This window comes from Candidatus Binatia bacterium (assembly GCA_029243485.1).
GTDB lineage: Bacteria > Desulfobacterota > Binatia > UBA12015 > UBA12015 > VGTG01.
This window is the reverse complement of sequence record JAQWRY010000025.1, coordinates 1-46837: the sequence shown is the minus strand read 5'-3', so window position 1 is coordinate 46837 and position 46837 is coordinate 1. Positions and strand designations below refer to the sequence as shown.

38 protein-coding genes, 4 tRNA genes and 1 pseudogene are annotated in these 46837 nt (G+C 66.0%); 28 read left to right on the top strand and 15 right to left on the bottom strand.

The window, feature by feature from the left end:
* Positions 1 to 38: 38 nt before the first annotated feature.
* The 6 genes from cofH to P8R42_08690 form a co-directional block, all read right to left on the bottom strand.
* Complete coding sequence (gene cofH, locus P8R42_08715; protein MDG2304723.1) at positions 39 to 1268, bottom strand: 5-amino-6-(D-ribitylamino)uracil--L-tyrosine 4-hydroxyphenyl transferase CofH; 1230 nt, start codon at positions 1266 to 1268, stop codon at positions 39 to 41.
* Entirely contained in the window at positions 1265 to 2446 is a 1182-nt protein-coding gene (cofG, locus tag P8R42_08710; protein ID MDG2304722.1) for a 7,8-didemethyl-8-hydroxy-5-deazariboflavin synthase CofG, read from the bottom strand. The genes cofH and cofG overlap by 4 nt, the downstream gene beginning before the upstream one ends.
* Before the next feature lie 64 nt (positions 2447 to 2510).
* Complete coding sequence (locus P8R42_08705) at positions 2511 to 3176, bottom strand: hypothetical protein (protein MDG2304721.1); 666 nt, start codon at positions 3174 to 3176, stop codon at positions 2511 to 2513.
* Positions 3177 to 3187: 11 nt separating this feature from the next.
* Positions 3188 to 4297 (bottom strand): response regulator, encoded by a 1110-nt coding sequence (locus P8R42_08700; GenBank protein ID MDG2304720.1) that lies wholly within the window; start codon positions 4295 to 4297, stop codon positions 3188 to 3190.
* A 216-nt stretch (positions 4298 to 4513) separates the two neighbouring features.
* Complete coding sequence (locus tag P8R42_08695; GenBank protein ID MDG2304719.1) at positions 4514 to 5947, bottom strand: sigma-54 dependent transcriptional regulator; 1434 nt, start codon at positions 5945 to 5947, stop codon at positions 4514 to 4516.
* A gap of 50 nt (positions 5948 to 5997) precedes the next feature.
* Positions 5998 to 7341, bottom strand: a complete 1344-nt coding sequence (locus tag P8R42_08690; protein MDG2304718.1) for a histidine kinase dimerization/phospho-acceptor domain-containing protein — start codon at positions 7339 to 7341, stop codon at positions 5998 to 6000.
* An 820-nt stretch (positions 7342 to 8161) separates the two neighbouring features.
* On the opposite strand from P8R42_08690, the gene P8R42_08685 reads away from it, so the two are divergent.
* From P8R42_08685 to P8R42_08575, 23 genes are all read left to right on the top strand, one after another.
* Positions 8162 to 9541 carry a sigma-54 dependent transcriptional regulator gene (locus P8R42_08685; GenBank protein MDG2304717.1) on the top strand — a complete coding sequence of 460 codons (1380 nt, stop codon included), beginning with the start codon at positions 8162 to 8164 and terminating at the stop codon, positions 9539 to 9541.
* A 52-nt stretch (positions 9542 to 9593) separates the two neighbouring features.
* The gene (gene lipB / locus P8R42_08680; GenBank protein MDG2304716.1) at positions 9594 to 10343 is read left to right on the top strand and encodes a lipoyl(octanoyl) transferase LipB; all 750 of its coding nucleotides are present in this window, start codon (positions 9594 to 9596) and stop codon (positions 10341 to 10343) included.
* Positions 10309 to 11280 (top strand): methylmalonyl Co-A mutase-associated GTPase MeaB, encoded by a 972-nt coding sequence (gene meaB, locus P8R42_08675; GenBank protein MDG2304715.1) that lies wholly within the window; start codon positions 10309 to 10311, stop codon positions 11278 to 11280. Before lipB ends, meaB begins: the two co-directional genes overlap by 35 nt.
* Positions 11277 to 12005 carry a metallophosphoesterase family protein gene (locus tag P8R42_08670; GenBank protein MDG2304714.1) on the top strand — a complete coding sequence of 243 codons (729 nt, stop codon included), beginning with the start codon at positions 11277 to 11279 and terminating at the stop codon, positions 12003 to 12005. The genes meaB and P8R42_08670 overlap by 4 nt, the downstream gene beginning before the upstream one ends.
* Positions 12006 to 12068: 63 nt before the next feature.
* A tRNA-Met gene (locus P8R42_08665) sits at positions 12069 to 12141 on the top strand.
* Between the two features lie 25 nt (positions 12142 to 12166).
* Positions 12167 to 13585, top strand: coding sequence for a tRNA lysidine(34) synthetase TilS (tilS, locus tag P8R42_08660; GenBank protein ID MDG2304713.1), 1419 nt, complete (start codon positions 12167 to 12169; stop codon positions 13583 to 13585).
* A gap of 7 nt (positions 13586 to 13592) precedes the next feature.
* Positions 13593 to 15419, top strand: coding sequence for an ATP-dependent zinc metalloprotease FtsH (gene ftsH / locus P8R42_08655; GenBank protein ID MDG2304712.1), 1827 nt, complete (start codon positions 13593 to 13595; stop codon positions 15417 to 15419).
* A gap of 55 nt (positions 15420 to 15474) precedes the next feature.
* Positions 15475 to 16323 carry a dihydropteroate synthase gene (gene folP / locus P8R42_08650; GenBank protein MDG2304711.1) on the top strand — a complete coding sequence of 283 codons (849 nt, stop codon included), beginning with the start codon at positions 15475 to 15477 and terminating at the stop codon, positions 16321 to 16323.
* 3 nt (positions 16324 to 16326) lie between these two features.
* Entirely contained in the window at positions 16327 to 17076 is a 750-nt protein-coding gene (cdaA, locus tag P8R42_08645; GenBank protein MDG2304710.1) for a diadenylate cyclase CdaA, read from the top strand.
* Positions 17073 to 18101, top strand: coding sequence for a CdaR family protein (locus P8R42_08640; protein ID MDG2304709.1), 1029 nt, complete (start codon positions 17073 to 17075; stop codon positions 18099 to 18101). The genes cdaA and P8R42_08640 overlap by 4 nt, the downstream gene beginning before the upstream one ends.
* Positions 18098 to 19468 carry a phosphoglucosamine mutase gene (gene glmM, locus P8R42_08635; protein ID MDG2304708.1) on the top strand — a complete coding sequence of 457 codons (1371 nt, stop codon included), beginning with the start codon at positions 18098 to 18100 and terminating at the stop codon, positions 19466 to 19468. Before P8R42_08640 ends, glmM begins: the two co-directional genes overlap by 4 nt.
* A 49-nt stretch (positions 19469 to 19517) precedes the next feature.
* Positions 19518 to 21092, top strand: coding sequence for an NAD(P)H-hydrate dehydratase (locus P8R42_08630; protein ID MDG2304707.1), 1575 nt, complete (start codon positions 19518 to 19520; stop codon positions 21090 to 21092).
* 98 nt (positions 21093 to 21190) lie between these two features.
* Positions 21191 to 21649, top strand: a complete 459-nt coding sequence (gene tsaE / locus P8R42_08625) for a tRNA (adenosine(37)-N6)-threonylcarbamoyltransferase complex ATPase subunit type 1 TsaE (protein MDG2304706.1) — start codon at positions 21191 to 21193, stop codon at positions 21647 to 21649.
* Positions 21646 to 22875, top strand: coding sequence for an aspartate kinase (locus P8R42_08620; protein ID MDG2304705.1), 1230 nt, complete (start codon positions 21646 to 21648; stop codon positions 22873 to 22875). The genes tsaE and P8R42_08620 overlap by 4 nt, the downstream gene beginning before the upstream one ends.
* Entirely contained in the window at positions 22872 to 24479 is a 1608-nt protein-coding gene (gene cimA / locus P8R42_08615) for a citramalate synthase (protein MDG2304704.1), read from the top strand. Before P8R42_08620 ends, cimA begins: the two co-directional genes overlap by 4 nt.
* Before the next feature lie 29 nt (positions 24480 to 24508).
* On the top strand, positions 24509 to 25228 hold the full coding sequence (gene cysE, locus P8R42_08610) for a serine O-acetyltransferase (protein ID MDG2304703.1): 720 nt from the start codon (positions 24509 to 24511) through the stop codon (positions 25226 to 25228).
* A gap of 4 nt (positions 25229 to 25232) precedes the next feature.
* The gene (locus P8R42_08605; protein ID MDG2304702.1) at positions 25233 to 26393 is read left to right on the top strand and encodes a cysteine desulfurase family protein; all 1161 of its coding nucleotides are present in this window, start codon (positions 25233 to 25235) and stop codon (positions 26391 to 26393) included.
* Positions 26383 to 27528, top strand: a complete 1146-nt coding sequence (gene mnmA, locus P8R42_08600; protein MDG2304701.1) for a tRNA 2-thiouridine(34) synthase MnmA — start codon at positions 26383 to 26385, stop codon at positions 27526 to 27528. Before P8R42_08605 ends, mnmA begins: the two co-directional genes overlap by 11 nt.
* Complete coding sequence (rnc, locus tag P8R42_08595; protein ID MDG2304700.1) at positions 27513 to 28253, top strand: ribonuclease III; 741 nt, start codon at positions 27513 to 27515, stop codon at positions 28251 to 28253. Before mnmA ends, rnc begins: the two co-directional genes overlap by 16 nt.
* On the top strand, positions 28246 to 29139 hold the full coding sequence (gene era / locus P8R42_08590; protein ID MDG2304699.1) for a GTPase Era: 894 nt from the start codon (positions 28246 to 28248) through the stop codon (positions 29137 to 29139). The genes rnc and era overlap by 8 nt, the downstream gene beginning before the upstream one ends.
* Positions 29136 to 30614: a ribosome biogenesis GTPase Der gene (gene der, locus P8R42_08585; protein MDG2304698.1), complete on the top strand. Its 1479-nt coding sequence runs from the start codon at positions 29136 to 29138 to the stop codon at positions 30612 to 30614. Before era ends, der begins: the two co-directional genes overlap by 4 nt.
* Positions 30615 to 30685: 71 nt before the next feature.
* A complete protein-coding gene (locus P8R42_08580) occupies positions 30686 to 32797 on the top strand; it encodes a bifunctional aldolase/short-chain dehydrogenase (protein ID MDG2304697.1) in 2112 nt (703 codons plus the stop codon).
* A gap of 216 nt (positions 32798 to 33013) precedes the next feature.
* The gene (locus tag P8R42_08575; protein ID MDG2304696.1) at positions 33014 to 35068 is read left to right on the top strand and encodes a right-handed parallel beta-helix repeat-containing protein; all 2055 of its coding nucleotides are present in this window, start codon (positions 33014 to 33016) and stop codon (positions 35066 to 35068) included.
* 55 nt (positions 35069 to 35123) lie between these two features.
* Here the strand turns inward: P8R42_08575 and P8R42_08570 are convergent, their stop codons facing one another.
* The 4 genes from P8R42_08570 to P8R42_08555 all read right to left on the bottom strand — a co-directional run bounded on the left by P8R42_08570 (position 35124) and on the right by P8R42_08555 (position 38103).
* Positions 35124 to 35345 (bottom strand): hypothetical protein, encoded by a 222-nt coding sequence (locus P8R42_08570; protein MDG2304695.1) that lies wholly within the window; start codon positions 35343 to 35345, stop codon positions 35124 to 35126.
* A gap of 109 nt (positions 35346 to 35454) precedes the next feature.
* The gene (locus P8R42_08565; protein ID MDG2304694.1) at positions 35455 to 35799 is read right to left on the bottom strand and encodes a hypothetical protein; all 345 of its coding nucleotides are present in this window, start codon (positions 35797 to 35799) and stop codon (positions 35455 to 35457) included.
* A 763-nt stretch (positions 35800 to 36562) separates the two neighbouring features.
* Positions 36563 to 36651: transfer RNA gene (locus P8R42_08560), tRNA-Ser, on the bottom strand.
* A 9-nt stretch (positions 36652 to 36660) separates the two neighbouring features.
* On the bottom strand, positions 36661 to 38103 hold the full coding sequence (locus P8R42_08555) for a tyrosine-type recombinase/integrase (protein ID MDG2304693.1): 1443 nt from the start codon (positions 38101 to 38103) through the stop codon (positions 36661 to 36663).
* 1049 nt (positions 38104 to 39152) lie between these two features.
* Between P8R42_08555 and P8R42_08550 the strand changes: the two genes are divergently transcribed.
* Positions 39153 to 39728, top strand: coding sequence for a hypothetical protein (locus P8R42_08550; protein MDG2304692.1), 576 nt, complete (start codon positions 39153 to 39155; stop codon positions 39726 to 39728).
* Positions 39729 to 39732: 4 nt separating this feature from the next.
* On the top strand, positions 39733 to 39957 hold the full coding sequence (locus tag P8R42_08545) for a hypothetical protein (GenBank protein MDG2304691.1): 225 nt from the start codon (positions 39733 to 39735) through the stop codon (positions 39955 to 39957).
* Positions 39958 to 40202: 245 nt separating this feature from the next.
* Here the strand turns inward: P8R42_08545 and P8R42_08540 are convergent, their stop codons facing one another.
* On the bottom strand, positions 40203 to 40649 hold the full coding sequence (locus P8R42_08540) for a nuclear transport factor 2 family protein (protein MDG2304690.1): 447 nt from the start codon (positions 40647 to 40649) through the stop codon (positions 40203 to 40205).
* Positions 40650 to 40709: 60 nt separating this feature from the next.
* On the opposite strand from P8R42_08540, the pseudogene P8R42_08535 reads away from it, so the two are divergent.
* Positions 40710 to 40990, top strand: a pseudogene (locus tag P8R42_08535) (hypothetical protein).
* Positions 40991 to 41282: 292 nt separating this feature from the next.
* On the opposite strand, the gene P8R42_08530 reads toward P8R42_08535, so the two are convergent.
* Together P8R42_08530 and P8R42_08525 are read right to left on the bottom strand one after the other, a co-directional pair.
* Entirely contained in the window at positions 41283 to 41498 is a 216-nt protein-coding gene (locus P8R42_08530; protein ID MDG2304689.1) for a hypothetical protein, read from the bottom strand.
* Positions 41499 to 41792: 294 nt separating this feature from the next.
* Positions 41793 to 41881, bottom strand: a tRNA-Ser gene (locus P8R42_08525).
* A gap of 135 nt (positions 41882 to 42016) precedes the next feature.
* On the opposite strand from P8R42_08525, the gene P8R42_08520 reads away from it, so the two are divergent.
* Positions 42017 to 42090 (top strand) — tRNA-Arg (locus P8R42_08520).
* A 50-nt stretch (positions 42091 to 42140) separates the two neighbouring features.
* Here P8R42_08520 and P8R42_08515 read toward each other — a convergent pair.
* On the bottom strand, positions 42141 to 42629 hold the full coding sequence (locus P8R42_08515) for a hypothetical protein (protein ID MDG2304688.1): 489 nt from the start codon (positions 42627 to 42629) through the stop codon (positions 42141 to 42143).
* A gap of 313 nt (positions 42630 to 42942) precedes the next feature.
* Between P8R42_08515 and P8R42_08510 the strand changes: the two genes are divergently transcribed.
* Positions 42943 to 45309: a GEVED domain-containing protein gene (locus P8R42_08510; GenBank protein MDG2304687.1), complete on the top strand. Its 2367-nt coding sequence runs from the start codon at positions 42943 to 42945 to the stop codon at positions 45307 to 45309.
* Between the two features lie 544 nt (positions 45310 to 45853).
* Here the strand turns inward: P8R42_08510 and P8R42_08505 are convergent.
* The gene (locus P8R42_08505) at positions 45854 to 46558 is read right to left on the bottom strand and encodes an SHOCT domain-containing protein (protein ID MDG2304686.1); all 705 of its coding nucleotides are present in this window, start codon (positions 46556 to 46558) and stop codon (positions 45854 to 45856) included.
* Positions 46559 to 46837 lie beyond the last annotated feature (279 nt).

Below are 46837 nucleotides of genomic sequence, written 5' to 3'. Positions count from 1 at the left end.
ACCCGCGAGGAGCGTGACCTTTCCGATGCGTGCTGGCCTCACGCGCCGACGGAGCTGTCGATCGGGGCCGTGTCGGGTGTCGATCCGACCGTCGCGCCGGTTGGCGCGGGTTCGCCGTAAAGGGTCGAGCGCTGGCGCGGCGTACGCCCCATCGAACGGATGAGGTCCTCGATCTCCTCTGCTGTCGTGTACTCGCCTGCATCGGCGCCAGCCTCGCGGGAGATGCTCTCCTCCATGAGGGTACCACCGAAGTCGTTCACGCCTGCGGCCAGAGTGAGGGCCGAGAGCTCGTGGCCGAGCTTGACCCAGGAGGTCTGGAGGTTGTCGATGTCGCCGCGGAAGAACAGGCGGCAGGTCGCGTACATGCGGAGATCGGGCGCGCCCTGCGGTGTCGGCTTCACGAGTCCGCGTTGGTACAGGATCGTGTTCTCGTAGATGAACCGCAGCGGCACGAACTCGGTGAAACCATGGGTGTCGCGTTGCATCTTCCGCAGGAGGTCGAGGTGGGCCGCTATGTGCCCGAGGTTCTCGACGTGTCCATACATGATCGTCGACGTCGTCGGGATGCCGACGCGATGGGCGGTCGAGATGATGTCGACCCACGTTTCCACGTCGACCTTTTTGTGGGACAGAATCTCGCGGATCTCGTCGTCGAGGATCTCGGCGGCCGTGCCGGGGACGCTCCCCAGGCCGGCGTCGCGCAGCATGCTGAGGTAATCCTCGAAGGACATGTTGGTCCGCCGGGACCCGTAGAGAATCTCCATCGGGGAGAATGCGTGCATGTGGATCTGCGGGAACGCGGTCTTGATGGCGACCAGAACGTCGCGGTAGTGGAACGCGCTCATCTGCGGGTTGATGCCGCCCTGCATACAGACTTCGGTCGCGCCGCGTGCGATGGCCTCTTCGACTTTCGCGAGGATCGAGTCCATCCCATGGTCGTACGCGTCGTCTTCCCAGCGCTGGCGTTTGAAGGCGCAGAACTGGCAGTTCACGAAGCAGATGTTTGTGAAGTTGATGTTTCGGTTCACGACATACGTGACTTCGTCGCCGACGTCTTCGCGACGGATGTGATCGGCGGCCGCTATCAGTGCGCGCAGGTCGTCGTTCTCGAGGCGCAGCAGGACCGGGACATCGGCCGCCTCGACGTCCCGCTGCTCGAGGGCGCGATCGAGGATTTCACGGACGGGGGCGCTTGCAGGTGCCAGCGCTCGCTCGAGGGGCGCGCCGTCGGGCAAGAGGGCTCGGACCTCTTCGATGGGAGTATTCATGGTGCGACCTCCTGGGCCGAATCGGACGCGGCGTCTTCCATGCGCTGAATAGTAGCCCATTCTTCGGCGACACGCTCTCGCAGGGCGGGGTCGAGGAACTCGGGGCGGTCGATGTACTCGGGGTACAGCGCCAGACGCTCGTGAAGCTCATAGCCGGCTCGCTCGCAGGCCTTGGCCAGGGCGCCGAGGTGGGGCCACGGGGCCTCGGGGTTCACAAAGTCCGGGGTGAGCGGCGAGATGCCGCCGAAGTCATTGATTCCACTGTCCAGGAGATAAGCGATGGCGTCCGGGGACAGGTTCGGTGGCACCTGGACGTTCATCTCCGGTCCGAGGGCCAGCCGGGTCATGGCGACGGTTCGGGCCAGTTCGACCTCGTCCGGTTCGTCGCTGGTGGCCATCGGGATCTCGGGCTTCGCGCGGAAGTTCTGCACGATGACTTCCTGAATGTGGCCGTACTTCCGGTGGACCTCGCCGATGGCGAAGATCGTATCGACCCGCTCTTCGAGGGTCTCGCCGATGCCCATGAGCAATCCTGTCGTGAACGGGATCTTCAGACGGCCCGCGTTCTCGAGGACCTCCAGGCGTAGCGCGGGGTCCTTGTCCGGCGCGTAGTAGTGGGCTTGGCCTTTGCCGCGCAGACGCTCACTGGTCGTCTCGAGCATCATGCCGAGGCTCACATTGACCGGCCGGAGTAGCGCGAGTTCCTCAGCACTCATGATGCCGGGGTTGGAGTGCGGCAGCAGGCCTCGCTCGAGAGAGATCCGGCTCGCGCGCTCCACGTACTCGATCGTGTTCTTGTGACCCTGCCCCGTGAGCCATTCGCGGTACGCAGGTGAAACCGCTTCGGGCTGGTCTCCCAGGCAGAGCAGGGCTTCCCGGCATCCGAGACGTCGGGCGCGTTCGGACCAGTCGCCGATCTCGTCCGGAGACATGGTCCAGGCGCCGTCCTCACCTTCATCTCGCCGGAAGGTGCAGTAGGCGCAGCGATCTCGGCAGAGATTGGTGATTGGGAAGAAGGCCTTGCGGGAGTAACTGACCCGGCGGCCCTTGCCGGCGTCGCGCAGGGCTCCGGCCCGGGCGCGGAGGTCGTCCAACGCGGGCCCACTGGCGTCGAGCGCGGCGATTGCCTCGGCGCGATCCAGGGGGCGCCACCCTCGAGCCGTCTCGACGACGTCCATAGTTCACCCGCCGGCGGCCCCTGGGGCGTGCACGGCGCTAGACCTCGAATTAACCGAGGTGCGGCTACCGGGTCAAGGCGGGCTGGGCGCCGGGCTCGGCGCGGGCCGACGGCTTGGCAGGCACCAGGCGACGTTCCACCCGCAGGGGCGGGAAGAGCTCCTGGTCGAAAAGGGCGGCGAGGCGGGACTGGGTCTCGGCGTCGAACCCGAAGGCCGCCAGGCCCGATTCGAGCCGTGCACGGGCCGTGATCGTGAAGCAGGCGAAGGTGGCGTTGCCGCAACGGGGGTCGTCCTCGAGGAGCACGATGTCTTCGGGCCGGGCGCTCCGGGCGAAGTGCTCGAGCTGGGTCGCCCACTCCTCTAGCGTCCGTTTCGGCAGGTGACTCGGGTACAATGTCCGATCGACGGAGGCCCAGAACAGGGCGCGGTCGAGTTCGACCTCGAGCTCCTCTTCGCATTCCTGTTGCTCGATGTGCCAGACGAGCGGCTCGGCCAGAAGCCGCCGCGCCGCCACCGCCATCGCCAGGCCGTCGTCGCCGCGAACTTCCAGCCGCCGCGTGGACATTGGGTCCTGCCAGGTTCCGGACGCTTCGGCGCGGCCGGTCGGTTCATAGATTCGAAGCCGGCAGGACGCGTGCCTCTCGCGGAAGTCGTCCGCGGTGGCAGGCTCGACGTTCTCGAGCGGGATTCGCACGGTCTCGCGGCACTGCTCGCAATGAATGAACCGCAAGGCTGCCCTCTTCATCGCGCTTGCTGGGCCACGCCGGAGTGGTGTGGCGTCGGCGTTCGGGGCCGAGTCGTGGCCGCCGGTTGGATAGGGATCTCCAAGTGGATTCGGAGGATCGAGCCGCCGTCGAGTTCGGTGGCGATGTTCGCGTTCAGACTTGCCGCGGCGCGCACGATGACTTCTTGGGCGAGCGGATCGGAGAGATTCAGGTCGCTGATCTCGCTGGACCGCGTTCCGACCGACACGCCGGCGACGCCGCGACCGGGATCGATCGACAGATGGAAGGCCTCGTGGGTGCGTTGGGCAACGACCCGAATGGTCCCCCCGGACGGCTGGTCCGCTGCGGCATACGTCAGCGCACTGATGAGGCGCGCCAGGGTTTCGGGATGCGCGTACCCGGTGAGGGCGTTGTCGCAGACGATCTCGATGATCACGCCGTTCTGGTCGGCGTCGCGACGGATCGGAGAGATGAGTTGCTCTAGCCAGGGGCGGACGGCGAACTCACGGGCATTGGCCGGCGTCTCCCCGGCGTCGAGCTCGGCGAGAAAGAACAGGCCTTCGATATAAGATAGGAGCCTCTCGGAATTGAGTTGGATACGGGCGAGCGCGCGAAGTTGCTCGCTCGACAGGGTCTCGCTTGCCTCGTCCGACAAGATTTCGGTGTAGCCGGTGATCGCGTGCAGCGGGGTGCGAAACTCGTGCGAGAGATTCTCGAGCAAGTGCCCGCGCATCTCACTCGCGCGTTTTCGCGCGGTCCGAGCGGCGAGTGCGGACCGGACCGCGGCGCGAACGTCCTCTGCGCGATAGGGCTTCGCGATGTAGTCGCGGGCTCCCAGTCGCAGGCATTCGACCGCGGTATCGAGTGCACCTTGACCCGTGATCACGACGACCTCGACGTCGATTCCGGAGCTGCGGATCGCCTCGAGGGTTTGCGTGCCCGAGAGGTCTTCGGGCATCGTCAGGTCGAGCAAGACGACGTCGACCTCGGTCCTTCGCAAGAGCTCGAGGGCTAAGGATCCGCTCTCCGTGGCGGTTACGCCGAACTCGGCCTTGAGGATGATCTTCAGGGACTCACGAGGGCCGTCCTCGTCGTCCACTACTAGGACCTGGTTGTGGTTGTTCATGCGCAAGGCCACCCAAGATGCACACCGTGTGCCATTGGAGTGGTTCCGCCGAATCTTCGCAGGTGCCGGCAGATCCGTAGAAAGCGCGGGAATTCGTTCGACGGTCCGGTCGCGGTTGAAGTGACGCAACGCAGCGATTTGCCGTACAATTTCGTGCGAGGTCGCGAAGAATGAACGGCGCGCCCGCGCACCTGCGCGGTCGACGGAGCCGGGCGATCAGCGCTCGCCGATTCCTAGCTTGTCCATTCGGTACTTCAGGATGCGTCGTGTCGTGCCCAATCGCTCTGCCGCTCGCGTCTGGTTGAAGTCGGCCACCTGGAGCGCCAAGGAGATGATGTCGCGCTCGAAGCCGTCGACGGCGTCGGAGAGGCTCTTGGTTCCGAGGAGGACGGCGGCGCGGACGTCCTCGGGGCTCCCGGTGGGGGCCTCGCGCATCCCGACCGGGAGTTCCTCGGGCGTGATCGGTCCTTGCGTCGCCAGGACCAGAAGTCGCTCGACGAGGTTCTCCAATTCGCGGACGTTCCCGGGCCAGCGGTAGCGAAGGAGGAGGTCGATGGTCTTCGGTGCGAATGTGCGCTCGGGGATCCCGAGTTCGACGGCCTTGGCCTGCGCGAAGTGCCGGATGAGGAGCGCGAGATCTACGCGCCGTTCGCGAAGCGGCGGCAGGTGCATCGAGACGACGTTCAGGCGGTAGTAGAGATCCGCCCGGAACGAGCCGTCGCGCGAGCCTTCTTCGAGGTTCCGGTTCGAGGCCGCGACGATGCGCACGTCGGTGGACACCGAGCGGGTGCCACCGACGCGAATGAACTCTCCGGTCTCCAGGACCCGCAGCAGCTTGGCTTGCACGGTTGGGTGAAGCTCGCCGATCTCGTCCAGGAAGATCGTGCTGTTGTTGGCCAACTCGAAGAGGCCGAGCTTCTTCGTGTCGGCCCCGGTGAACGCGCCGCGCTCGTGCCCGAAGAGCTCGCTCTCGAGCAGCGATTCCGGAATCGCGGCGCAGTTGATGGCTGTCATCGGGCGGCCGGCGCGCGGGCTCTGGTAGTGTAGCGCCTTGGCGATCAGTTCCTTGCCGGTTCCGCTTTCTCCCGTAATCAGCACGGTGGTGCGCAGCGGCGCCACCATCGAGACGGTTCGGAAGACGTCCTGCATCCCCTTGGACCGACCGACGATGTTGCCCACCTGGTAGCGGCGACCGACTTCCGCGCGGAGTTCGTCGACTTCGCGCTGCAGGGCGGACGTGCGCACTGCATTGCCCAGCAGGACCTTCAGCTCGTCGAGGTCGAACGGCTTCTGGACGTAGTCGTACGCGCCGAGTTTGATCGCGGTCACGGCCGTCTTCAGGGTGCGCGTCGCCGTGACCATCACGACGGGGGTGTGCGGTACCTCTGCCCGAAGGCGTTCCAAGGTGGCGATGCCATCCATCCCCGGTAAGACGATGTCGAGGAGGACGGCGTCCGGTTGCTCGATGGAAGTCTTGCGAAGCGCTTCTTCGCCGGTCTCTGCGAACGACAACTCGAACTCGTCCCTAAGGATGATCCGGAGCGATTCGCGAATCCCCGCTTCGTCGTCCACGACCAGTACGTGCGGCCGGCGTGTTCGTTTGACGCTCTCGGTATCGTCCGTGGGTGCGCCCTGGGGATGTGTGGACATGAGAGCAGGTACCTCGCTTTCTCACACGCGAGCGGATGGTCCCGTGAACGTTACGCAGGGGTGAAGGACAACTCGACCGTCACCTCCGTATGCGCGTGGCTCGTCCGGAGGCCACCACCCATCCGTGTGAGGGCGCCTCTTACCAGCAACAGGGCGAGAGGAAAACTAGAATCGGGGTTTCCGGTGGCTCCTCGGAGGTGCGTCGAGGCGCCGGATTCGCGGTAGTGGAGGAGAACGAGGTCCGCCGATGGGCGGGCGATCATGAGGATGCTTTGCGGCTCGATGGTCTCGGCGATGTGTTGGGTGAGGGTCGAGAGGGCGAAGTCGAGGTTCGCCGTGGACCCCCGGGCCGGGAGCAGGCTCGGCGGGATCCCCTGGACGGAGATGCCTTTGGCGTCGAGCTTCGGGGCGACCGATTCCAGAGATTTCGTCAGTTCCAGAGCCACTTCGAGGGTATCGTCGGTCGAACCGGGGAGCCGGGAGAAGTCCAGGATCTGGTCCAGGGGGCCGTCGATCCGGTCGATTCCCTCGAGCGCGATCTCCCGGAACCGGGTCATCTCCTCGTGATCCATCCGTTCGGCGTTCGACACGAACGTCTTGACCGTGACGAGGGGGTTCTTCAGCTGATGGGCGAGTTCGACCGCGACGGACTCGAGCGTGTCGAGGGGCTCCGCGGCCGCGTCCAGAGGCGGGGCTGCGACCGTCTCGCGAGGCGGCTCGGGGAGCGAAGGCGTCAGTGGCGGTTCGGAGTCGCGCGGGCGAATCGTCGCCGACGGGGTCGAGGTGGAAAGGGCCGCGGGTTGGCGGGGCCACAGGAGGTCGCTGGCCTCGATCGTCGCAGAGGGCGGTTCGCGCAATAGGGTCGCGAGCAGGACGGCATCGAACTCGGTCACGTCTCCGGGCCAGTTGTGGGAGGCGAGGGCGGCGGTCGCCGATTCGGTGAGTGTGGGGGCCTCGTGAAGGTCGATCTCGCGCGCGAGCATCGCGATGCGCTCGGAGGCGAGGCTACCGATTTCGCGCCCGCGCTCGCGCAGCGCTGGTGTGTCCACGGTGACCGTCGAGAGCTGTCCCAGCAGGTCCGCGCGGAAGGTTCCCGTCAGGTCCTCCGCTGAGACTCGAGTCGCGCAGATGAGGCGTGGGGACGATTCGTCGAGATAGGAGGCGAGGGTGCCCTGTCCCGAGTCATCGAGCGCCTCGAGCCCGTCGAGCGCAAGCGTCAAATAGGAAGCTTCGGACCCGTGCGGCAACGCGAGAATGCCGCCGGCTCCCTCGCGTCTGAGGTCGACGCGTGCGAGTCGCACGCGCTGACTTGCGCGATGCACGCTCCCGGCGAGCCGCGCGAACGCAGTGCCGCTGGAGCCCAGGCAGAGCACCGGGATGGAGCTAGGCGCCACGCGCGCGAGGATCCTCGCGGCATCTGGAAGGAGGGGCCAGGACTCGGGTTTGCCGATTGAAGAGCGTCCCGCTGGCAGTATGAGGTTCGTCGCCTTGGGCATATGCAGGAGTGCTTGCCGTGTCCGCTCGGTCATCCCTTTCTTGCCCGCGGCCGCAAGGAACGCGCAAGGCCGAATGTCGTTAAAAGAAATCCCGCTGCCGTCATGAGACGACCGCCGCTCGCAACGACGTGGTAGAAGTCCATCCGAACGCGTGCAATCTCGACTTCCTCTGCGCTCGGCCGTTTGCTGGAGACACCTCCGCGTGACGGCGCCTGGAGAGATTCCTCGATTTGCTGCGCGTGCTCGGCCGTTCGTATCGAGCCGGTGATCCAGTTGCCTAAACCGAGGGCAATCAGGACGAGGCCCGCCATCAGCGGGAGGTTTTTATACCACTGGCGCACTGGTTGGCGCTTTCTCGCCGCGGGGGGCTGAACGGTGGGGGACATTGAAACGCTCGGTTCCTTTCTCGTAACGGTTCGCTCGCGCCGGAGAAACGACCCGTTCCACTTTTGGTGCGGAGCGAGCGCCTGCCATGCGGTTCCCGCTGGCGTACGACTTGCGTTGGCTTTCTGGGTGAGGGGGTCGCTTGGGCGCGACATGGGGTCCGCCTAGGGGGCCGGGGGACGCGCCGGGGCCGGTCGAAGCAGGCCGGCCCCGCCCGTCGCGGTGCACCCCGGGTGCGACCGCGTCTTCATTGTCTCGCGTGCAGGCCGGACCCGCCTGCCTCCCGTGGTAGCGTCGCGCGCGAATCGAGGGTGGCGTCCCGGGGTGGTGAACGATGGAACGAGTAGAGGATAGGGGCGCGCCGGACCGACCGACGGCGCTCGTCGTCGATGATGACCTCGTCTATACGGCGGTCCTGGTCGCGGCGCTTCGTGACCGGGTTCCGGGCTTGCGGATAGAGACGGCGGAGTCGCTCGAAGCCGCAACGCTTCGGGTCGAGTCCTCACCGGTCGACGTGCTGGTGCTCGACGTCTCTTTGCCGGACGGCGATGGGCTCGGCGTCGTGCGCGGGCTGCGCCGACGCGGGGAGGAGGTCCCGTTTGTCCTGCTTACGGCCGATGGCTCGGCGCGCACTGCGGTGCGCGCGCTGCATGCGGGAGCCCTCGACTACTTCGTTAAGGGCGGCGGCGCGGTCGACGGGGTCGCCGGACTCCTCGGCGACTTGGTGGCGGCACGGCGGGTGGGACCCGAGTCGACACTCGTCGGGGCGAGCCCGCAGATGCGCGCGGTTCGCGCAGAGGTTCGCCGGTGCGGGCGGAGCCTCGCGCCCGTGCGGATCGAAGGGGAAACCGGCGTCGGAAAGGAACTCGTCGCGCGGGCGATCCATGGAGAGAGCACGCGGGCGAAGGGGGCCTTCGTTGCGGTGAACTGCGGCGCCTTGCCCGAAGCCCTTGCCGAAGCCGAGTTGTTCGGGCACGTCCGCGGGGCGTACACCGGCGCGGGCTCCGACCGTGCCGGCCTGGTGGAGCATGCCTCGGGCGGAACGTTGATGCTCGATGAGGTCGAGGATCTTCCCGCGTCGATCCAAGGGAAGCTTCTCCGACTGATTCAGGAGCACGAGTATCGGCCCGTTGGGACGGCTCGCCTCCGGACGGCAGAGGTGCGAATCCTTGCCGCCAGCAATCGGAACCTGGAGTCGATGGTCCAGCAGGGCACCTTCCGGCGCGACCTCTTCTACCGGCTCGACGTGCTTCGTGTCAGGGTGCCGCCGCTGCGTGAGCGGCCGTCCGATCTTTCCCTTCTCGTAGCGCACCTCCTGAAGCGCGGAGGGCGCGGCGAGGGTTTCCCGGGCGCGAGCGGGCGAGCGCTTCCTCTCGCCGCGGACCTCGCTCGGATGGAGCTCTACGATTGGCCCGGGAACGTCCGGGAGTTGGAGAACTTCGTCGAGCGGGCAAGGGCTGTGGCGGACGTCGCCGGCTGGCGTGCCGGCTGGGCGTCGGCTCTCGGGCAGCTGCCGTCTTCGGCGTCGCGGGGCTCCGATCGGCGGGCGACGGTCGTGGCGGAGAGCTCTCCCGACGAGGTGGAGCGGGAGGAACTGGAGCGTCTGCTCGGGCGACATCGATGGCGTCGGGAGGCCGCGGCGCGGGAGCTCGGGATCTCGCGCGTGACGCTTTGGCGGCGGATGCGTCGCCACGGATTGATGGGCGAGTTCTGAAAGGTTCTTGCGGGGTCCGGACCGGGTGGGTATCGCAGCCAACGTGGGGAATATGCGTTGGTGCTTTCTCGGTCGCGTCGAGTACGACTCGGCTCGCCGCATGCAAACGCGGCTTGCCGAGATGCGCGCGCGCGGCGGCATCGACGACCTGCTTCTCCTTCTCGAGCATCCCCCGGTTCTGACGGTGGGCCGAAACGCCTCGGTGCCGGAAGGCGTCGAGCGTCCGGACCGGCCTGTAGTGCGGACGGATCGCGGCGGCGACGTCACGTACCACGGTCCCGGGCAGTTGATCGGCTACCCGGTGTGCCAGCTGCCGTCTCGCGGTCGTGGTGTGCGGAGCTTCGTCTCCGCGGTCGAGCAGGCGCTGTGTGATGTCGCTCTGAGCCTGGGCATCGGAGCAATGCCCCGGGCGGGCTACCCCGGGGTGTGGAGCACGTCGGACGGCGAAGCGCCGCGTAAGCTCGCTTCCATCGGTCTGGGCGTGCGGCGCGCAGTGACCCTGCACGGCTTCGCGCTGAACGTGGATGAACGTGCGGAGCGCGGGTTCGACGGGATCGCACCCTGTGGGCTCGTGGGCGTCAAGGTGACGAGCCTCGCGTCGTTGCGCCGAGGGCCGATGCCGGACCTCGAGGCGGTGGCGGCACGAGTCGCCCGCGGCGTTGCCGTGCGGACGGAAAAACGATGGGTTCCGAAACCGCTCGACCCGGCTGAGCTTCCGGTCGATGATACGGTTTCTAGTGAGGATGGGCGGAGCGACGGTGAGCGACCTGCAGAACACACTCGAACGTTTCTCCTCGGGTGATCGGCGCGCGTTGGCGCGCCTCATGACGCTCGTCGAGAATCGCGCGCCGGACGTCCCGCGGCTCATGGGAGCGCTGTACCCGAAGTGTGGTCGCGCCCGGGTCCTCGGTGTCACCGGCCCCCCGGGCGCCGGCAAGTCGACCCTCACGGACAAGCTCATCGGCCTGCTTCGCAAGCAGGGCCGGCGCGTGGGTGTCGTGGCTGTCGATCCCTCGAGCCCTTTCTCGGGCGGGGCCATCCTGGGCGACCGGGTTCGGATGCAGGACCACTTCCTCGACGAGGGCGTGTTCATTCGGAGTCTCTCCACCCGCGGTCGCCACGGCGGACTCGCGCGGGCGACGCGGGAGGTGGTGCACCTGCTTGATGCGTTCGGATTCGACGACATCCTCGTGGAGACGGTCGGCGTGGGCCAGACCGAACTCGACATCATGCGCCTCGCGCAGACCACGCTCGTGGTGCTCGTGCCCGAAGCGGGCGACACCATTCAGGTGATGAAGGCCGGTCTGCTCGAGATTGCGAACATCTTCGTCGTGAACAAGGCCGACCGCGATGGTGCACGGCGCCTGAAGAATGAGCTCGAGGTCATGCTCCAACTTCGCCCGGATGCGAACTGGCAGGTGCCCGTGCTGCTCACCCAAGGCACGGACGGGACCGGCGTGGACGAGCTCGCGGCCGCCATCGACGCGCACGAGGAGGCGCGCGCAAAGCAGCCACACGTGGACGACGCCGAGGGGCGGCTGCAGGAGTGGTTCGAGATCCTGCGCGACGAGCTTTCGCTGCGCCTCGAGCGGGCGCTCGACTCAGAAGCACTTGCGGCGACCGCGCAGCGCCTGAAGGCTGGAGATACCGATCCTTACTCCGCGGCTCTCGAAACGTTGGCGGACCCGAGTGCGTTGGCTCGCGTGCTCGGAGTATCGGACGAGGAGGATGAGGGATGAGTGAAGGTCGGGTCCTGTGCATCGGGGACATTCACGGCTGCCTGATGGAGCTCGGACGACTTCTCGATTCGCTCGCGCTGACGGAGGCGGACCGGCTCGTCTTCCTCGGCGACTACATCGACCGCGGGGATGCGTCGGCGCAGACGATCGACCTGATGCTCGACCTGAAGCGCGCCCTCCCGCGTACGGTGTTCCTGCGAGGAAACCACGAGGAGATGCTGCTGGACTTTCTCGGCTTCGGCGGCACGCACGGCGGGATCTTCGTGCGGGCGGGAGGCGCTGCGACTCTGATGAGCTACGGCGTCGACCCGGATGCCCGCGGCGATCTCGCCGAGGACATGCGCTTGCGGATGTCCGAGGATCACATCGCGTTCTTCCGCGAGGCGCTGGTGCTCTCCCATACCGAGGGTCCGTGGGCGTTTGTCCACGCGGGGGTCCGCCCGGGCGTCGCTCTGGCGGATCAGCACGCCGACGACCTGCTCTGGATCCGCGAGGAGTTCTTCGCGGCGGAGCACGCCTTCCCGGAGACGGTCATGTTCGGGCATACCCCACAGCGGGACGTCCACTTCTCGCCGGCCCGCCGGGTCGGCATGGATACGGGATGTGTCTACGGGGGGAGGCTCTCGGCTCTGGATTTGACAGGGGAGCTCCTGCACCAGGTGAAGCGCGGCTCGCCGGACGTCTCGGTTAGGGAGGTTTCGGCCGAACTCGGGTGCACCCGGTAGCCCCGGTTCCAGTCGACAATCTGCCGGTGCGTTGTTAACGAGGCGCTTCGCTGGAAAACCGGGGGCGACGTAGCTCAGTTGGTAGAGCGAGGGTCTCATAATCCCTGAGTCGGCGGTTCAATTCCGCCCGTCGCCATTCCCCGTCGTGCTAAGCTTCGCCCGTGGATCCCGGATACCGGTTCGAGGCGGAGGTGCTCCGAGACCTCGTCGAGGGGGACCTGCTCCATGCGGGCGAGGTCGTCGTGGTGGGCGTGTCCGGTGGGGCCGATTCGATCTCGCTCCTGACCGTGCTCCGCGCGCTTGGAACGCGCCACCGGTTTCCGCTCGAGATTCATGTGGCGCACCTCGACCACGGTCTTCGCGGCGAAGACTCCGATCGTGACGCCGCCTTCGTGGCGTCGTGTGCGCAGGAATGGGGGCTGCCGTCGCACCAGGAAAGGGCCGACGGCCTCGGGTCGTCTTCCTCGTCCAACCTGGAGGCGCGCGCGCGCGATGCCCGGGCTCGCTTCTTCGCTCGGATCGCGGAGGCGAGCGGGGCACAGGCGGTCGCCGTCGGCCACACTCTCGACGATCAGGCGGAGACGGTCCTGCACCGGCTGGCGCGTGGCGGCGGTGCCCGGTCGATCGCGGCGATGGAGATGCGGCGGGAAGATGGTGTAATCCGGCCTTTGCTGAAGCGCCGCCGCGCGGAGTGTGTCCAGTACCTGCGTGATGTCGGGGGGACGTGGGTCGAGGACGCGTCGAACCTCGACCCGAGATTCACACGCAACCGGATCCGGCACGACGTCCTCCCCGCTCTCTCGGGCGAACTAGGCGTCGACATGTCGGAACGGCTTGCACTCCTCGCGGGAGACCTTCGCGTCGAGTCCAGGCTGGCCGATCTCTGGATCGCAGAGGTCCTCGACCGGCAAAGCGAAGGGGACCTTGCCGTGGCGGCGGTGGTGTCGGCCGGTGCGGGTGCGGGCCGCCTTGTGCACTCTTGGCTTTCCAGGCGTGGGGCGAGGCCAACCCGGGCGCAGGTCGGGGCCGTCGTTCGCATCGCGCGGGGCGGCGGCCCGTCGGACGGAACCGATCTGCACGGGTACCGGGTGGAGCGCCGCTACGACCGGCTTCGATGCGGCCCGGCGGGGGCCGTTCACCCGGCGGCTCGCGAGGATCGCCCGTGGGGGACGCCGGGGGCCGTGGAACTGGAATCCGGCTGGCGGCTCTCTGCGGAGGCCCTCCCGGCGGCCGCAGGCAGTGGGACCCCGCCCGCCGAGGTGGTGGTGGATGCGGCCCGGGTGGAGGGGGCCCTGACGGTCCGTACGGTCCGCCCGGGCGACCGGATCCGGCTCCGGGCCGGCCGCAGGAAGCTCTCGGACCTGTTCATCGATAAGCGAATTCCCCGGGCCGAGCGGTCTCGGCTTGCGGTTGTTACGAGAGGTGCCGATATAGTGTGGGTGCCTGGCGTCGCGATCGATAGCACCGTGCTGCCGGGCCCGAGTACAACGAGGCGGATGCGGCTTCGTGCCGAGCGAATCAATTGCCGCCATTTGGGCAGCGTGCTAGAAACACAAGAGTTTCGGGTGGAATTTGGGTAAGTCGGGATTGAATCAGTTCTCACGTAATTTGGCGTTGTGGCTCGTGTTGGGGCTGCTCTTCTTGTTGCTGTTCCAGATTTTCAGCAAGCAGCAGGTGAGAGATCCCGAACGGGACTACAGCGATTTCTCCGCCGCGCTCGATGAGGGCCGGATTGCGGAGGTCGTCATCCAGGGCAAGGTGATCCGTGGTCGCTTCCAGAATGGGGAGCGCTTCAGCACCTACGACCCCGGCGACAGCGAGCTCGTCACCCGGCTGCGTGACAAGAACGTTCAGATCCAGGCGAAGCCCGAGGATGGCGACCCCTGGTACGTGATTCTGCTCGTGCAGTGGTTCCCGATGCTGCTCTTGATCGGCGTCTGGATCTTCTTCATGCGCCAGATGCAGGCCGGAGGCGGCAAGGCGATGTCGTTTGGAAAGAGTCGCGCGCGGCTCCTCTCCGAATCGCAGGACAAGCATACCTTCGCCGACGTCGCGGGCGTGCAGGAAGCCAAAGAAGAGCTCGAAGAGATCATCGCTTTTCTGAAGGATCCCAAGAGGTTCACGAAGCTTGGTGGTCGCATTCCCAAGGGGGTGCTTCTCGTCGGGCCGCCCGGAACCGGAAAGACGCTTCTCGCGCGCGCCATCGCGGGCGAGGCCGGGGTTCCGTTCTACTCGATCTCCGGCTCGGACTTCGTCGAGATGTTCGTCGGCGTGGGCGCTTCCCGCGTCCGCGATCTCTTCATCCAAGGAAAGAAGAACGCTCCCTGTCTGATCTTCATCGATGAGATCGACGCCGTGGGGCGGCACCGCGGTGCCGGACTCGGCGGTGGTCACGACGAGCGTGAGCAGACTCTGAACCAGCTGCTGGTCGAGATGGACGGGTTCGAATCGAACGAAGGCGTCATCCTCATCGCAGCGACGAACCGCCCCGATGTCCTCGACCCGGCTCTTCTGCGTCCCGGACGCTTCGACCGTCGAGTCATCGTGCCGCGTCCCGATGTGAAGGGCCGCGAAGGGATTCTCAACGTCCACATGCGTCGTGTGCCTCTGTCGGACGACGTCTTGGTCGAGATCCTCGCGCGTAGCACTCCGGGGTTCTCGGGCGCTGATCTTGAGAATCTCGTGAACGAGGCCGCGCTGCTCGCTGCTCGCATGAACAAAGAGAAGGTCGAGCACCAAGACTTCGAGCTGGCCAAAGACAAAGTCATGATGGGGTCCGAGCGTCGCTCGATGATCATCAGCGACGAGGAGAAGCGGAACACGGCCTACCACGAGGCCGGTCACGCACTCGTGGCGAAGCTCCTTCCGGGTGCGGATCCGGTGCATAAGGTCACGATCATCCCCCGGGGCATGGCCCTCGGCCTCACGCAGCAGGTTCCGTCCGATGACCGCCACACGGCGAGCAAGGATCGTCTCGAAGATAATCTTGCGATCTTCTTCGGCGGGCGCGCGGCAGAAGAGATCGTTCTCGGTCAGGTCACGACCGGCGCGGGGAACGACCTCGAGCGTGCGACGGAACTCGCGCGCAAGATGGTCTGCGAGTGGGGCATGAGCGAGAAGCTCGGGCCCATCACATTCGGCAGCAGCGACGAAAACGTGTTCCTCGGGCGGGATTTCAATCAGACGCCCGGCTACTCCGAGGGGACCGCGAACGAGATCGACGTAGAGATCCGAGGCCTGATCCAGCGTGGCTACGAGCGCGCGAAGGATTTGCTGACTACCAACGTGAAGGTGCTGCATGCCATCGCGAAGGCTCTTCTCGAACGCGAGGTTCTCGATACGGCGGAGATCGACGAGCTGGTCGACACGTACCGAGATGGGGATGGCGGCGACCCGGTTCCGGCCACGGCCTGAACCGTCGTCTTCTCGACGCGAATTCAGCACGCCCTCGCGCGTGACGCTTGCGGCTGTGCCCAAAGGTGATCTGCCCTGGCAGGCTTCGGGGCGGCGCATCGGCGTGATGGGTGTGGTGAACGTCACGCCGGACTCATTTCATCCCGCCAGCCGGGCTCCCGGCCCGGAGTCGGCGGCCGATCATATTCGCACGATGGTCGCCGAGGGGGCGGATGTTCTCGATGTTGGCGGTGAGTCGACGCGCCCCGGGGCCTGCGAGGTGCCGGCCGCAGAAGAACTGGCTCGGGTCCTTCCGGTAATCGAAGCCGCGCGGTGCGCGCACGCGAACCTGCCCGTCTCGGTCGACACCTACAAGGCGTCGGTCGCGCGTGCAGCCACTTTGGCCGGAGCGACGATAGTAAACGACGTGAGCGGCGGCCTGCTCGACGACGACATGCCCCACGCGATCGCGGACTCCGGTGCGACCATCATCATCGGTCACATCCGCGGAACCCCGGCGACGATGCGGGATGCACCGGGCTACGACGACGTCGTCCAGGAGGTGACGGCGGAGCTCGCCGAACGGGTTGCCACGTTTAGAGCGGCCGGGGTCGACGAATCTCGCATCTGGATCGATCCCGGAATCGGGTTCGGCAAGGGCGCGGCGGCGAGCCGCGAGCTGCTCTTCGGCCTGGGCGGTCTCGCAGTGCTCGGTCTTCCGGTCGTGATCGGGTTGTCGCGCAAGAGCTTTCTGGCTGCTCCCATGCGCCGTGCGGGCCTCGGCGAGACGACATCGGACGACCGCCTCGAGGCATCGCTCGCCGCGGCGGTCCTCGCCGCAGAGCGTGGGGCGGTGCTGGTCCGGGCGCACGACGTCGGTCCGACCCGACGGGCACTCGCCCTTCTGGAAGGCGAGCAGGCCTGAGCGATGGAGGGGCTGTTCGACAACGTCCGACTCGCGGACCTCGCGGACATCCTCATCATCACGAGTCTGATTTACTGGCTGATCAACCAGATCCGCGGCACGCGCGCCGTGCAGATGTTGATCGGCATGCTCATGGTCGCGGCCCTGTTCTCCGCGTCGCAGTACTTCGAGCTGTACACACTCTCGTGGATTCTCAGCAATTTCCTCTCGTCGATTTTGCTGGTCATAGTCATCCTGTTTCAGAGCGACATCCGGCGAGCGCTCACGCGGGTCGGTCGCGGAACCCTGTTCGGTGGGGATCGCCAACGCCGCAACGAGATGATCGAAGAGGTCGCGCGCGCGGCCGTTCTTCTCGCGACAAAACGCGTCGGTGCCATCATTGCCTTCGAGCGCGAGGTCGGTCTCAGCGAGTACCTGGAGGCCGGCACGCCGCTCGACGCGCGGGTCAGCCGCGAGCTGCTCGTCTCGATCTTCCTGCCCTCGTCGCCGATCCATGACGGCGCGGTCGTGGTTCGCCGGGGGCGCATCACATCGGCCGGCTGCTTCCTGCCGCTGACGACCAGCGCGGTCGTCAGCCGGTCTCTCGGCTCACGACATCGCGCCGCAATCGGCCTGACCGAGGAGACCGACGCGGCGGTCATCGTGGTCTCCGAAGAAGAGGGTCAGATCTCGCTCGTGCGAGAGGGGCGAATCACCCGCGACATGGACGCTGGCAGTCTCCGGACGACGTTGGCGCAGTTGGCGTTGCCGTGAAGCCGACGGGACGAGCCCCTCGCGGGATTCTCCAGACGTTCCTGCGCCCCTCCTGGGCCGATCTGGGAACGTGGTTGCTTGCGTTCCTCTTGGCTTCGGGCCTCTGGTTCTTCGTGAACGCCGGCGCGCGCACGAGTGAGCGAACGCTTCGTGTCCGTCTCGATCTGATCCATGTCCCCGCGGGGATGGTGATCACGAGCACGGCGCCGGACTACATCGAAGTCCGCGTCAGCGGTTCGGGGCTGATGCTGTCGAGCATCGACGCGCAGAGCCTGCAGACGTCTCTGGACCTGGCCGGCGTGCAGCCGGGCGTCGCGACGTACACGCTCAACGCGAAGGACTTCGCGCTGCCGAGAAGCGTCGAGGTGAACCGCGTCACGCCATCGCGCGTGAGTCTCTCGATCGACCGGCTGGTTCGCCGGAAGCTACCCATCCGTCTCGACTCCCGCGGCGAGATGGAGCCGGGCCTCAAGGTCGTCGAGGAGCAGCTCCTCCCGTCTGAGGTCGGTGTGACAGGTCCGAGGGGTCGAGTCGCGGCGGTGACCGAGGTCGAGACTCAGGCGCTCGACCTCGCAACGCTACAGCCGGGTGTGAACGAACGGACGTTGGACCTGCTCGGGCCCGGTGGCCTGGTGCAGCTCCGGCAGCCGACGATCGCGGTCCAGATCGTGGTCGAACGCGAGCTCTCCGAGAGGACGTTCGACAACGTGGCGCTCGAGATTCAGGGGTCCGAGGGGCACTGGGTCGCAGAGCCGGACCGGGTCCGGATCGTCGTTCGCGGGCCGGCGGTGGAGATAGGCTCCCTGGAGTTGGCGCCCGGGGCCGCGTACGTCGATACGGCGGCGCTGGCAGGACGGGCGGCGGTAGAGGTGCGTCCCCTGGTCACGCTGCCGCCGGGCTACGAGGTCTTACGACTCGAGCCCCCGACGGTGACGCTGCAGCCCGAGGCCCAAGAGGCCGATAGAGAACTGGTGGGGCCACTGATGCCCGCGCTACCCCTGCCTGCGCCCGAGGAGAACCAGTGAGCGAAACGACGAAAAGAAAGCTGTTCGGTACCGATGGAGTTCGGGGTGTGGCGAATGCCGACCCGATGACCTCCGAGGTCGCTCTGCGACTGGGTCGGGCCGTGGCGCACGTGTTCCGCGAGAGCCCGAGGCGGCACAAGATCCTCATCGGTAAGGATACCCGAGTTTCGGGCTACATGTTGGAGACCGCCATGGCCTCCGGAATCTGCTCGATGGGCGTGGATGTCCTTCTCGTCGGCCCGATGCCGACGCCCGGAATTGCGTTCCTCACTCGCAGCCTGCGCGCCGATGCGGGCGTGGTGATCTCCGCCTCGCACAATGCCTTTCAGGACAATGGCATCAAGTTCTTCGCTCGCGACGGATTCAAGTTGCCCGACGCGGTCGAGGCCGAGATCGAGGACCTGGTCTTTGCCGGATCGATCGATCACCTCCGGCCGACCGCCGGCGACGTTGGTAAGGCCTTCCGGATCGACGACGCTCTCGGCCGCTACAACGTTTTCGCGAAGACTACGTTCCCGCGCGATCGAACGCTCGACGGGCTGAAGATCGTCGTGGATGCGGCGAACGGCGCCGGCTACAAGGTCGCGCCCGAGGTTCTGGAAGAACTCGGTGCGGAGGTTTGGACGATCGGTTGCGAACCCGATGGTGAGAACATCAACGACCATTGCGGTGCAATGCACCCCGAGGCGCTGCAGAAGCGCGTACTCGAGGTCGGGGCCGACGTCGGGCTCGCGCTCGACGGAGACGCCGACCGGTGTCTACTCGTCGACGAAAAGGGGCAATTGGTCGATGGCGATCAGGTTCTCGCGATCGCCGCCCACCAGATGTCGCAGAATGGGACGCTGAAGAACGGCGCCGTGGTCGCCACGGTCATGTCAAACCTCGGCCTCGAGGTCGCCTTGCGTGAGATGGGTGTTTCGCTCGTCCGCACTCCCGTCGGTGATCGTTACGTCGTCGAGGAGATGCGCAGGCGCAACGCCAACATCGGCGGAGAGCAGTCCGGCCACATCATCTTCCTCGATCACAATACGACTGGGGACGGACTGATCACGTCACTCGGGATCCTGTCGATCCTCGTCGGCGCGCAGCGGCCCCTGTCGGAACTCGCGAAAGCGATGACGCGCTACCCGCAGGTTCTCGTGAACGTGCGCGTGCGCGAGCGCCGGGACGTCACGGCCGACGCGAAGGTCGCCGGTGCGATCCAGGAGGTCGAGGGCGGTCTCGGGGATCGCGGCCGCGTGCTGGTTCGGGCCTCCGGCACGGAGCCCCTCATCCGCGTCATGGTCGAGGGAGAACACGAGGGCGAGGTGCGCTCTCACGCCGAGGGGATCGCGGATGCGATCCGCGAGAGCGAAGGCGCCTCGTAGGTTTTTCTCGAACGCTGGATTCGCTCGCGCCGCCGTGCGAGGACCCGACATGCGTCTGGTGACTTCGGAACAGATGCGTCGGCTCGACGCCCGCACGATCGCTCTTGGGACGCCGTCACTCGAGCTCATGGAGCGCGCGGGGCAGGGCGTGGCGGACCGGCTCCACCGTCGCTCCGCGGCTGCGTGCAACCGCGGAGTTCTCGTGGTCGTTGGGGCGGGGAACAACGGTGGCGACGGTTTCGTCATCGCGCGGCGCCTGGCCACGCGGGGCTACCGCGTGCGGGTCGCACTCCTGACGGATGCCTCGCGCATCGCGGGCGATGCGAAAGCCAACCTAGACCGTTGGCGCCGCCGGCGTGGCCGCACCTTGGAGTTGGGCAAGGGTCGCAGCACCACGGTGCGGCTCGAGCTGTCGGCGGCCGTCGCCGCTAGTGGCCTCATCGTGGACTGTGTTCTGGGAACGGGGCTTCGGCGTCCAGTGCAGGGCGCGATGGCCGAGGCATTCGACGCGATCAACGCGCGCGAGGCAAAGCGTGGACGTCGTGCGCCGGTCGTCGCCGTGGACCTGCCGTCGGGTCTCGACGGCGATCGGGGCGTGCCGCTCGGCACCGCCGTGCGCGCCGATCTCACGTACACACTCGGCGCCACCAAGCTCGGTCTCGTGCTGCCGGTCGCGCGGCCGTGGGTCGGAGAGCTTGAACTGGTGGAGATCGGTCTCGCCGAGGAGGCCTTTGATGAAGAGGCGCCGCTGCCGGTCGGCTCGGACACCACCTCGATGCGAGCGCTGCTCCCGCGCAGGGTGGCGGATGGTCACAAGGGTACGCACGGCCATCTCCTGCTCGTGGCCGGCGCCGTCGGTACGAGCGGCGCCGCGGTGCTCGCCGGGCGGAGTGCTCTTCGCGCCGGAGCGGGTCTCGTGACGATCGCCTGCCCGAGTGCCGTGCAGCCGCTGATCGCGGCGTGCCTGCCGGAGGTCATGACGTCGGCTGTGGAAGACCGATTCTCCGTCGCGCAGTGGACGGAGCGTCTCGCGGGAAAGAAGGCGCTCGTGATCGGTCCGGGGCTCGGCACCACGCCGTCGGTGGCCCGTCTGGTGAGTTCGCTGGTGAAGCGTGCGCGCGTACCGATGGTGCTGGACGCCGACGGCTTGAACGCGCTCGCCGATCGGCCGGAGGTTCTGCGGAAGGCCCGCGCGCCGGTCGTGCTCACGCCGCACCCCGGTGAGATGTCGCGTCTGGTCGGGGCGTCGATCGAGGAGGTCCAGGCGGAGCGTCGGCGGACGGCGCTCGATCTCGCGAAGCGGACCGGTGCCGTCGTCGTCCTCAAGGGCAGCGGCACGCTCGTGGCCGCGCCGGACGGGCGCGTCGGGGTCAATCTCAACGGCGGGCCGATCCTGGGGACGGCCGGGACGGGCGACGTGCTCGCCGGACTGATCGGGAGTCTGCTGGGCCAGGGCGTGGATGCCTTCGACGCCGCGCGGCTTGGGGTCTTCCTCCACGGCCTCGCCGGGGACCGCCTCGCCCGGCGTTTCGGTAGTGCGGGCCTTCTCGCGTCGGAGTTGGCCGATGAGCTTCCGCCCGCTCGGGAGGAGTTGCACAGGTCTGATTCGGCGGCCTCTGCCTGACCCGGCGCGCGTTTCCACGCCCGTGGCTGCAGGCGGATTTGGCGTCCCGCGCCGGTGCACCACCCACGGGTGGTTGCTATCGTGCTGCGAGCGTGAATGTGCAGACCACATCCGAAGGCGAGACCGAAGGATTCGGTGAACGCCTGGCCGGCGTCCTCGGTCGAGGCGCGATCGTCGGTCTGATCGGCCCGTTGGGTGCCGGAAAAACCGCGCTCGTCCGCGGGATCGCCCGTGGCTGCGGCGTCGACGAGCGAGACGTCCATAGCCCCACGTTTCTCACGGCGGCCGAGTACGAAGGTCGGCTTCCGATCGCTCACATCGACCTCTACCGCCACGGCGACTCGCCTCCCGACCCGGAATGGCTGGCGGAGTTGCTCGACGGTGACGGCGTGGCGGTCGTGGAGTGGTTCGAGCAGTTGGTCGACAGCGAGGACCTCGACGCGTTGGTCATCGAGATCGAGCCGGGCCCGGGCGAGACCGAGCGGCAGCTGCGGCTGGAAGCGCGAGGGGCCCGCGCGGCCATCGCTCTTCAGGCTCTCGGGGGCGCTTGGGCATGAAGCCCTTGGTCGTACAGAAGTACGGCGGCACGTCCGTCGGCTCGATCGAGCGCATCCAGGACGTCGCACGGCGAGTCGCTGCGACTGTGGATGCCGGGAATCGCGTGATCGCCGTCGTCTCGGCGATGTCGGGAGAGACGAACCGGCTTCTCGAACTCGCAGGGGGCATCTGTAAGGAGCCCCAAGTTCGTGAGACGGATGTCGTGATCGCTAGCGGTGAACAGGTGAGTGCGGCTCTCTTGTCGATCGCGCTCAACCACCGCGGGACGCGGGCACGCTCTTTTCTCGGACATCAGATTCGGATCCACACCGACGCGGATCATGGTCGCGCGCGGATCCGCTCGATCGACGGCGACAACCTCTGCGGGTTTCTCGACGAGGGGGGCGCTGCGATCGTTGCGGGCTTTCAGGGCGTGAACGAAGCGGGCGACATCACCACGCTCGGCCGCGGCGGGTCCGATACCACCGCCGTCGCGATCGCCGCGGCGACGTCCGCAGACGCGTGCGAGATCTACACGGACGTCGATGGGGTCTATACGACCGACCCGCGGGTCGTTCCGGAGGCCCGGAAGCTCGAGCGGGTGTCCTACGAAGAGATGCTCGAGCTCGCGAGCCTCGGGGCCAAGGTGCTCCAGATCCGCTCGGTCGAGTTTGCGAAGCGATACGGAGTGCGGGTGCACGTGCGCTCGAGCTTCAATGAAGAGACGGGAACATGGGTCGTTCCCGAGGAGTCGAACATGGAAGATGTGCTGGTCTCTGGCGTTGCGTTCGATCGCAACCAGGCGAAGATCACGCTCCCTCACGTCCCGGATCAGCCGGGCCTCGCGGCGCACATCTTCTCTCCGATTGCCGAGCAGGGCATCGTGGTCGACATGATCATCCAGAACGTGTCCGCCGACGGCACGACGGACATGACGTTCACCGTCCCGCGCAACGACGTCGAGAAGGCGCTCCAGATCGTGCGCGCCGTGAGCACCGAGGTCGGCGCCGGAGAGCCGCTCACCGAAGGCGACATCGCGAAAGTTTCGGTCGTCGGGCTCGGGATGCGGAGCCACGCCGGAGTTGCGGCGCGGATCTTCGAAATTCTCGGAGCCGAGGGCATCAACATCCACATGATCTCAACGTCCGAGATCAAGGTGTCGGTGGTGATCGACTCCAAGTACGTCGAACTCGCGACGCGAGTTCTGCACGATCGCCTGGTGGGCGACGGGAAGGTCGCCTCATGAAGCCGGTCCAGATCTACGACACGACTCTGCGCGATGGATGCCAGGGCGAGGAGGTCGATCTCTCGGTGGAATCCAAGCTCGCCGTCGCCGAACGCCTCGACGCCTTCGGCGTGCAGTACATCGAAGGCGGCTGGCCAGGCTCGAACCCGCGCGACGCGGCGTTCTTTGCGCCCGCTCTCGCGCTCGGTCTGAAGACCGCGACTGTGGTGGCGTTCGGTTCGACGCGCCGCGCTGGAACCCAAGCCGACAAGGACGACAACCTGGCGATGCTTCTACAGGCCGGCACGAGCGCGGCCTGCGTCGTCGGCAAGACGTGGGATTTACACGTGCGCGAGGCGTTGCGCGTGAGCGAGCAAGAGAACCTCGACATCATCCACGACACGATGCGCCACTTGCGAGCCAACCTCGACGAGGTGATCTTCGACGCGGAGCATTTTTTCGATGGGTGGGCCGCGCGTCCGGAGTTCACGCTCAAGTGCCTGAAGGCGGCCGCCGACGGTGGTGCGACGCTGCTCTGCCTCTGCGACACGCGAGGCGGAAGTCTGCCGGGCGACATCACGGCCGGCGTCGAGGCGGCGCGAGCCCTGGTCGAGACGCCGCTCGGTATCCATTGTCACAACGACGGAGAGATGGCGGTCGCGAATTCGATCGCCGGTGTGCAGGCCGGATGCGTGCAGGTGCAGGGGACGGTAAACGGGGTCGGTGAACGCTGCGGGAACGCAAACCTCGTTTCAATCGTGCCGAACCTGCAGCTCAAGCTCGGTTACGACTGTGTCACGGAAGAAGCCTTGCAGAGCCTTACCGAGCTGGCGCATTTCGTCGATGAGCTCGCCAACCGTGAGCCGAACAAGCAGCAGGCCTACGTCGGGCGGAGCGCTTTCGCGCATAAGGCGGGACTGCATGCCTCGGCGGTCCGCCGTCACGCCGAAACCTACGAGCACATCGCGCCGGAGATCGTCGGCAACCACCAGCGGGTTCTGGTCTCGGATCAGGCCGGCCGTTCGAATCTTCTCTATAAGGCCAAGGAGCTGGGCATCGATCCGGCCGAGCTCGAGCCGAAGGTTGCCGCGCTCCTGAAGGAGCTGAAGGAGCTCGAACATCAGGGCTTCCAGTTCGAGGGTGCCGATGCGTCGTTCGAGCTGCTCCTGCAGAAGGCCATCAAGGGGACGAAGCTTCGCCATTTCGAGCTGGTCGGTTTTCGCGTGATCAACGAGAAGCGTTCCGAGGATGAGGATCCGATCGCGGAGGCGACGATCCAGGTGCGGGGGCCCGACGGGCGCCTCGAGCATACGGCGTCGATGGGCAACGGCCCAGTGAATGCGATCGATTCCGCGTTGCGAAAGGCGCTCTCGAAGTTCTATCCCGCCATAGAAGAGATGCGTCTGGTCGACTACAAAGTGCGCGTCTTGGATGACAAGCAGGGAACCGAGGGGATGGTTCGCGTATTGGTCGAGTCGCACGACTCGCACGGGCACTGGACGACCGTTGGCGTGTCCCCGAATGTCATCGACGCGAGCTATCAGGCTCTCGTGGACGCGATCGACTTCAAGCTGTACAAAGACGACAAGCGCGCCGCGGCGGCGTCTGCGACGAACTCCGCCTGAGTCCGCGTGGAGCGGGACGAGCGATGCCCATTTGGTCTAGACTGAAAGAGGACGTTCTGGTCGCGTTCGAGCGCGATCCGGCGGCTCGCTCCGTCGTGGAGATCCTCCTGTGCTACCCGGGCTTGCACGCGCTGATCTCACACCGGTTCGCGCATCCCCTATGGCGTCGCGGGCTGCGATTGGTCCCGCGGGTGATGTCGTCCTTTGCTCGATTCGTGACCGGGATCGAGATCCATCCCGGCGCGGAAATCGGGCGACGCTGCTTCATCGATCACGGGATGGGTGTCGTGGTCGGCGAGACGACGATCATCGGAGACGACGTCCTGATCTACCAGGGCGTGAGCCTTGGCGGGACGAGCCTGACGCGCGGGAAGCGGCACCCGACCATCGAGGACTACGTGGTCGTGGGGCTCGGCTCGACGGTTCTGGGGCCGGTCACGATCGGGCGCCATAGCCGCGTCGGGGCGGGCTCGGTGGTGGTCGACTCGGTGCCTCCCCACGCCACGGTGGTCGGCGTACCGGGCCGAATCGTGAAGGAGAGCGGGCAGCATTCGGAGAGCGGCCGCCCGCTTCTTAGTCTCGACCACGCGGCCCTCCCGGATCCGCTGGTCCGGACGATCTCGAGTCTGACTGAGCAGATAGAAAGTCTCGAAAAGCGGGTCACGGAGCTGCAGGGCGAGGCCGCCGCCGCGGCCGAGCCGGCTTCGGGCGACGAAGCGCCAGGCGACCTTCATCTGCTAAAGAAGTAGGCCGATGTACCTGGACCACAACGCCGGGGGGCGCGTGCGCCCCGAGGTCGCTGCGGTGTTGGCCGACTGGCTTCGCACGCCGGCGGGCAACCCGTCGAGCCTACACTCGGCCGGAAGACGAACGCGTGCTGCGATCGAGGAGGCGCGTGCGTCCGTCGCCCGCCTGGTCGGCGCGCAGCCGGCCGACGTCGTGTTCACGAGCGGCGGCACCGAGGCGAACAACCTCGCAGTCCGGGGTCTCGCCCGTTCGGGAGATGGAATCGTGTCGAATGCGGCCGAGCACGCGTCGGTTCTCGCGTCCGCCGAGGCGGCGCACCGCCAGGGAGCGGTCGTGACGATGCTGTCTCCGGGCGCAGACGGCGTCCTCACGCCAAGCGTGGTGGCGGACGCCGTGGGGCCCGAGACCGCGGTCGTGAGCATCGGTTGGGCGAACGGTGAGATCGGCGCCGTCCAACCCATCGCAGAGATCGTCGCTGCCGTCCGCGAGACGAATCCGAATGCGCGCGTGCACAGTGATGCGGTCCAGGCCGTCAGCCAGCTTCCCGTGGACGTGGCCGCGGCCGACGTCGATCTGCTGAGCATCTCGGGGCACAAGCTCGGTGCTCCGGCGGGCATCGGCGCGCTCGTGCTGCGTCGAGACGTGACGCCGGAGGCGCTCCTGGTTGGCGGGCCCCAAGAGCGCGAGCGCCGCGCCGGCACGGAGAACGCGGCAGGTATCGTCGCCTTCGGTTGTGCGGCGCGACTGGCCTTAGAGGAGCGCGAGGCGTACGCGACCCGGGTCCGCGCCATCAAGGAATCGGTTTGGGCCCTCGTGAGCGGGGCCGCCGCTCCGATCGAGCGCTTCGGTACGGCGGACGGTCTGCCCGGTACGCTTGCCGTCGCCTTTCCCGGCCTGCGAGGGGATGCGCTGGCGGTCGCTCTCGATCTTCAGGGCGTGGCGGTGTCCACGGGTTCCGCCTGCGCGGCAGCGGCCCCGGAGCCGTCGCACGTGCTTCGTGCCATCGGATGCGACGACGATGTCGCCTTGGGTGCGTTGCGGCTCTCGTTCGGGCCGGAACTCGAACGCGCCGACGCCGAGGCTGCGGCGCGTATTGTCGTGGACGTCGTCTGCGCGGCGCGCGACAAGAGGGCCGCGCGGGCCGCGGGGGCGCACGATGCGGCCTGAAGAGATCGCCGAGGCCTTCGGCGCCGTCGCGGGCCGTGCGTTGGATCCGAGCGAGATCGGCTCCGAGCATCTGGCTCCCGGCGCGCGCGTCGTTGCTGCGATGTCGGGCGGTGTGGACAGCGCCGTTGCCGCCGCGATGCTGCGAGGGGCCGGACTGGACGTCGTGGGAGTCTCGATGCGGCTCGGCACCTCGTCCGCGCGGGCAGATGGACACCGCGGTTGCTGTTCGCTTGACGATTTCGACGACGCCCGGCGCGCGGCCGAGCGTCTCGGCATCCCGCACTATGTCGTCGACCTCCGTGACGTCTTCCAGGAGAAGGTGATCGACCGCTTCGTGGCCGGCTACGCGGAGGGCCGAACCCCGAACCCGTGCACGTTGTGCAACCGCGATGTGAAGTTCGACGCCTTCTGGGACTACGCGGAGACCGTCGGCGCGGTCGCCGTGGGCACCGGGCACTACGCGCGGATCCGGCGGCAAGACGGCGTCTTTGCGCTGTACGCCGGTCGCGACGCCTCAAAGGATCAGAGCTACTTTCTCTTCACGCTCGGTCAGCAGGAGCTCGGACGGACGCTGTTCCCCGTTGGGCGTCTCGAGAAGCCGGAGGTCCGTAGGGTCGCGGAGGCGTTGTCGCTTCCCGTCGCGAACAAGCCCGAGAGCCAGGACATCTGTTTCGTGGCGGGCGAGCGCTACAGCGACTTCGTCGAGAGGGAACTGGACCCGCAGCAACGACGGCCCGGGGTCCTGCAGGATGCCGGCGGCCACGAAATCGGGCGTCACGACGGCATTCATCAGTTCACGGTGGGCCAGAGACGAGGGCTCGGCGGCGGGGCTTCCGAGCCGCGCTTCGTCACGGCCATCGACGGCGACACCGGGACGGTCGTGGTGGGAACGCGGACGGATCTCGATCGAGACGGCCTCGTTGTGCGTGACGTCCGCTGGACCGATGCGCCGCGCCCCGGGCGCGCTTCCGTGCGGCTTCGACATCGTCACGAACCGGTCAGTTGTACGGTGCACGTCGATGGCGAGACGGCACGCGTCGAGTTCGACCAGCCGACGCCCGGAGTCACTCCCGGCCAGGCGGCGGTCTGGTATGACGGGGAACGCGTTCTGGGGGGCGGATGGATCGCACACTAAATCCGGAGCTGCGCGCCGGCCTCGAAGGGCGTCTGGGCTACCGGTTCTCCCGAGAGCCGATTCTGCGCGCCGCGTTGACCCATTGCTCGGCCACCGCACGGCAGGGCGAGCACAACGAGACGTTGGAGTTCCTGGGGGACGCCGTCGTGGGGCTCGTCGTGAGCGACCTCCTGTTCCAAGCGTGGCCCGATGCGGATGAAGGACGTCTCTCACGGCGGCGGGCCGCCCTCGTGAACGCCCAATCCCTCGCGTCGCGGGCGGAGAAGCTGTCGCTCGGTCCCTGCTTGTCGATGGGGCGGGGCGAGGAGAAGACCGGTGGGCGCGGGAAGACGTCCATTCTCGCGGGAGCGTTCGAGGCCGTGGTGGGAGCGGTCTACCGCGACGGGGGATACGGGGCCGTGACCGACGTCGTGCTCCGGGCGTTCGCCGGTGAGATAGAGAGACCGCTGGACGAGGCATCGGACGACGATCTGGGAGATTACAAAACTCGCCTGCAGGAGCGGACGCAGCGGGACTTTCGGCGTGCGCCGGACTACACACTTCTGGGTACGACCGGCCCGGACCACGCGAAGGCTTTCGAGAGTCGCGTGGCGCTATCCGGTCGGGTTCTCGGAACGGGAACCGGTGGAAGTAAAAAGCTCGCGGAGCAATTCGCGGCGCGCGAGGCCCTCGAGTTCCTCGATGCGGAACGAACGGCAGGAGAGGGCTCAGGATCCGATGAGTGAACAAGAACACCGTGCGGGCTTCGTCGCCCTGATTGGGCTGCCGAACGTCGGCAAGTCGACGCTGCTGAACAAGGTTCTCGGGCGAAAGCTCGCGATCGTGACACCGAAGCCGCAAACGACGAGGAACCGGATCCTCGGGATCGAGTCGCGCCCCAACGCGCAGTATCTCTTCGTCGATACACCTGGCCTGCACCATGCGCGGAACCTCCTCGGCCAGCGGATGAATAAGGTCGCGCAGCAGTCTTCGGCGGATGCCGACGTCGTCGTATGGATTGTCGACGCGGAATCCGGCGTTGCGGCTGCGGAGGAGAAGGTCGGCCGCGATCTTACCGCTGAGTCGCGGCCGCTCGTGGTCGCGGTGAACAAGATTGATCGCGCGAAGAAGCCCGACCTCCTGCCGTTGATGCAGAAGCTCGCGGACATCGCGCCGGGGCGGCACATTGTCCCGATCAGTGCGAAGACGGGCGAGAACGTCGACGACCTGCTCGGTACCATCCGCGAAGGCCTGCCGGTCTCGCCGCCGCTGTACCCGGCGGACGCGCAGACGGATCTCCCGGAGAGGTTCTTCGCTGCTGAGATGATTCGAGAGCAGCTGCTTCTCGGAACTCACGAAGAGGTTCCCTACCAATGCGCGGTGCAGGTCGAGGCTTTCGAGGAGCGCGAGGGGAAGAACCTCGTCGTCGTGGCCGCCTCCATCTTGGTTGGCCGGAAGTCTCAGAAGGCCATCGTGATTGGTGACAAGGGCTCGCGACTGAAGGAGATTGGGATGCGCGCCCGCTTGGAGCTCGAGCGCTTCCTGGGCGTGCGCGTGTATCTCGACCTCCACGTGAAGGTAGACGCTCGGTGGTTCACCAGGGAACGCGCGCTGTCGGAGCTGGGTTTATGACGACCGAAGCACGGCCGCTGATCGTCGCGATCACCGGCCGACCGAACGCGGGCAAGTCGACGCTCTTCAATCGCTTGTTGAAACGTCGCAAGGCGATCGTTCACGATACGCCCGGCGTCACGCGGGACGAGAACCGCGCCGAGATAGAACGCGACGGTCGGCGGATCGAGCTCATCGATACCGGCGGTATCGAAGAGGCCCCGCTGAGCGGCAGCCTCGGAGAGCGCATCCACAACCGCACCTACGTCGTCCTCGCGGATGCGGACGTGATCGTCCATCTGCTCGACGGGCAGGGCGGGCTCTCGGCCGCGGATGAGGCCGTCTCGCGGCGTCTGCGGACGCTGGGCAAGCCGGTGATCTACGCCGTGAACAAGATCGACCAGGTAAAGCACGAGAGTCGCCTGGCGGAGTTCGCCGCTCTCGGGGCCGACGAGATTGTCGGAGTCTCTGCCGCGCACGGCCGTGGCCTGGGGGAACTCTGGGAGTGCGTGGCGGCGGTTGGCGCTCAGGTTTCGCCGTTCACGCCACCGGAGCCCGAGCCGGAACCCGAGCCGGGATTCGACGACGAGTTGGAGGGGGCCGAAGAGCCCGAGCACCCCGAGCCGACGGGGCCCCCGCGCGTCGCGCTCATCGGTCGGCCGAACGCGGGTAAGTCGTCGTTGTTGAATCGGCTGGTGGGCTACGATCGCGCCATTGTCGACCCGAAGCCCGGGACTACGCGCGATGCCCTGGACGTCGAGATCGAGCACGGTGGAGAGACGTACCTGGTCGTGGACACTGCCGGACTCCGGCGGCCGAGCCGGATCGTCGAGGACATCGAGGGCTTTGCCGCGTCTTCGTCGCTGAGCGCGCTCGCGCGGACGGAAGTCGCCGTCCTCGTGATCGACGCGACGGTCGGCGTGACCGACCAGGACATGCGGTTGGCCGACCTCGCTTGGAGACGTGGCCGTGGCCTCGTGATCGCCGTGAACAAGGTCGATCTCGCGCCGCAGCTCGCTGCGCAACAATGCCACGACCAGATCGCGGCCCGTCTTCCTCAGTGGCCACCGCTGCCGCTCGTGCGCATCAGTGCGCTCGAGGGGACCGGGATGCGCACGCTCTACCAGGCACTCGACATGGTCGTGAAGGGGTATCGCCGCAAGATCCCGACGCCCCGCCTGAACGAGTTGGTGCACCGGGCCGTCGAGAACCAGCCCCCGGCGCTCGTGCGGAACAAGTCGGTGAAGGTGCGTTACTCGGCCCAGATCCGGCGAGCGCCCCAGGAGATGGCCCTCTTCCTGAACCGTGGCGGCGAACTCGCCGAGAGCTATCAGCGTTACCTGCGACACATCCTGCGCGAGGAGTTCGAGCTAATCGGGGTGCCGCTTCGCATTCGCATCCGGGTCGCTGCCAAGAACGATCGGCAGGCGCCGACCACCCCGGAGCCGCGCAGCAAGCAGCGCAGGCGGGAGCCCCGCAAGAAGGGGCGCCGGTAGGGCGCTCACGGCGGGGCGCGTGACCGCCGACAGTCCATCAGCATCTCAAGAGAACATCCAGGAGAGTTTCCATGCAGAGCCGCTGGTCAGACACCGAAGCCCAGGAATATCGAGATCGCTATGCGCAGTGGGGAGAGCCCCTCGCGCTGCGGGTCTACACCTCTCGGCTGATCGGCCAGGACCCGGACCTCGTGATGCACGGGGGCGGCAATACGTCGGTGAAGATCGTGAAGGAGACGGTCCTAGGCGAGAAGGTAGACGCTCTGTGTGTGAAGGGGAGCGGCTGGGACCTCGATTCAATCGAGCCTCCGGGACTACCCGCCCTGGCCCTCGAGCCTCTGCGTGCCCTGCGATCGCTGCCCGGCCTTTCCGACGAGGAGATGGTGAATCAGCAGCGCATCCGACTCTTCGATTCGAAGTCGCCGAACCCGTCCGTGGAGACGCTGCTGCACGCGTTCCTTCCGCACACGTTCATCGATCACACGCATGCGGATGCCATCCTCGCGCTGACCAATCAGCCGGGCGGCGCCGATCTCGTACTTGAGGCGTTGGGCGACAAGCTGGTGCTGGTCCCGTACGTGATGCCCGGATTCGACCTCGCGAAACTCGCGGCCGAGATGTTCGAGAAGCAGCCCGAGGCCGAGGGCATGGTCCTCCTGAAGCACGGCTTGTTCACGTTCGCCGGCGACGCGCGCACGAGTTACGAGCGGACGATCGAAGTCGTCGATCGCGCCGAAAAGTTCCTCGCGTTGAAGGCGAAGCCGATTTCGGTCGGCAGTTCGGTCGCGTCTGCCCAAGAGGCGCAGGCCCGTGCGTCGCGCGTGGCCCCCATTCTCCGGGGCCTTCTCGCGACCGCAACGCCCGGGGCGAATCAGCCGTATCGACGGATGGTGCTCGACTACCGCGTCTCGAACGACCTTCTGGCGTTGCTCGCGGAGCCAACCGCAGCAGCACTCGCGGAACGTGGACCGCTTACACCGGACCATGTCATTCGAACCAAGGCGACGCCGGTATTCGTGCCGGATCTGAATCTCTCCGGGGACGACGACTCGATCCGCGACCAGCTGCGCGCCGCGATCGACGCGTTCCGCGCGCGCTACGATGCGTATTTCGACGCGCAGGTCGCTGCGAAGAAGATCGAACGCACGAAGCTCGACGCCGACCCGCGCGTCGTGCTCCTGCCCGGCATCGGTGTGTTCTGTTCGGGGAAATCCGCAAAGGACGCGCGCATCGCAGGGGATCTGACGGAGCACACGCTGCGCATCAAATCGCAGGCCGAGCGCACCGGGAGCTACGAAGCGCTCGACGACGGCCATCTCTTCGACATGGAGTACTGGAGCCTCGAGCAGGCGAAGCTCGGCAAGGCGGTCGAGAAGTCGCTGTCACGTCAGGTGGCTCTCGTGACCGGCGCGGCCGGAGCCATCGGCATCGGGGTGTGTCTCGAGCTCGCGCGTGAAGGAGCGCACGTGGTCCTCGCCGACATCGACGAAGCGGGGCTCGAGAAGGCGCACGCACGCGTCGCCGAGATCGCGGGGAGTGCAGGCTGCTCGACGGTCAAGATGGACGTCACGGACCCGGCGTCGGTGGAGGCGGCGTTCGACCAGGCGAGCCGGCAGTTCGGCGGCGTGGACATCGTCGTGCCGAACGCCGGAATCGCGCACGTAGGGTCCTTGGTGGACACCGACCCCAAGCGCTTTGACAAAGTGATCGACGTGAACCTCGGGGGCTACTTTCACACGATGCAGTCGGGCGCTCGGGTGCTTCGCGCGCAGGGGACCGGCGGCAACATCATCGTGCAGGCCTCGAAGAACGTGTTCGGGCCGGGGGCGGATTTCGGCGCCTACAGCGCTTCCAAGGCCGCGGGCCACCAACTCGGCAAGGTCGCCGCCATCGAGCTCGCTCCGGCCGGTATCCGGGTCAACATGATCAATGCTGACGCAGTATTCTCAGAGGGTGAGACACGTTCTGGATTGTGGAACGAGATCGGCGCTGACCGCGCTGCCTCGAAAGGCATCGAAGCGGACGAGCTCCAGGAGCACTACCGGAAGCGGAACCTACTTCACGCGATAATCTCTGGAGCCCATGTAGGCCGCGCTGTAGTCTTTTTTGCCTCGAATCAGACTCCGACCACGGGCGCGACCCTGCCTGTCGACGGAGGCGTGGCAGCCGCCTTCCCACGCTGATGCGTGGTCGCGTACACGTGATTCGCAAGATCGTGCGCAACTGCAAGGCTTCGGCGGGAGAAAGGCCCTGATTTTTCTGCACTTTCCGCCTTGTTCGTGGCACGTCGCTTGCGTAATCATCGGCCAGCGCAGCGGACCGCATCCGACCCCTCGGCCTCCCCACGGCCCCTGATCCTTCTCGATGCTGCGAGTACGAAAAACAGGAGTCTTACTCGCGTGTCCATTCGTCTCAAAAGCAGCCTGGTTCTCTGCGCGCTCGCAGCGGCGTGGCTGCTCGTCCCCGCGATCGTGTCGGCGCAGTCAGCCGTTGCCCTCCAGATCTGTTCGAAGCGGGCCGGGAAGGCCTTCAAGCGTTACGTCGGCGACGCCGCCGAGGTGATGAGTGACTGTCAGGTGGACAGCCTGAAGGACGACGAGCGCATGGACTGCGCAACCGACGAGGATGTCCTCGACGACCTCGACAAGGCCGCCGACAAGCTGCGCCGCGAAGTGAAGAAGTGCAACGACGCCGCGCTGCGTGCGATCTGTCCGCACGGCCAGCGGGAAGACACGACTCTAAAGGAGTTCGTGTTGAACGATGCGCTGGGGACGACGGCTCGCATGCGCGCGCTCGACGCCAACCTGTACTCGACGTCGTACGCAGGCTGCCCGCGCCCGCTCGGTGCGATTTCGGGCAAAGCCGAGGACTGTGCCGCGAAGCTGGCTCGGCTCGTGGAAGACGGGGCGGATGATCTTTCCAAGTGCGTCGTCAAGTGTGAGCTGAATGCGCAGCGAAAGAGCGGTGAAGAGCCGTGTATCGACGAGATCACCGGTCTTCCGAACGACCCCAAGGTGATTGACTGCTTAGCGCTCGTACTCGACGACCTAAACGATGGTCTGCTGGCGAAGTGTAACGACGAAGAGGACGACGATGATCCCACCCTCCACTCGGACCTGCTGACCGAGATCGGCTGTCCCGCTGGCAGGAATACCGTCGGCGGCCTTGCGGGCGACCTCACGGATCGGCTCTACGAGGAGAGCGTAAACGTCACGAACGGCATCTTCTTCTCGGAATGCAGCGAGAGCGCCGGTGGCGGCAGCGTTGGTGGCCCGACGGAGCCTGCCGCGGCGACGCTCTACCCGAGTCTCACCGCGACGACCGTCGACTGCGGGCAGACCCTCGACGCGGCCTTCTTCGGCTCCGACGACGAGGTGCGGCTCGACGCGAAGCTCGACTGTAGCCCGGCCGGCCTCGGCTCGATCGGGCTGATCGTGTCGGCTTCGGATGTGACGATCGATGCGCGTGGCGACTACGATCTAACGGGACCCTCGAGGAGTTCGAACCGGACTGGCACGGGTATTCTCCTCGCGCACGGTGCGACCAATGTGACGATCACCCGGTTCCGCGCGATCCAGCGTTACGCGGTGGGCATCGGTGACTCCGGTAGTAACGACGGCCTGCGCGTGGAGGATCTCACCATCCGCAGGAACCGCGAGGCGGGCGTTCGCACAACCAGCGCGAACGTCGTCGTCGCAAACGTGAAGGCGGATCGAAATGCGATCGGCTTCGAGATGTCGGGTGATGATAGCACCTTGAACGACTGCCGCGCGCTGCGCTCCGAGCCGTTCCCGAGCATCGGGATTCACATCCTCGGTTCGGATGGCGACGGGGACGGTCAGATCGTTCGCGTGAACCGCTGCGAAGTCGAGGGCAACCTCGTTGGCATCCTTGCGGAAGGCGGCCCGCATCTCATCGAGGACAGCGACGTTCGCTTCAACAGTGGCGACGGCATGCAGATCGCGTCGGCGGGTTCGAAGGTCGAGTCCAACTCGGTGAAGCTAAACGACGGAAACGGGATCGTCGTCTCCGGCGATGGCAACAACATCACCACGAACCGAAGCGACGAGAACGCCGGCCACGGCTACGTGATCAGCGGTATCGGGAACGATATTAACAACAACGGTGCCGGTTCGCTGACAGACCAGGGCAACCTCGGCCACGGCTTCTTGTTCATGGGCTTTGACAGCAACGTGGAGTCGAACGATGCCGAGGCGAACCTGATGGACGGGTTCCAGGTCGACGAGGATACCTTCGACTTCAAGTCGAACACCTCGAACGACAACTTTGGGATGGGTTTCGACATCACAGTCGGCGGCAACAACTTCGACACGAATGTCGCCGCGGACAACGTGGACCACGAGTTCTCGATCGCGGCCGGGAACGTCGACGATCAGGGCAACCGCTCAGACGGCGCGACCTTCTCGTTCGGCGCCGGCGGCGGCAACTTCTAGGACAAGCTTCTAGAAGCCGCTCGTGCGGGCCCGGGGGTTGCCCGGGGTGGAGCGCTCAGGTGTTGATAGGAGGCTCATCCGTGACGCGGCGAAGCGTGACCTCATTTACCCGGCGTCGCTGCCCGTAGCGCGACTCGATGGTCACGACAGGCGGGTCCAACTCGACCACGGTGAAGGGGCCCGGCTCGGCCATGAGCACCACGAGGTCTCCCAGTCGGAGTTCGTCGTCGGGCCGCTCCGCCTCGGCCGGCGCTTCGTTCTCTACTTCAGATGCCACGCCTTCCACGGTAGGGGTTGGTCCGTGGGTTCGCAAAGGTGGGGGACTCGCAGGCTGCGCACCCGCATCCGCTGGTTGCGGAGCCCGCACGAGCCGGTGTCGCCGCCTCTCAGCAGACGTTGAGGCAGAAGGCGAGATCGGAGGTCGCAAACTGTTCTCTGCCGAGGTCCTTCGAGGTCTGGATGGCATTGTCCACGCAGGCCGTCGGGTCGTTCGGGATGTTGCAGTCCGCCTTCTGCCTTCCGCACCCCGCGTTCCCGGGGTCGGACGGCGTGTTGGTTACCGTGAAGTCGCTTGCCGCGAGCGGTGGCTCGTTAGTTTCGCAGGCGTTTTGGGCCTGGTTGAAGATCGTTGCTGTGCGGCTCTCACCTGAACGAGCAGCGCTGCCGTGAGAGTGGTCGTCGAGAGCATACGGGTCGTTAGCGTCCTGCTTTGAGGGCGAGTCATTCGCCATCGAAACCAGACTACGGCCGACGACCGGGGTGCGCCATCGCACGCTCATGTGATGCTGGGGGCGGGGCGCAACCGAGGCGGACCCACGCTAAAAGGACTTTTCGCGGTGTCCTTGAAGCTAGGGAGGTTCCCCAATCTCGGCGTGTTCTTTACTCGTCACTCTCGTGGCAGTTTTGTTGGGGCGCCTTCGATGGTTCGTCTTGGCCACCTGCCGGCACGGGAGCTTCTGCTGATTTCGGCCGGGCGTGGGAGCCACTACCGGTTTCGTGTGAATCAGCCCGCGTCTCGGCGGCGGGCAGGCCGGGGGGGGGGCAGAAGTCGGGTGCGTCAAACATTCGTTCGAAAATGCTCCTTCGTGTCCGATCAGAGGCCTCATAGCCCGGCAACCTTGAAGGGGCGAGGTGGCCGAGGCGAAGGTGAGCACATCAGCATGGTGCGCAGGCTCGTCGGCCCGTTCGTGGTCTTGGTGGTGTGCTTGACGAGGTGCCGCGATGCGAAGGTCGAGACCGCTTGCGAGTCGCCCCGGTGCGGCGGAGAGCGGTCCGCGTGCGACCAGTTCGATGCCCTCCGTCGCCCGCTCTTCGGGGATACCCACGTTCATACGGCCAGCGGCTGCAGATCGCGAAGGGTTGGCTCGACGGCGCCGGAGACCGTGACCGACGGGTTTGAGGCATGCTGCGAGGCTCGCCCGCCCAAGACGATTCAGGGGCGCGTCTGGACGTCTCCGATCTGGTACGCCCCGGCGGCCGGCGGCTGAAAAAAAACGGAGGGGGTGGGATTCGAACCCACGAGGGCTTTGACACCCTGCCGGTTTTCAAGACCGGTGCCTTCGACCTGACTCGACCACCCCTCCATAGATATCTCAGTGTTTTGTTGGCGTGTCTCCTGCGTCCGATCCCGGTTTGGTGACGGTCTCGGTGACGGTTCGTACCTCATTAACACCCACATCCGGTCGCGACATCCGGCGCGCGGCGTCCTGGAGGTCCTCGTCGGCGACGATGCGGTAGCGCCGCCAGACAGAGTCGGTCTTGTGGCCGAGGATCTTCTGCGCGACTGACTGCGGGACGCCGGCACGGTCGAGGTTTCGGGCATGGCTGCGGCGCATGTCGTGGCGGAGCTTGCCGGGGAGGCCGGCGTCACGACAGGCCTTGTCCCAGGCGTTTCGCATCGAGCGGATCCGCTGTCCCGCGCGCTGGAAGACGAATGGGCACTCCGGGAAGAGGTGGTCGTGGTCGGTGCGAGCGGCGTCGATCACGGCTCGCAGCTCGGAGGTGAGGTAGATCGTCCGCTCGGTCTTGTTCTTGGCTGCCGTGGCCGGGATCGTGACGCGGCCGAAATCGCCAGCCTCGAGGTCGATCCAGGTCCAATGCATCGCGAGAACCTCGGCGCTGATGCGGGCACCCCTCCCGTAGGTGAAGGAGACCGGGCCGCGGAGGTAGTCCGGGAGCTTCGCGAGGATGCGTTCGATCTCGTCCGAGTCGATGAAGCCCTGGCGGGCATCGGGCTCCGGGAGCTTTCGGATCGCCGGGACGTGACGGGGCTCGAGGCGCTTCTCGCGGCTCAGGATGTTGAACATGCGGAGGAGCGTGGCGGTCTCGCGGTTCGCGCTGGCAGGCGAGGCTCCAGCTGCGAGGCGGGCTTCGATGTAGCGATCAACGTCGGCGCTGGTGATCTCGACTACGCGGGGCCTCGCGAAGTGCGGCGCGAGGTGCTTTCGGATCCGCCTTTCGGCGTCTGGCCACGAGCGAAGGCCGCGGAGGGTGTAGTCGCGGCGGATCGCGTCGATTGCATCGGTGAAGGTCGCCGTCTCGGGTCGTGAGATCGGCAGTGAGTGCTGCGCCGCGCGGACGCGCTCGTCCAGGATTCGGGCCGCTTCGGCCTCGTCGAAGGTGCCGAGAGGCTCGACCCGGCGTCTGCTCTCGATCTTGCCGTCGATCAGGACTGGTCGGAAGTAGCGTCCATAGTAGCCGCTTGGTCGGAGCTCGATCTGGCCGGCTCCGTAGGAGCGTCTAGGCGCTTTCTTCTTCCTGGGCATCGTCCAGCTCCTCTTGCGTCGAGTCGCCTTCTTCGCGCGGGCCCGTGCACGCCGCACGGCCTCCCGCTTTTGTTGCTTCCGGCCCTCGTCGTCCAATCGAGCCCGGTAGAGATTCGGGGCCAGCCCCTCTCGGCGGCATAGAGCGGCAATGCTCTCTTCGCCGCGCAGTCCTTCGAGGACGATGCGGATCTTCTCTTCCGCCGAAAAACGACGACGCGTCTTGCCCTGAATATCGCGGACGACCTTCTCCGCGCTTTCTCCCTTTCCCATCGGATTCTCCTTCCGTTTGGGCCGGGAGTGTCTCTTATTTCATCGGACTGTTTGGTCCAACCGTCTCTGAACCCGAATACTGCCGAGAGGCCGCATGACGCCGCGGGCAGGGTTTCCAGACAGGACGAGGTCGCTGGCACGACCCGGCAACGGTCCCAGCCGGAAGTGGTCTTGTGGCCGAGGATCTCTCGGGCGACCCGCTGAAGGACTCCCCCCCTCCCTCCCGATCGAACGGGATCGCGCGCCGCACTCGGGCAGTCGAACCCGGCAGCGTGAACCGGAGTCTCGGTTTCGTTGCGAACCTTTACCCAGGCGCGCGGAGTTGCTCGCCACAATCCACGCAATAGAAGCTCTGGCGTCGGCGCTGCTCGTCGTGCTGCGTGCCGGGGCAGTTCTGGCTGCCGACGGCGTCGTTCACCACGGACCCGCATTGGGGGCAGTGCCTCACCGGGGCATCTTGGCGCAGGTGGTTCTGATTCCTGCATCGATCCGTTTGGTTCAACATCTACGCAGCGGCCCCTTCATAGGAAGCTTCCTCTCGGACGTCGGGGCGACGATGGGTCGGGAGGCTCATGTTCTTCGCGGAGAACGTCGCAAGGTTTGCTCGTTCCGGCGAAGAGACGATGGACCCGTTTCGTACACGATACAAGAAGTCTGTTGCATTGCGGGCAGTGCTCACGGCCGGGCTTCCCTCTCGCGCGCCCTCGGTCGTCCGGCTGTGCCGCTCTGCAACGTTACTCGCTTGTAACCCCACCGGCGCGAGGCTGCCGTTTATAGGAGTTCGTATTGAGCCCCTTCCAGCGCGCTTCCCTCCGACCCGATGTGGGTCGGCCCAGGCGTGCTCTGCCCGAACTCCTACGCTCGATCGGCGATTCGAATCGCGAGAAGCCCGGTCGGCCTCGCTGTCGCCCGCGATCGGGACCAGAGCGGTCGGTAAAGCGCGTAGCGCCTTCGGCGAGGGCAAGGCCCCGCCGCGGGGCAACCGCAGGTTCTCGTATCCAGACGTCTGAGCGGTAGGTTCCGGGCGGCAACGAGTCGGTTTCATCGGCTTGCGCCGCAAGGAGTCCCAGGGCCAATATTTCCTCGAGCGAGCGACGACACGACAGCCTAGCGCGGTCCGAACTGCGGCCGTCTACTGCGAAGGGAACTTCACGGGCGTCGCGGGGCTCGGCGGCTCCAGGATCGAGAATATCGAAGCGATGCGTCGCGCTGGCGTGGAGGCGCCGATGTCCCTCATCCGCTCGCCCATGATCAGCCAGGCCGAGCGGGTCGTGAGCCACTCGGACATGAGCCTCCACACGGAGCTCGGCGTCCTGCGGCAGCTGTCCGCAGTCGCGCAGTTCGCAGGTGTCACCCACCGCGTCGTGCTCATGGTCGAACTCGGAGATCTGCGCGCGGATCGAGGCGACCGTTCCGGGGACTGGTACCTGCGCCTCGGGCAGTGCGGCCCCGAGGCCCTTCACCAGTACGACGGGCGCCTTGGGAGAGGGCTTTCCACCGGAATGCGTGGGGCGCGACCGGATACGATGCCTCGAGGACGTCGTCGTAGTACAGGCACAGCGTCGTCCATGCGTTGTCGGTGGGGTCGCCGAACGTCGCGTCTTCTCTGGGAATCGCGCCCGTGAGTTTGTGCTTGAGGAGATCCTTCGCAGCGAGGATGCGGTCGACGCTCTTGCCGACGGCTGCGCCCGCGACCCCGCGTGTACAGAGCTCATTGAAGGCGACCTGATCGCCTGCTCGTGCGGCACGCTCGCGACTTTCGACGCGAACCCGAACCAGGTCGAGGCGATCGACGAGAGGGCCGCTCGCGCGTACGACGTCCGGCTGGACGGGGGGGTGTCGATCCGGGCCTGAATCGCATCAACGACCTCAACGAGATCGCGTTCATCGCGATCGAGTGCCGCGCCTGCGGTCGTACCCGGAGTCTCGCTGCAACCGGAGTGTTGCTCGCCGAGCGTCCGAAACTATCAACGCTCTACAATGTCTCCGCTCAGACCCTTTGCGACGTGATCGACGTCGGCGGGATCGATCCGGCACTGATCTCGCTGCCGGACGCGTCCTGCATCGGGGACATGAACGTCCCGTTCCCGAAGCGGGGATCAGCTCTTCATCTTCTCCAGCATCTGGGCCATCTGTTGGTGGAGCATGTTGATTGCTTGGAGCGGTCGGATCATCACCTTGAACTCGACGATCTTGCCCTCGTCATTGCACGTGATGATGTCGACGCCGTTCACGTACTTGCCGCCCATCTCGGTTTCGAACTCGAGCACGGCGTGGTTCCCGGAGAGAACTTCCTTCGTGTAGCGGAACCCCTTCTTCTCGCCGTCGGTTGCGTCGCTCGATACCGGCGGTTTGCCCTCGCCCTCCCCGTCGCCGAGAGTGGCGCCCGCCGCGGCGAGGTACATCTTGGTGATCTCTTTGCCGCGCTGCGGAGTGAAGACGACCGGGGAGTAGAACACGCAGTCATCGTGTAGGAGGGCGTCGATCCCCCCTTCGAGGTTCCCGCGAAGGCAGGCGTGCCAATCGGCGATGGTCTTTTCGATCATGGAGATGCCCTAGCACCCGCGTTTGCCGCCGTCCTGCACCCGGTGGCCTACGTGGAAGCCGTGGGTACCCATGTCCTCCGGCTGATTTGGGCCGCGGACGAGGCGGAATGGCGTCGTCTCTGGACGCTGTATCTGGAGTTCTACGAGACGTCCGTGCCGGAAGAGGTGTTTGCGTCGACGAAGGTCTTCGCGGCACGAGCGGCGGCTGTGCCCTGATCGAGGCCGTCTACGCGGCAGCAGAGGGGGGGAGTCCCTCGCTCTACTGGCTCACGCAGCACTTCAACGAGACCGGTCGGTGGCTCTACGACCGCGTCGGCACGTTGTCGCCGTTCCTCCGGTAAAGTCGCCGAGTCGTTTTTGGACACCGGCCAACTGAAGATCAGGTGGTGGACAAAGCTATTATGCGGCTTCGGCTCGGTTGCGTGCGGGCGTTACATGAAGCGACGCTCCGCCAACTCACCGAGCGCGAGGCCTTACCGTGGGTCGGTAAGGGCACCCGGGGCGAGAGGCGGGGTCACACGGGCGCCGCTCTGCGGAGGGGAGGGGAGCAGAGCAGCACCCGTGCGGGCAGCGAGCTTCCTCCGGCCGTCGTAGACCGAGAGGAGCCCGCAGCGGTGTGGGCCACCGTCTTGATTATTGGGGGGGGAGGTCGGGTGTGGAGGTGACGAGGACCTGTTTCTTCGAGCCGCAGAACAGGAAGTCTCTGTCGAGGAACTGATCGACCAGCGCCACGTCATGCGTCGTGGACGGCCGTGCTCGAAGCCCCAGCATGGCACCGACCCGGATGAACTCGTGCTCTTCGAGATTCAGGAGGAAAGCGTCGGTGTCTGTGGGATTGGGGTCACTCATGGTTCCCCACTACTCCAAGCTTCGTGCCGCGGTTGGCCCGAAGAGCGGTCCGCCGGCTTGTGGCGGAGCCCATGGGGCCCCGTGCCGCGCCTGCCCGAGCATCAGCCGAAGGGCACCCAAAAAGACTACGCTTTTGGGCGCTCGGAACCCGGAAATAGCGGATGACGCACCTGCTCCGGCGCCTGGGGGCCGATCGGTCGCATTTGCATCCACTTGCAACCGTGCAGGGATGCCATGCCCCGTGCTGTGGCGGACCCGGCGTGCTGGCGACGGGCGATGGGAGGCGAAAGGAAACGGAGAGAGAGGGATTCGAACCCTCGAAACGGGGTAAACCGTTTACGCGCTTAGCAGGCGCGCGCCTTCGACCACTCGGCCATCTCTCCGCGCGTGACTGCCTCCTGTGTCCCCACCTGATACCTGTGAAGCAGGCGCCGCTGCAAGGCTTCTCGATTCACTAGAGAAGTTTCACTCCGACTGGACACTGCGCTAGCCTATGGCTAGGTAGCCGACCTGCCTGCGCGCCCTTAGCTCAGTTGGATAGAGCGTCTGACTACGGATCAGAAGGCCGGGAGTTCGAATCTCTCAGGGCGCATGGTTGAAACCCCTCGGGAAACCGGGGGGTTTCTTCGTTTTGGGGGATGTTCAATGGACGAGCGTCTCGTCGTCATCTCCATTTTGTGTACCCCAGTGTGACCCCGCCTGCGTTGGAGATGGCCGTTCGAGCCCGTTGTGTGCGTTCGCGTTTGTGAGGAGGACTTCCCCGCCCATCGTGTCGCGTACCCGGACCTGCACGGTGATCGGGCCTCTTCCAGCCTCGCGTGCCCAATTCGTCACGCCCGAGAATCCCGTGCGAAGCGGGATGCTCGGGTCGCCCTCGTTCACGTCCCCGCGTTCCGAGCAGCAGGGCACCTCTCCGGTCTTGACGCCGTCGATCAATACGTCGAAGGGCTGGATCAGCTCCGCACCGGGTGTCGTGGTGTAGACCCAGCCCTGAACGTTGCCGACCTGGGAGGCGAAGCCTTCGGGGGTCTCCAGAAGACCGATGATCTCGGCCGCTGCCGGCGTTGCGAAGGTGTGCAGCAGGAGGAGGGTCGAAATCGTCAAGCGGTGCATGGTGCGGATAGCCGACATGAAGCCCCTTTTTGGCTCCAACCCGACCTAACGGCTCCTTACCGGACGTATGCGTGCGCCTCGTTCTGCCTCATGGGCTTGACCCTCCCCCCGAAACCGGTCCGGCCCGAATGTTAGAGAAGGTCGGTCGGAGAAGGAGGGAGTGAGATGGCAAGCAAGCGACACGATGCTGCCAAAAAAGGCCTTGACGTCGGCTACCGTCTTGGACCAATCTGCATAGCGGGCAGAAGCTGAGGCGCGATATCTCAAATATCGGTAGCGATGCTTCTCGCGTCCCTCCCGCTTTCCTTTGACGATCAGTGAGGCAGTTCCGATGAACACTTCGAACCCCGAATCCGACTACATTTCGTCCCCTGGCCCCCTCCTGCACGTAAGGAAGCCGGTCTTGACCGGACTCGTCGGCCTTCTTCTCCTCATCGCAATGCCAACGTCCGCCCATGCGCAGTTCTCGATCTCAGGCCAGGTCTACCTCGACGCCGACGTGAGCCTGAGCTTCACTGGCGGCGATAGCGGCATCGACGGGGTGACCGTCGTGCTCTACGACGTGTCGGGCATCTCCTGCCAGAGCGTCGCGACGTCGGGCGGCGGACTCTACTCCTTTGCCGGCCTCGCCGCGGGCGACTACCGCATCTACGAGGCGGCCGGGGAGACGGTGGGTGCGCTCACGGCCTGTCCGCCGACCGAGTCGACGGCCGACCCCGTGTCCCGCACGGTCACATCGGGCACGATCCAGGATCCGTCCGACTATATCTCGACGACTCCCAACCGCATCGACCTTACGCTCGCGCCATGTCGGACGTCCCTCGGGTGTACCGACATTTTGGGCCAGGACTTCGGCGACTACCTGCTCGGCCCGTCGTTTCCGTGCGACGACACAGCCTGGCTCCTTCAGCAGAATCCGTCCGAAGTGTGGGAGATCGACCTCACGACCGGAACCCCAACCGGCCCGCTGGCCACGCTCAGCACCGGGGTTACCAACGCATTCGGGTTCGACGTGCTCGACGGGTACCTCTGGGGAGCGAACCTCGATCAGGCTTCGGTGAACAGTCAGGCCAACGGCATCACCGTGGTCTCCTCGGACTCGAATAGCGTGCTGCTGCCCTATTTGAACGATGGGGGTGATCCGACTTCTATGGTTTTCAACGCCGGTGACGTCACCCTCGATGGCTATCTTGTGCAGAGCCATGGAAAAACGACTCTTTTCGGTTACAAAAAACTGTGTTGGGTCGACGTGAATCCCCAACGGACGACCTACCTGTCTCGAATCGACCCGGCGACGGGGTTGGCTGACACCGGTTGTGTCTCCATTTCCCCCCAAACCGGGGCGGACCTGGCCATGCACCCCCAGGACGGCCTGCTCTACTCGGTGCAGAATCACGAGTCGGCCTTGCAGGATCTCATCATCACCGATCCCGTCACCGGTTCGACCACCGAGGTGCTGGACGTCCTGCCCCGATGTCCGTGGCCGGCGAACGCTTACGGAGCGCAGTACTTCGACGTCGAGGGCTTTCTGTACGCCTCATGCAACTCGAACGGGGATATCTACCGCATCGACCTCACGACCCCTGGTGTCGTCGGCGACGTGGTCCTCTTTTCGAACGGCCCTACGACGGTGCAGAACGACGGCGGGCGCTGCGCGCTGGCGAGCCAGCCCACCGATTTTGGCGACGCGCCTGACACCTACGGGACGACGATCGCAAGCGACGGACCGCGTCACCGCGTCGTTCCCGGCCTCCTTCTGGGCGCGCTGATCGACAACGAGTCCGATGGTCTGCCCGGTGCGGGCGCGACGGGCGATGATCTCGATGCGGTGGACGATGCCGACGGCCTGGTGGGCAACTTCGCCTGGTCGACCATGGCGGACTCTCTCTCGGTGACGGTCAGCGTCGTGAATACCACCGGTTCCACGGCGTACGTCGGTTGTTACGTCGACTTCGACGAAGACGGCACCTTCGATACGGCCGACGAGTACACCGAGAGTTCGACCGCCACCAGCGGCAACCTGACCATGACCTGGACGACACCGGCCGGGCAGGTCAACAACCCGCCGTTCGCGCGCTGTCGAACCAGCACCGACCAGGCCGCGATCCAGACCCCGACCGGGGCGGCGCTCGACGGCGAGGTCGAGGATCACGCGCTGAGCTTCCCTGCCATGCCGACCTGCAGCGACGGCATTCTGAACCAGGACGAAACCCAGATCGACTGCGGCGGGGCCACGTGCCCTGCGTGCCTCACCTTCGGAATGCATCCCGACAAGTCGAAGATGAAGTTCGGCCGCAAGCCGGGCAAGCTTGACTATCTGATGGTTCAGGGCGGCTTCGAGCTTGCGAGCTACGATCCCACGGTTTGTGATTTCTCCCTCGCGATCACCAACGCCAACGGTGCCGTGACGAGCTTCTCGGTCGCAGCCGGCCAGCTGCAACAGCGAGGGAAGTGCGCGGTCTACTCCGACAAGGCCGCAAAAAAGATGGGTGGAACGCAACGTGTGCAACTCTGCGCGATGCGCGAGGCCGATCGGTGGCGCTACAACCTGAAGGGCTTTGGAGAATTCAGCGCCGAGGCAACCCTGGCCGACATGAACCTCCGGCTGGACACCTGCGCGGATTCGTTCGCCCGAGGAACCACCTGGACCCAGAAGAAGAACGGCTGGATTCTGCCGCGATCGACCTGGGTACCCTGATCTTCCACCGCCCGTTTTGGGCCTTCATCTGGAGGGTCGAGGGGTCGAGAATGACCTGGAACCTTCCTGGAGCAGCGAGCCGAGCTCCCGAGGCCGCCGTGGTTCGAGAAGCGCCGCCGGATGATCTGCTGGGCCAATCACCTCGCGAGCGAGACGCGCGCGTATCTTGCTCGGTATTGGCACTTTCAGCGAAGCTTTCGAGAAGCCTCTCGGCGATACCTCGACGGAGAGAGCGACGCCCCCTTCCCTCCCTTTAGCTTCCGACCTCCGAATATGGCGCTACCGCCGGGCCTCGGCTGGCGGTAGGAAACATGAACGGCCTCTTTGCCCGGGTCGACGGGTAGCGGCGACTGCGAAGCCTGGAGCGAGGTCCAGTTTTCGGGTCCAGGCGGCAGCGGGTCCCTCAATGGTTTCCCGACCGGGGGGCGTAGGTAAGGCACTAGGTACCCACGTCTTCGTGGCTGCAACAGTTCCCGGCGGCAATCGCCGTGTAACGACTGGCGTGCGCTGAGCCGGTTGGTGTACCGCCGGATCGAAGTAGATCTCAAAGGTCCTCGAGGATCCGGTTGCGCTGCGCCTCGTGCTCGGCTTCGGAGATGACGCCGCGACGCTTGAGGTCGTCGAGGTCACCGAGCCGGCGCTCGACCGTCGTCGGAGGTGTCGCAACGACCGCCGCTGGTGCGTTCAGCTGCTTGACCATCCCGGGCTCCGTAGGCTGCGCAGGCTCCGGTGCATCCTTCTTGTAGATCACCCGCGACCCCCAGATGTAGATCGGCAGCCACGTCGTCTCGCTCGGCTCCGGCGGCATCTCGCGCACAACGTCGTCTGTTGCAGCTTGGCCGATCGCGGTGATCAAAGGCCCAGCGAGAAGCGCAGTACCGACTGAATTCCAGGCGCTGTCCAGAGGCTCACCCCAATATGGATCCTGGTAGTAGATCTCCCGCGCTCGGGCGTGGAACTCGGCCGCTTCTTCCGGCTGCCCGGCCCGAACCAGCTGAGAGGCTTTCATCGCCGGAATGCGCCAGTCGTGCGACCACTTTTTCAGCCCGCGATCAATGTCGCGGCCGATCTCTTCCTCAGTGATCACTCGGTCCTCGCTGTCTGTAATCTCCCACTCCCATACAAAGGCGACTAGATCCTCTGACTCGTCGCTGTGCATGACCTGCGTGTGCCATTCCTTCGTCGAGGTGCACGACGTCACGAGAAGCAGAATCGTGCTCAGTACCCAGAATGACCGATAGGGTTCCATTCTTCTCCGTTCCACTTTAGTCCGGGCCTAGTCAATCCAGGGATGGCGCTGGACCCGCTGAGCGCAGCACAGGCTGCTAGCCGATCCGCCGTCGCCCGGGCGGGTCCCCTTGCCCGACCGGCGGGCGGAGGTGCGGCAGGTGTTCGGGTTCAGAGACGGTTGGACCAAATAGGTCGATGAAATAAGAGACACTCCCGGCCCAAACGGAAGGAGAATCCGATGGGAAAGGGACAAAGCGCGGAGAAGGTCGTCCGCGACATTCAGCGCAAGACACGACGT

Coding starts and splice junctions, on each gene's coding strand:
- rnc (MDG2304700.1), top strand. CDS start 27,513: ATGGATCGCACACTAAATCCGGAGCTGCGCGCCGGCCTCGAAGGGCGT.
- mnmA (MDG2304701.1), top strand. CDS start 26,383: ATGCGGCCTGAAGAGATCGCCGAGGCCTTCGGCGCCGTCGCGGGCCGT.
- P8R42_08695 (MDG2304719.1), bottom strand. CDS start 5,947: ATGTCCACACATCCCCAGGGCGCACCCACGGACGATACCGAGAGCGTC.
- P8R42_08620 (MDG2304705.1), top strand. CDS start 21,646: ATGAAGCCCTTGGTCGTACAGAAGTACGGCGGCACGTCCGTCGGCTCG.
- P8R42_08670 (MDG2304714.1), top strand. CDS start 11,277: ATGAGTGAAGGTCGGGTCCTGTGCATCGGGGACATTCACGGCTGCCTG.
- P8R42_08580 (MDG2304697.1), top strand. CDS start 30,686: ATGCAGAGCCGCTGGTCAGACACCGAAGCCCAGGAATATCGAGATCGC.
- P8R42_08630 (MDG2304707.1), top strand. CDS start 19,518: ATGCGTCTGGTGACTTCGGAACAGATGCGTCGGCTCGACGCCCGCACG.
- lipB (MDG2304716.1), top strand. CDS start 9,594: ATGCGTTGGTGCTTTCTCGGTCGCGTCGAGTACGACTCGGCTCGCCGC.
- cofG (MDG2304722.1), bottom strand. CDS start 2,446: ATGGACGTCGTCGAGACGGCTCGAGGGTGGCGCCCCCTGGATCGCGCC.
- P8R42_08700 (MDG2304720.1), bottom strand. CDS start 4,297: ATGAACAACCACAACCAGGTCCTAGTAGTGGACGACGAGGACGGCCCT.
- P8R42_08515 (MDG2304688.1), bottom strand. CDS start 42,629: ATGTCGGCTATCCGCACCATGCACCGCTTGACGATTTCGACCCTCCTC.
- der (MDG2304698.1), top strand. CDS start 29,136: ATGACGACCGAAGCACGGCCGCTGATCGTCGCGATCACCGGCCGACCG.
- P8R42_08685 (MDG2304717.1), top strand. CDS start 8,162: ATGGAACGAGTAGAGGATAGGGGCGCGCCGGACCGACCGACGGCGCTC.
- cofH (MDG2304723.1), bottom strand. CDS start 1,268: ATGAATACTCCCATCGAAGAGGTCCGAGCCCTCTTGCCCGACGGCGCG.
- era (MDG2304699.1), top strand. CDS start 28,246: ATGAGTGAACAAGAACACCGTGCGGGCTTCGTCGCCCTGATTGGGCTG.
- P8R42_08505 (MDG2304686.1), bottom strand. CDS start 46,558: ATGGAACCCTATCGGTCATTCTGGGTACTGAGCACGATTCTGCTTCTC.
- P8R42_08555 (MDG2304693.1), bottom strand. CDS start 38,103: ATGGGAAAGGGAGAAAGCGCGGAGAAGGTCGTCCGCGATATTCAGGGC.
- P8R42_08565 (MDG2304694.1), bottom strand. CDS start 35,799: ATGGCGAATGACTCGCCCTCAAAGCAGGACGCTAACGACCCGTATGCT.
- P8R42_08605 (MDG2304702.1), top strand. CDS start 25,233: ATGTACCTGGACCACAACGCCGGGGGGCGCGTGCGCCCCGAGGTCGCT.
- cimA (MDG2304704.1), top strand. CDS start 22,872: ATGAAGCCGGTCCAGATCTACGACACGACTCTGCGCGATGGATGCCAG.
- P8R42_08530 (MDG2304689.1), bottom strand. CDS start 41,498: ATGAGTGACCCCAATCCCACAGACACCGACGCTTTCCTCCTGAATCTC.
- P8R42_08510 (MDG2304687.1), top strand. CDS start 42,943: ATGAACACTTCGAACCCCGAATCCGACTACATTTCGTCCCCTGGCCCC.
- P8R42_08540 (MDG2304690.1), bottom strand. CDS start 40,649: ATGATCGAAAAGACCATCGCCGATTGGCACGCCTGCCTTCGCGGGAAC.
- cdaA (MDG2304710.1), top strand. CDS start 16,327: ATGGAGGGGCTGTTCGACAACGTCCGACTCGCGGACCTCGCGGACATC.